This window comes from Sphingobacterium tabacisoli, from assembly GCF_017908035.1.
Classification (GTDB): domain Bacteria; phylum Bacteroidota; class Bacteroidia; order Sphingobacteriales; family Sphingobacteriaceae; genus Sphingobacterium; species Sphingobacterium tabacisoli.
Genome location: NZ_JAEQMU010000011.1, coordinates 1 through 57,671 on the forward strand (window position 1 = coordinate 1; position 57,671 = coordinate 57,671).

At 41.4% G+C, this 57,671-nt stretch carries 49 protein-coding genes (1 of these 49 running past the window's edge); 19 read left to right on the forward strand and 30 right to left on the reverse strand.

Annotated elements, in window-relative coordinates; translation table 11 throughout:
* Window positions 1-57: 57 nt before the first annotated feature.
* From ftsZ to mraZ, 13 genes are all read right to left on the reverse strand, one after another.
* On the reverse strand, window positions 58-1,770 hold the full coding sequence (gene ftsZ, locus JKG64_RS22500; RefSeq protein WP_210356506.1) for a cell division protein FtsZ: 1,713 nt from the start codon (window positions 1,768-1,770) through the stop codon (window positions 58-60).
* A 130-nt stretch (window positions 1,771-1,900) separates the two neighbouring features.
* Window positions 1,901-3,265, reverse strand: a complete 1,365-nt coding sequence (ftsA, locus tag JKG64_RS22505) for a cell division protein FtsA (protein WP_133582522.1) — start codon at window positions 3,263-3,265, stop codon at window positions 1,901-1,903.
* Between the two features lie 23 nt (window positions 3,266-3,288).
* Entirely contained in the window at window positions 3,289-4,107 is an 819-nt protein-coding gene (locus JKG64_RS22510; RefSeq protein ID WP_133582521.1) for a cell division protein FtsQ/DivIB, read from the reverse strand.
* 1 nt (window position 4,108) lies between these two features.
* Window positions 4,109-5,461: a UDP-N-acetylmuramate--L-alanine ligase gene (gene murC, locus JKG64_RS22515; protein ID WP_210356507.1), complete on the reverse strand. Its 1,353-nt coding sequence runs from the start codon at window positions 5,459-5,461 to the stop codon at window positions 4,109-4,111.
* A gap of 11 nt (window positions 5,462-5,472) precedes the next feature.
* Window positions 5,473-6,567, reverse strand: coding sequence for an undecaprenyldiphospho-muramoylpentapeptide beta-N-acetylglucosaminyltransferase (gene murG / locus JKG64_RS22520; protein WP_210356508.1), 1,095 nt, complete (start codon window positions 6,565-6,567; stop codon window positions 5,473-5,475).
* An 85-nt stretch (window positions 6,568-6,652) separates the two neighbouring features.
* Window positions 6,653-7,846, reverse strand: a complete 1,194-nt coding sequence (locus JKG64_RS22525) for an FtsW/RodA/SpoVE family cell cycle protein (RefSeq protein ID WP_210356509.1) — start codon at window positions 7,844-7,846, stop codon at window positions 6,653-6,655.
* A gap of 134 nt (window positions 7,847-7,980) precedes the next feature.
* Window positions 7,981-9,354 carry a UDP-N-acetylmuramoyl-L-alanine--D-glutamate ligase gene (gene murD / locus JKG64_RS22530; protein ID WP_210356510.1) on the reverse strand — a complete coding sequence of 458 codons (1,374 nt, stop codon included), beginning with the start codon at window positions 9,352-9,354 and terminating at the stop codon, window positions 7,981-7,983.
* Window position 9,355: 1 nt separating this feature from the next.
* Window positions 9,356-10,600, reverse strand: coding sequence for a phospho-N-acetylmuramoyl-pentapeptide-transferase (mraY, locus tag JKG64_RS22535; protein WP_210356511.1), 1,245 nt, complete (start codon window positions 10,598-10,600; stop codon window positions 9,356-9,358).
* 9 nt (window positions 10,601-10,609) lie between these two features.
* Window positions 10,610-12,064: a UDP-N-acetylmuramoyl-L-alanyl-D-glutamate--2,6-diaminopimelate ligase gene (locus JKG64_RS22540; protein WP_210356512.1), complete on the reverse strand. Its 1,455-nt coding sequence runs from the start codon at window positions 12,062-12,064 to the stop codon at window positions 10,610-10,612.
* 2 nt (window positions 12,065-12,066) lie between these two features.
* Window positions 12,067-14,184: a penicillin-binding protein gene (locus JKG64_RS22545; RefSeq protein WP_210356513.1), complete on the reverse strand. Its 2,118-nt coding sequence runs from the start codon at window positions 14,182-14,184 to the stop codon at window positions 12,067-12,069.
* A gap of 17 nt (window positions 14,185-14,201) precedes the next feature.
* A complete protein-coding gene (locus JKG64_RS22550) occupies window positions 14,202-14,612 on the reverse strand; it encodes an FtsL-like putative cell division protein (RefSeq protein WP_210356514.1) in 411 nt (136 codons plus the stop codon).
* Between the two features lie 55 nt (window positions 14,613-14,667).
* Window positions 14,668-15,582 carry a 16S rRNA (cytosine(1402)-N(4))-methyltransferase RsmH gene (rsmH, locus tag JKG64_RS22555; RefSeq protein WP_210356515.1) on the reverse strand — a complete coding sequence of 305 codons (915 nt, stop codon included), beginning with the start codon at window positions 15,580-15,582 and terminating at the stop codon, window positions 14,668-14,670.
* Window positions 15,575-16,045 (reverse strand): division/cell wall cluster transcriptional repressor MraZ, encoded by a 471-nt coding sequence (mraZ, locus tag JKG64_RS22560; RefSeq protein WP_133582511.1) that lies wholly within the window; start codon window positions 16,043-16,045, stop codon window positions 15,575-15,577. The genes rsmH and mraZ overlap by 8 nt, the downstream gene beginning before the upstream one ends.
* 413 nt (window positions 16,046-16,458) lie before the next feature.
* Between mraZ and aspS the strand changes: the two genes are divergently transcribed.
* Both aspS and JKG64_RS22570 read left to right on the forward strand, forming a co-directional pair.
* On the forward strand, window positions 16,459-18,213 hold the full coding sequence (gene aspS / locus JKG64_RS22565; RefSeq protein WP_210356516.1) for an aspartate--tRNA ligase: 1,755 nt from the start codon (window positions 16,459-16,461) through the stop codon (window positions 18,211-18,213).
* A gap of 121 nt (window positions 18,214-18,334) precedes the next feature.
* Window positions 18,335-19,720 carry a LutB/LldF family L-lactate oxidation iron-sulfur protein gene (locus JKG64_RS22570; RefSeq protein ID WP_210356517.1) on the forward strand — a complete coding sequence of 462 codons (1,386 nt, stop codon included), beginning with the start codon at window positions 18,335-18,337 and terminating at the stop codon, window positions 19,718-19,720.
* Window positions 19,721-19,758: 38 nt separating this feature from the next.
* Here JKG64_RS22570 and serS read toward each other — a convergent pair whose 3' ends face one another.
* Window positions 19,759-21,030, reverse strand: a complete 1,272-nt coding sequence (serS, locus tag JKG64_RS22575; RefSeq protein WP_210356518.1) for a serine--tRNA ligase — start codon at window positions 21,028-21,030, stop codon at window positions 19,759-19,761.
* A gap of 90 nt (window positions 21,031-21,120) precedes the next feature.
* Here serS and rsmI point away from each other — a divergent pair, with 90 nt between their 5' ends.
* From rsmI to JKG64_RS22595, 4 genes are all read left to right on the forward strand, one after another.
* Window positions 21,121-21,786 carry a 16S rRNA (cytidine(1402)-2'-O)-methyltransferase gene (gene rsmI / locus JKG64_RS22580; RefSeq protein ID WP_210356519.1) on the forward strand — a complete coding sequence of 222 codons (666 nt, stop codon included), beginning with the start codon at window positions 21,121-21,123 and terminating at the stop codon, window positions 21,784-21,786.
* Window positions 21,787-21,909: 123 nt separating this feature from the next.
* On the forward strand, window positions 21,910-22,632 hold the full coding sequence (locus JKG64_RS22585) for a PH domain-containing protein (RefSeq protein WP_210356520.1): 723 nt from the start codon (window positions 21,910-21,912) through the stop codon (window positions 22,630-22,632).
* A gap of 8 nt (window positions 22,633-22,640) precedes the next feature.
* Window positions 22,641-24,260 (forward strand): apolipoprotein N-acyltransferase, encoded by a 1,620-nt coding sequence (lnt, locus tag JKG64_RS22590; RefSeq protein ID WP_210356521.1) that lies wholly within the window; start codon window positions 22,641-22,643, stop codon window positions 24,258-24,260.
* Window positions 24,261-24,293: 33 nt separating this feature from the next.
* Window positions 24,294-25,427 carry a cysteine desulfurase family protein gene (locus JKG64_RS22595; protein ID WP_210356522.1) on the forward strand — a complete coding sequence of 378 codons (1,134 nt, stop codon included), beginning with the start codon at window positions 24,294-24,296 and terminating at the stop codon, window positions 25,425-25,427.
* 34 nt (window positions 25,428-25,461) lie between these two features.
* Here the strand turns inward: JKG64_RS22595 and JKG64_RS22600 are convergent, their stop codons facing one another.
* Window positions 25,462-25,878 (reverse strand): copper resistance protein NlpE, encoded by a 417-nt coding sequence (locus tag JKG64_RS22600; protein WP_210356523.1) that lies wholly within the window; start codon window positions 25,876-25,878, stop codon window positions 25,462-25,464.
* A 185-nt stretch (window positions 25,879-26,063) separates the two neighbouring features.
* Complete coding sequence (locus JKG64_RS22605; protein WP_210356524.1) at window positions 26,064-26,396, reverse strand: tetratricopeptide repeat protein; 333 nt, start codon at window positions 26,394-26,396, stop codon at window positions 26,064-26,066.
* Window positions 26,397-26,892: 496 nt separating this feature from the next.
* Between JKG64_RS22605 and JKG64_RS22610 the strand changes: the two genes are divergently transcribed.
* From JKG64_RS22610 to JKG64_RS22625, 4 genes are all read left to right on the forward strand, one after another.
* Window positions 26,893-27,630 carry an electron transfer flavoprotein subunit beta/FixA family protein gene (locus tag JKG64_RS22610; RefSeq protein WP_210356525.1) on the forward strand — a complete coding sequence of 246 codons (738 nt, stop codon included), beginning with the start codon at window positions 26,893-26,895 and terminating at the stop codon, window positions 27,628-27,630.
* Between the two features lie 99 nt (window positions 27,631-27,729).
* Window positions 27,730-28,704 (forward strand): electron transfer flavoprotein subunit alpha/FixB family protein, encoded by a 975-nt coding sequence (locus JKG64_RS22615; RefSeq protein WP_210356526.1) that lies wholly within the window; start codon window positions 27,730-27,732, stop codon window positions 28,702-28,704.
* 116 nt (window positions 28,705-28,820) lie between these two features.
* Entirely contained in the window at window positions 28,821-29,450 is a 630-nt protein-coding gene (locus JKG64_RS22620; protein WP_210356527.1) for a bifunctional nuclease family protein, read from the forward strand.
* Window positions 29,451-29,459: 9 nt separating this feature from the next.
* Entirely contained in the window at window positions 29,460-30,836 is a 1,377-nt protein-coding gene (locus JKG64_RS22625; protein WP_210356528.1) for a nucleoside permease, read from the forward strand.
* Window positions 30,837-30,877: 41 nt separating this feature from the next.
* On the opposite strand, the gene JKG64_RS22630 is transcribed toward JKG64_RS22625, so the two are convergent.
* Together JKG64_RS22630 and JKG64_RS22635 are read right to left on the reverse strand one after the other, a co-directional pair.
* Window positions 30,878-31,507, reverse strand: a complete 630-nt coding sequence (locus tag JKG64_RS22630) for an outer membrane beta-barrel protein (protein WP_210356529.1) — start codon at window positions 31,505-31,507, stop codon at window positions 30,878-30,880.
* A gap of 131 nt (window positions 31,508-31,638) precedes the next feature.
* Window positions 31,639-32,055 carry a hypothetical protein gene (locus tag JKG64_RS22635; RefSeq protein ID WP_210356530.1) on the reverse strand — a complete coding sequence of 139 codons (417 nt, stop codon included), beginning with the start codon at window positions 32,053-32,055 and terminating at the stop codon, window positions 31,639-31,641.
* Window positions 32,056-32,352: 297 nt separating this feature from the next.
* On the opposite strand from JKG64_RS22635, the gene JKG64_RS22640 reads away from it, so the two are divergent.
* Window positions 32,353-33,309, forward strand: a complete 957-nt coding sequence (locus JKG64_RS22640; protein ID WP_210356531.1) for an energy transducer TonB — start codon at window positions 32,353-32,355, stop codon at window positions 33,307-33,309.
* 100 nt (window positions 33,310-33,409) lie between these two features.
* Here the strand turns inward: JKG64_RS22640 and JKG64_RS22645 are convergent, their stop codons facing one another.
* From JKG64_RS22645 to JKG64_RS22655, 3 genes are all read right to left on the reverse strand, one after another.
* A complete protein-coding gene (locus JKG64_RS22645; RefSeq protein WP_210356532.1) occupies window positions 33,410-34,093 on the reverse strand; it encodes a hypothetical protein in 684 nt (227 codons plus the stop codon).
* Between the two features lie 66 nt (window positions 34,094-34,159).
* Window positions 34,160-34,768 (reverse strand): hypothetical protein, encoded by a 609-nt coding sequence (locus JKG64_RS22650; protein WP_210356533.1) that lies wholly within the window; start codon window positions 34,766-34,768, stop codon window positions 34,160-34,162.
* 614 nt (window positions 34,769-35,382) lie between these two features.
* The gene (locus tag JKG64_RS22655) at window positions 35,383-36,372 is read right to left on the reverse strand and encodes an AraC family transcriptional regulator (protein ID WP_210356534.1); all 990 of its coding nucleotides are present in this window, start codon (window positions 36,370-36,372) and stop codon (window positions 35,383-35,385) included.
* Between the two features lie 166 nt (window positions 36,373-36,538).
* On the opposite strand from JKG64_RS22655, the gene JKG64_RS22660 reads away from it, so the two are divergent.
* On the forward strand, window positions 36,539-37,534 hold the full coding sequence (locus tag JKG64_RS22660; protein ID WP_210356535.1) for an energy transducer TonB: 996 nt from the start codon (window positions 36,539-36,541) through the stop codon (window positions 37,532-37,534).
* On the opposite strand, the gene JKG64_RS22665 is transcribed toward JKG64_RS22660, so the two are convergent.
* The 3 genes from JKG64_RS22665 to JKG64_RS22675 all read right to left on the reverse strand — a co-directional run bounded on the left by JKG64_RS22665 (window position 37,527) and on the right by JKG64_RS22675 (window position 40,269).
* Window positions 37,527-38,897 (reverse strand): tetratricopeptide repeat protein, encoded by a 1,371-nt coding sequence (locus tag JKG64_RS22665; RefSeq protein ID WP_210356536.1) that lies wholly within the window; start codon window positions 38,895-38,897, stop codon window positions 37,527-37,529. The two genes, JKG64_RS22660 and JKG64_RS22665, sit on opposite strands and share 8 nt — an antisense overlap.
* 134 nt (window positions 38,898-39,031) lie before the next feature.
* A complete protein-coding gene (locus JKG64_RS22670; RefSeq protein ID WP_210356537.1) occupies window positions 39,032-39,475 on the reverse strand; it encodes a hypothetical protein in 444 nt (147 codons plus the stop codon).
* Complete coding sequence (locus tag JKG64_RS22675; RefSeq protein WP_210356538.1) at window positions 39,475-40,269, reverse strand: hypothetical protein; 795 nt, start codon at window positions 40,267-40,269, stop codon at window positions 39,475-39,477. Before JKG64_RS22675 ends, JKG64_RS22670 begins: the two co-directional genes overlap by 1 nt.
* Window positions 40,270-40,449: 180 nt before the next feature.
* Between JKG64_RS22675 and JKG64_RS22680 the strand changes: the two genes are divergently transcribed.
* Window positions 40,450-41,496 (forward strand): WG repeat-containing protein, encoded by a 1,047-nt coding sequence (locus tag JKG64_RS22680; RefSeq protein ID WP_210356539.1) that lies wholly within the window; start codon window positions 40,450-40,452, stop codon window positions 41,494-41,496.
* 52 nt (window positions 41,497-41,548) lie between these two features.
* Here JKG64_RS22680 and JKG64_RS22685 read toward each other — a convergent pair whose 3' ends face one another.
* Complete coding sequence (locus JKG64_RS22685) at window positions 41,549-42,904, reverse strand: ATP-binding protein (protein ID WP_210356540.1); 1,356 nt, start codon at window positions 42,902-42,904, stop codon at window positions 41,549-41,551.
* Window positions 42,905-43,170: 266 nt separating this feature from the next.
* Here JKG64_RS22685 and JKG64_RS22690 point away from each other — a divergent pair, with 266 nt between their 5' ends.
* Window positions 43,171-44,349, forward strand: coding sequence for a hypothetical protein (locus tag JKG64_RS22690; RefSeq protein WP_246512777.1), 1,179 nt, complete (start codon window positions 43,171-43,173; stop codon window positions 44,347-44,349).
* Window positions 44,350-44,354: 5 nt separating this feature from the next.
* Here the strand turns inward: JKG64_RS22690 and JKG64_RS22695 are convergent, their stop codons facing one another.
* Window positions 44,355-44,918 carry a C40 family peptidase gene (locus JKG64_RS22695; protein WP_210356541.1) on the reverse strand — a complete coding sequence of 188 codons (564 nt, stop codon included), beginning with the start codon at window positions 44,916-44,918 and terminating at the stop codon, window positions 44,355-44,357.
* Window positions 44,919-45,106: 188 nt separating this feature from the next.
* Between JKG64_RS22695 and JKG64_RS22700 the strand changes: the two genes are divergently transcribed.
* The 3 genes from JKG64_RS22700 to JKG64_RS22710 all read left to right on the forward strand — a co-directional run bounded on the left by JKG64_RS22700 (window position 45,107) and on the right by JKG64_RS22710 (window position 47,983).
* Window positions 45,107-46,006: a hypothetical protein gene (locus JKG64_RS22700; protein WP_210356542.1), complete on the forward strand. Its 900-nt coding sequence runs from the start codon at window positions 45,107-45,109 to the stop codon at window positions 46,004-46,006.
* Window positions 46,007-46,086: 80 nt separating this feature from the next.
* Window positions 46,087-46,659 (forward strand): RNA polymerase sigma factor, encoded by a 573-nt coding sequence (locus JKG64_RS22705; protein ID WP_210356543.1) that lies wholly within the window; start codon window positions 46,087-46,089, stop codon window positions 46,657-46,659.
* Entirely contained in the window at window positions 46,652-47,983 is a 1,332-nt protein-coding gene (locus JKG64_RS22710) for a carboxypeptidase-like regulatory domain-containing protein (RefSeq protein ID WP_210356544.1), read from the forward strand. The genes JKG64_RS22705 and JKG64_RS22710 overlap by 8 nt, the downstream gene beginning before the upstream one ends.
* Window positions 47,984-48,033: 50 nt before the next feature.
* Here the strand turns inward: JKG64_RS22710 and JKG64_RS22715 are convergent, their stop codons facing one another.
* Window positions 48,034-48,918, reverse strand: a complete 885-nt coding sequence (locus tag JKG64_RS22715) for an energy transducer TonB (protein ID WP_210356545.1) — start codon at window positions 48,916-48,918, stop codon at window positions 48,034-48,036.
* Window positions 48,919-49,908: 990 nt separating this feature from the next.
* Between JKG64_RS22715 and JKG64_RS23225 the strand changes: the two genes are divergently transcribed.
* Complete coding sequence (locus JKG64_RS23225; protein ID WP_262897784.1) at window positions 49,909-52,590, forward strand: TonB-dependent receptor domain-containing protein; 2,682 nt, start codon at window positions 49,909-49,911, stop codon at window positions 52,588-52,590.
* Between the two features lie 36 nt (window positions 52,591-52,626).
* On the opposite strand, the gene JKG64_RS22730 is transcribed toward JKG64_RS23225, so the two are convergent.
* From JKG64_RS22730 to floA, 3 genes are all read right to left on the reverse strand, one after another.
* Window positions 52,627-53,226 carry a Maf family protein gene (locus tag JKG64_RS22730; RefSeq protein WP_210356546.1) on the reverse strand — a complete coding sequence of 200 codons (600 nt, stop codon included), beginning with the start codon at window positions 53,224-53,226 and terminating at the stop codon, window positions 52,627-52,629.
* 1 nt (window position 53,227) lies between these two features.
* Window positions 53,228-53,746 (reverse strand): KdsC family phosphatase, encoded by a 519-nt coding sequence (locus tag JKG64_RS22735; protein WP_210356547.1) that lies wholly within the window; start codon window positions 53,744-53,746, stop codon window positions 53,228-53,230.
* A 424-nt stretch (window positions 53,747-54,170) separates the two neighbouring features.
* Window positions 54,171-55,154 (reverse strand): flotillin-like protein FloA, encoded by a 984-nt coding sequence (gene floA, locus JKG64_RS22740; protein ID WP_210356548.1) that lies wholly within the window; start codon window positions 55,152-55,154, stop codon window positions 54,171-54,173.
* A gap of 220 nt (window positions 55,155-55,374) precedes the next feature.
* Between floA and JKG64_RS22745 the strand changes: the two genes are divergently transcribed.
* Window positions 55,375-57,671: the 5' portion of an ATP-binding response regulator gene (locus JKG64_RS22745; RefSeq protein WP_210356549.1), read on the forward strand. 1,102 nt of this gene lie beyond the right edge of the window; only the first 2,297 of its 3,399 coding nucleotides appear in the window; the start codon lies at window positions 55,375-55,377; the stop codon falls past the right edge of the window.

Consider the following 57,671-nt stretch of genomic DNA (forward strand, 5'->3'; position numbering starts at 1 on the left):
GGGCGCGCTCCTTGGACCACCCTACCTTTTTATACAGCAATAAGAAATCCTTTCTGATTAGTCTACATTATCGTGTAAAAACGAATTATTAGAACGAATTTCAGTCACCCCTTCATCAAAAGATAAGGTGAATCTAGACACTTGCGAATCTGCCGAATGAGGCACATCATCCAATGTCTTTTGCTTTCTTTTATAAGCAGGTTCGTTTTCCAACTCCGCCAATCCATTCGAAGACTTCAGTTTCATACTCAATTCTTTCAGTCTAAGGATACGCTCCTTTGTCTTTAACAATTGATCTTCAAAGTTCACTTCTTCTTCTACTTTTACAGTAGAACTACCTACATGTGTCGTAGGTGCTGACGAAGTAACAATATGATTCACCTGGCTAGTGACTTCTTCATCAATCTTCTCTTCGTAGGCATCAAATACCGTTGGCAACTTAAATTCAAAAACAGAAGGAGAAGTTTTCAACTCGAAGCCATGGTTCTCTTCTTTTTCTTCTACAAAATCATCCTGTACATCCAATGTATGACGAACAATCTGAGGCTCCGCTTGAACCGATGCATTCGTAAATCCAGCAGATTTAGATGGAGCAGAGAACAAATCTGTCTGCGGCTTACTAGCAACGGGTTGCTCCACACCACTAGCAGCTGTAGGCACTACAGGCTTTATATAACTATCTACTCTCGCTTCCGTAGGACGTTCTGCAAATTGGTTCTGCCCTACAGGCTTAACAAAAGAAGGTGTCGGCTCTGGAGTAAGTGGCAATGCTACTTTCTCTTGCTCCTTCTCTTTGATACGCTCTTCCGAAGTTTGGAATCCTGTAGCGATAATAGTTACCGACAGGCTATCTTCCAATGCTTCGTCGATACAGTTACCCCAAATCAAGTCCGCAGTCAACCCTGCTTTTTCCTGAATAAAATCTGTAACGATAGCTACCTCGTCCATAGTCACTTCCGTCTTTCCAGAAGTAATATTTAAGAGGATATAACGCGCACCTTCTATTTCATTATCTTTAAGTAATGGAGAAGCTAATGCTCCTGTAACAGCTTTGATCGCTCTATCTTCTCCCGAAGCCACATGGTTACCCATAATAGCCACACCACTATCATTCATAACGGTACGAACATCTTTAAAATCGACGTTGACATAACCAGGGATAGTGATAATTTCGGCAATACCTTTGGCAGCCGTAGTTAATATATCATCCGCTTTCGCGAATGCTGCAGTCATCGTCAAATTTCCAAAAATCTCACGTAGACGATCATTAGAAATTACAAGATATGAATCCACATATTTACGAAGCTCGCTCAAACCTTCTTCCGCTTGCGAACGACGTTTCTTACCTTCGAATGTAAAAGGAGTAGTAATAATCGCGACTGTAAGGATCCCCATCTCCTTTGCTGCCTTAGCTAAGACAGGACTAGCACCGGTACCGGTACCACCACCCATTCCAGCAGTAATAAACAACATCTTTGTGTTGGGGCCTAACATTCTCTTGATATCGTCGATACTTTCGATAGCAGAGTTTTCACCCACATCAGGATCTGCACCAGCTCCCATTCCCTCTGTAAGACTAGCTCCCAATTGTACTTTGTTAGGAATTGGGCTCAACTCCAGCGCTTGCGCATCTGTGTTGCACACAATAAAATCTACACCACTAATCCCTTGCTTGTACATGTGATTGACAGCATTACCACCGCCACCACCTACACCTATAACCTTGATTATAGATGATTGCTCCTTTAACATTTCAAATTGTATCGACATAATATCCTATTTTTATGAACTGCCAAGCGATCAAAACGAAACTCAACAATTCGAATGTAATAATACCAAATTATTAACAACAGTTTTCCACAATTGTTAAAATGTGGAAAAAACTACGTTGTGTTGAAAATTATTTCTTACCTATAAAGGTGTCATCATCAATCTCTTGATTGTCGCGAATGAACTCTGAAATAATTTTCGTAAACCAGCTCTCTTTTTTACTTTGCTTCTCAGCAATCTCTTTTACCTGTACCTTTTCGGTCTTTCTGCTCGCCATTTCGTGATTTGCAGCTTCCTCGTCTTCCAAGATCTGAATACCTTTGATCAAAAGACCTATACTTGTAGCGTACATTGGGCTCTTCATTTCCTCAAATGTCTGCTTGTTCAACATATCCGTCTTTGCTAGGTACTCATTTGGATAACCAATGCGGCAATCTATTCCAGTGATATACTCGACCAATTGCACCAAATGCTTCAACTGTGCCCCCCCACCTGTAATAACAATACCGGCAATCAACTTATCCTCGTATCCCGAAGATTTGATTTCGTAGTATACGTGCTCAATGATTTCTTCCATACGTGCTTGAATGATATAAGCCAAGTTCTTGACCGATATCTCTTTCGAGTCACGTCCACGGATCCCCGGAACACAGATTACCTCATTCTCTTTATTCTCATCCGCCAATGATGATCCGTATCTCACTTTCAACTGCTCCGCCTGGTTTCTAAGTACAGCACAACCTTGACGGATATCTTCAGTTACAATATTACCTCCTAATGGAATTACAGCAGTATGACGGATGATTCCCTCGTGGAAAATAGCCACGTCGGTAGTACCTCCACCAATATCAACAAGAACAACACCAGCCATTTTTTCTTCATCATCCAATACAGCTTCGGAAGATGCTAAAGGCTCCAACACCAGGGACGAAACTTCAAGATCAGCATTATCAACGCACTTCTTGATGTTTTTAATATCCGTAACCCGTCCAGAGATGATATGGAAATTTGCTTCCATACGACGCCCTGCCATTCCGATAGGTTCTTTGATACCAGGTTCATTATCTATTGTAAACTCCTGAGGCAAGACATGGATAATCTCTTCTCCTGGAGGAAGAACCAATTTATACATATCCGAAATCAATCGTTCTACATCGATTCTACCTATTTCGTCATCATCGCTTTTGGTTAAAATACCACGATGTTGGATGCTCTTGATGTGCTGACCTGCAATCCCGATATTCACGACCTTAATATCCACATTAGACTGTCCTTCAGCCGAGGAAACTGCTTCCCTGATACTGAATACGGTCTTTTGAATATTAGCGACCACGCCACGGTTTACTCCTGCAGATTCGGCTTTACCAACGCCCAACAACTCAATTTTATTCGAACCACTGCGTCTCCCTACAGTAACACAAATCTTTGTTGTACCGATATCCAATCCTACGATGATTGGATTCTCTCTTTCAATGTCTGTAATTCTTGGTTTCATATGCTGTATATTATGCTGTATTGTTAATTTTTCATATTTATTTTCATCTGCAAACTGTCGATAAACCAGTTCCCCCTGCGCTCACAGATGATCTGACCGCCATACTTGACGTTCACTTTTTCATAGGCCTCACTGCCTACCTTAGGCAGAATATTCTTGTAATACACTTCTAGCCTTCGAAGTTTATAATCTAGAGAATCTGCCGAACCGATCACCAAGACTTCCCGCCCTACACGTGGAATCAATTCGATATCCCGCTGTTCATTGACAAAAATCTGTACAATTTGGTTTTCCCAAAGATTATCGCCTCGAACATGTCCCGCTATACGTACCAAATCCTGCACTAACTTGGACTCGACCATCTCTAGCGGCTGCTTATATCCTTCACTGATATTGCCATTGGCCACCATCACATGCGGCACATATTTCAATGTCACGGGAACTTTTTTACCCAAGCGATCCACATAGTACTCACGTCCGGCTTTGTTGATCACGCGCAATACGACTTCGCGTTGCTGTACCGTGACCTGCATCGTCCCATCCATATCCAGATGCACCTCCGCATTAGAGACATAGGGCAACATTTCGATCGCTTCTTCTATCTGTTGTACTTTTATACCTGCTAAATCTTTTCCGACAACTGACCCGAATTTCTGGTCGATCATCTTCGAAATATCCTGTTGGTCGATAAATGTTTCCTTACCCTCCACAACTACTTTCAACTCTTTACATAGCTGTTGACTATCCTTCTTCGACACCAGACTCATAAGCATAGCTAAGCCTACAAAGATCACTAGACCTAAGAAAACGTAAAAAACCATGCTCCATCTGATATTTCTCATACTAGCTCTCCAATAATTCTTTCAATGGTTTCACCAATCGATCGATATCTCCTGCCCCTACTGTTACCAACAATTCAGGCTGCTCGTCCCTAGCGATCTCCAAAACTTCCTGTGGACTCACCACGCGCTTGTTCGACAAATCGACTTTATCCAACAACCACGAAGAAGTCACTCCTTCGATAGGTAATTCGCGTGCAGGATATATTTCCATAAGCAACAGCTCATCCGCCATACCCAATACCTCTGCAAATCCATCTATAAAATCACGCGTACGGCTAAATAAATGTGGCTGAAATACAACTGTCAATTTCTTCTCTGGATAAAGTTTACGCATAGAGCTCAAAAAAGCCCTTAGCTCTTCGGGATGATGCGCATAGTCATCAATGTAAATATGCTTCTCATTCCTAACAATAAATTCAAAGCGACGCTTGGCCCCTTTGAAATTAGCCAGTGCGTCGACGATCTTTGAATCATCTATCTTCAACAGTCGCGCTACCGTAATCGCAGCTACCGCATTCTCCACATTGTGAAGCCCCGCTATACCTAAAAGAACATTCGCGATTGTCACTTCATGACTCACGTAATCAAAATAAAACTGACCGTCTTTAACGTGTATATTTTTAGCATAGGCATCCGCTTCAACATGCTGCGAATAGCTAATATCTCCTTTAAAAGGCAAGCCTTTTTTCACAATCCGCTTTCCACCATCGACAACCCTATCCAGATACATCTCAAATGATTCGATCAAATGTGATTCATCGCCATAGATATCTAAGTGATCCGCATCTGCAGATGTCACGATAGCGATATCCGGATGTAGCGTCAAAAACGAACGGTCGTACTCATCTGCTTCGACCACCACCACATTATTTGCTCCAAAAAGCACATTTGTATTATAGTTTGAACTTATCCCTCCTAAGAATGCAGAGCAATCATAACCGGAATCTTTCAAAATATGAGCAATCATAGTTGAGGTCGTCGTCTTGCCATGCGTCCCCGCTACTCCAATAGTAAAACGGTTAGCACTGATAATCCCTAACACCTGTGAGCGCTTGAAAAGCTCAAAGCCTTTATCCAGAAAATAGTTCTTTATCTTCAATTCCTTAGGAACCGCTGGCGTATAGATAACCAAAGCTTCTTCCGATGGTGCTGAAAAGGACGCATCGATCGTAGTGACATCATCTTCATACACCACAGGGATACCTTCCTTAGCCAAAGCCATAGTTAGTTCCGTTTCCGTTCTATCATATCCACTCACCTCACAGCCCAGTTTATGAAAGTAACGCGCCAGACCGCTCATCCCGATACCACCGATACCGATTAAATAAACTTTCTTTATCTGATCAATGTTCATATCCCCTATTCCTAGATTAATTTCAATACCTCTTTTGCAATTACCTCATCAGCATCCAGCAAGGCCATTTTTTCTATATTCTGCCCCAGCTTCTCCGATGTAGGAGCATCATTTAATAATTCCAATATTTTATCCACCAGCACATCTCTCGCCTCCACATCCTTCACCATCACTGCGGCGTCCTTATTCACTAATGCCATCGCATTTTTTGTCTGATGGTCCTCAGCTACATTAGGCGACGGCACCAAAACAACAGGCTTACCGACCACACATAGTTCTGAGATTGTACCTGCTCCTGCACGGGCCACGATCAGATCTGCGGCAGCATATGCATAATCCATCTTCTGCAAGAAAGCAGACATTTTAATGCTATTGGGAAGTTTCCCTCTAAGTTCTGCTGTCAGCTTATCCACATAGTACCCTCCGCATTGCCAGATGACCTGTACACCTGCCGCATTCAACTTATCAATATTATTCTTCACGCAGTCATTGAGCGTACCCGCCCCTAGACTTCCCCCCGTCACCAAAATAGTTTTCTTACCCGCTTCTAGACCGAAATCAACCAAAGCCTCTCCTTTTTTACCTTCAATATCCACCGACGTACGGCGAATGGGATTTCCCGTCAATAGCACCTTTTCCTTTGCAAAGAACTGCTCCATCCCCTCATAAGCAACACAGACTTTCTTAGCTTTCTTGCCTAAGCTCTTATTTGTCTTTCCAGCAAAAGAGTTTTGTTCCTGAATCAGCGTTGGTACTCCCATCATATTTGCCATCATCAACAACGGACCAGAAGCATACCCACCAACACCTACAGCGACGTCAGCTTTAAAATCTTTGATAATCCTTCTTGCTTTCAACAAACTATCCAGCATCTTAAATGGCAAAGAAAGATTTTTCAGCAAAGATGAACGGTTGAACCCCTGAATATTCAAACCGATTATCGTATAACCTGCCGCAGGTACTTTCTCCATCTCCATCTTTCCCTCGGCTCCAACAAACAGAATCTCAACATCGGGCTCAATACGGTGCAAAGCATTAGCAATTGCTATCGCAGGGAAGATATGTCCTCCTGTACCGCCACCACTGATAATTACTTTATGCGCCATTTTATTAATATTTAGTATTGAGTAGTGGGTATTGCGTATGGAGACACCTCTTAACTCTTTAACCCCTTAACTCTTTAACTTAAAATCAAATTGTACCGACAACAACCCTTTTAGGCTTTATCACCTCGTCCAATTCTTCTTTATCTTTTAATTCTTCAATATTCCTACTCACAGACAGAATTATCCCTAATGCCACAGATGTAAACAAAATGGATGTCCCCCCCATACTCACCAATGGAAGCGGAACTCCTGTCACCGGCCCTAATCCTACAGCCACCGCCATATTTGCAAGAGCCTGTATTGTTAGACTAAATCCTAAACCTGCTGCCAAAAATGCACCGAATGCACGTGGACTCATCGTTACGATACGAATACAACGGTACATCAAAGCCAAATACAAGAACAACAGAATCACGCCACCCATCGTACCATATTCCTCAATTATAATCGCGAATATGAAATCCGAATAAGGGTGTGGCAAAACATTACGCTGTACACTATTCCCAGGCCCCAGACCAAACATACCACCTGTCGCAATTGCGATTTTAGCATTATTCGCCTGATAGTTTTTATCCTCCTGAAAAGGAACGTTCGTCTCATGCACTTCCTCCGTCTTGAAGAACCCTTCAATACGGCTGAAATAAGTCGCCCGTCGTGGACCAACGGAGATCACTATTATTCCCAATACCGCTACACCTGCCGTAACCATAGCAATCTGCCTAAAGGAAATACGGCCAATCAACAACAAAAGAACACTGGTTCCAAAAAGCATCACCGCTGTGGACAAGTTGGCCCAGGCAATCAAAACAAAAACCGCACAGACTGCCCCCATAATAGGAACAAAGGACTTCTTCACATCCTTAATCTCCTCTTGCTTACGTGACAACATACGTGCTAAAAATGTAATCAACGCCAATTTTGCCAAATCCGAAGTTTGGAATGTCTGATTGATGACTGGGATGGTAACCCACCGCGATGCCTCATTCACTGAACTACCGAAAATCAACGTATATAACAGCAAAGGGATTGTAATAACCATCAGTATCTTCGAAATACCAGCGTACCATTTGTAATCCAACTTATGGGACAGATACATCAAAAGCAACCCTACGGCTACAATAGAAAAATGCTTAAACAGATACAGTTCCGTCCCTTTTCCTTCTTTATAAGCCAACGTACCTACAGAACTATAAACAGCAAGCAAAGACCATCCTGATAGAATTATCACGATAATCCAGATCCACTTGTCTCCTTTTAGTTTTGCAAATATCTGTTCCATTATCTTTCTTTTCTCTGTTATCCAGTGATCTTGTTATCGAGTTATCTTGTCATCGAGTTGCCTTGACCATTCAAAACCTTGTTAACTCCTTAACTTGATAACTCCTTCACTTGTTAACTTGATAACTACCTAAGCTACAACGCCATTACAGCATCTTTAAATTTATCTCCTCGTTCTTCGTAATTCTTAAACCAATCAAAACTTGCACAAGCAGGCGACAACAATACAGTATCTCCTTTTTTAGCAAGATGCGATGCGATCTGTACAGCGTCATCCATAGAAGCACTATTTACAATCACGTCTACCTCATCTTCAAATGCATCATGAATGCGTGAAGTATCCTTACCGATACAGATAATCGCTTTAACCTTTTGCTTCACCAAATCGCGCAACATATCATAATCATTCCCTTTATCTACCCCCCCTAACAGAAGAACGATATCTGGAGAAAAGCTTTCCAACGCATACCATACCGAATTCACGTTGGTAGCCTTAGAATCGTTGATATAATTGACACCACCTATAAATGCCACATGCTCCAATCGGTGCGGTATATTGACATAAGAGCCCATACTCTCCTTCATCGTCTGATTGCGCAACTCTTGTACTTTAGCGACCAAACCTGACGCCATATTATTGTACACGTTGTGTCTTCCCTGTAATGATAACTCTTCAATATTCATCGCAAATATCTCTCTATTAGGTATGTTAATTATTAAATCTTTCTTCTCGTTTAAATATGCACCTGCTGACACCACATCTTCTTGTGTCATAGGTAGCATCATTGCTTTTATATCAAATCTCGGCAGTGCTTTTACCGTCTCTTCATCATCGCTACAGTAGATAAAGAAATCGTTAGCCGTTTGATTCTGAATCACTCTGAACTTCGAGTTCACATAGTTTTCCATCTTGTAATCATACCGATCCAAATGATCTGGAGTGATATTCAGCAATACAGCCACATCGGCTCTAAAGTGGTACATATCGTCCAGCATAAAACTCGATATCTCCAAGACGTACACATCAAAATCCGCGCGCGCCACCTGTAGGGCGAAACTTTTTCCGATATTGCCCGCCAAGCCCACATTCAGACCTGCCTTCTCCAACATATAGTGAGTCAGCATCGTCGTTGTCGACTTCCCGTTCGACCCTGTAATACAGATCAACCGTGCATCGGTATACTGTGCTGCAAATTCGATTTCCGAAATAAGTGGAATACCCGCTTCTCTCAGTTTCTTTATTAAGGGCGCCTTCTCCGGAATACCGGGGCTCTTGACAATCACATCTGCATTCAAAATAGCCGCTTCTGTATGCTGACCGCTTTCAAAAGTGATTCCTTCATCTTGCAACTGCTTCTGATAAGATTCTGCTATCACCCCTAGGTCGGATACGAATACATCAAACCCCTTATCCTTACCCAGGATAGCAGCTCCAACGCCGCTCTCTCCTGCTCCCAGAATCACTAAGCGACCTTGCTGTGGATAATATGTATTTGCAATATTTGCCATCTTATCTAACTTTCAACGTTACTATGGTTAAAATCGCCAGGATAACACCCACAATTACAAATCGGGTTACAATCTTAGCTTCGTGATATCCTTTCTTTTGGTAATGATGATGCAACGGAGACATTAAGAAAATGCGTCGCCCTTCACCAAACTTCTTCTTCGTATACTTAAAATAGGAAACCTGTGTAATAACCGAGACCAACTCAATCAAGAACACTCCACACAGCACCGGAATCAACAATTCCTTACGGATCAGGATAGCGAATGCTGCAATATTGCCTCCGATCATCAATGACCCTGTATCTCCCATAAATACCTGCGCAGGATAAGCATTGTACCATAAGAATCCAGTACAGGCTCCTATAAATGCTCCCGCAAAAATCACCAGTTCTCCCGAATTCGGGATATACATGATATTCAAATAATCCGAGAAAATAATATTACCCGATACATACGCCAGTATCGCGAGAGTAATGCCTATGATCGCCGACGTCCCCGTCGCCAATCCATCTATACCATCCGTTATATTCGCTCCATTCGACACTGCTGTCACAATAAATACAACGACAAATAAGAATAGAAAAAAAGTAGGCCACTTACCTTCTAGGCCAAAAACATCCAATACTTTGGAATAATCAAACTCATTATTTTTGTAAAACGGAATGTTCGTCTTTGTTGACTTCACATTTTCCGCATAAGTCTTTTCGCCAGTCTGTGGATTGATGATCACCTCCACAGGTCGCGATGAACTCGGATTTGTCACCTGCTCCCGCACTACAATATCCGGATGGAAATACATCGTTATAGCGATCAGCGTACCTAACCCCACTTGACCAATAACCTTGAATCGGCCCGCCAACCCTTCTTTATTCTTCCGAAAGACCTTGATATAATCATCTAGAAAACCGATAGCTCCCATCCAAAGAGTCGTAATGATCATGATGATAACATAAATATTATCCAACTTGGCAAACAATAATGTCGGGATAAGAATACCTGCGATGATAATCAATCCTCCCATTGTTGGTGTACCCTGCTTCTTTTTCTCTCCTTCTAGCCCTAAGTCGCGAATAGTCTCACCGACCTGCTTTTTATGCAACAACCGGATCAAACGGCTACCAAAGACGGTGGTAATAATCAAAGAGACAATAACCGCCATTGCCGTCCTAAACGAGATGTACTGAAACAACCCCGCCCCGGGAATATGCAAGTGCTCTTGTAACCAATTAAATAAGTAATATAACATCGGCTCTTATTATTGTTCGTTAAATGTATTTTCCAATTCCTCACGATCATCAAAATGATGACGCACGCCATTAATTTCTTGATATTTCTCGTGGCCCTTTCCGGCAATCAGCACAATATCCCCAGGCGATGCCAAATGGCATGCCGCACGGATAGCTTCCCTCCGATCCGAGATACTAAACGTATTTTTCTTTTTATCGGCAGGTATTCCTGCTTCCATTTCCTTGATAATAGCCAGCGGATCCTCTGTACGCGGATTATCTGAAGTAATAATAACCTTGTCGCTGTACTTCAAAGCCACTTTAGCCATTTCTGGACGTTTGGTCCGATCACGATCTCCGCCACAGCCTAATACCGTAATAATCTGCTGTGTTCCAGTACGCAGTTGTTGGATCGTCTCTAGTACATTCTCTACAGCATCGGGGGTATGGGCATAATCGACAACTCCAACAATCCCTTTAGCCGAACGCACCGTCTCAAAACGTCCTTCTGCACCTGTGATCTCACTCAATGCAGTCAACACTTTTAAAGTCTCTTGCTCCAACAGAATTGCAGCGCCGTATACTGCCAAAATATTATAAGCATTAAATCCGCCCACCAATTTGACCCAAACCTCCTGTCCATCAATCTGAAGCAACATCCCATCAAAATGACTTTCTATTACCTTAGCCTTAAAGTCCGCCATACTTTGCAGACCATAAGTCTTCCGGTGCCCGAAAGTATTTTGCAACATCACCGCTCCATTCTTATCATCGATATTGGTCAATGCAAAAGCATAGCGATCCAACTCATCGAAAAAGCACTTCTTCGCTTTTATATAATTGCTAAACGTTTTATGGAAATCTAGATGATCATGCGTGATATTCGTAAAGATTCCACCGGCAAACCGCAGACCCGCTATACGCTGTTGTACCACAGCATGCGAGCTCACCTCCATAAAACAGTAATCACAGCCCTCTTCTACCATTTCTCGTAGCAACTTATTCAGCGCTACCGGATCTGGTGTGGTATGTGTAGCCGGGATAATACGGTCACCGATTCTATTCTCTACGGTAGACAGTAGCCCAACCTGATATCCCAAATGATCAAATAGATTAAACAACAAGGTTGCCACCGTTGTCTTTCCATTTGTACCAGTCACACCGACCAACTTCAAATCCTTTGATGGATTGCCATAAAAATTTCCAGCAATCAACCCCAAGACATAGGCACTATCATTGACCAATAAGTAGGTTACCCCCTCCAATAGGTCTGCCGGCAACTCTTCGACAACAATAGCCGCAGCCCCTAAAGCCCCCACCTTATCGACAAAGAGGTGTCCATCTGTATGCACACCACGAACCGCTACAAAGAGCGCCCCATCTTTCACTTCTCGAGAATCAAAGCACACCGAAGCAATCTCCACTTCGAGCGAACCTTCAACCTGTATTACAGGCACCGCATGCAATAATTCTTTTAATATCATATCTAATTCAATTGAAGTGCAACATTAGTCCCTATTTTCAATTTTTCGCCCGGCACCAGTGATTGAGAAATCACTTTCCCTTTTCCACCGACCTGGCTTTTGAATCCCGCATTCTCCATTGTATATAGCGCATCTATCAGCCCCATGCCAACTACATTTGGCACTACCCCCTCACGTACGGAGACCTCAATAAAAGGAACTCCTTTTTTTGAAGTATCTGTCACCGCACCTTGTGCTATCGAATTCCAATTGTAAGATGTAAAACCCAAAGCCTCATACACTTTTGTAGAAGCTTCTTTAGAACCGCCTAATGTAAGCGGTGTCTTCACACCTGCAACATTCACATTACGTTTCGCAAACGAGCCATGCAAGGACAAATCATTTGCGTATACCATATCAGCCAACTCCTTAAATACAGGCCCTGCCACTGAACCACCATAATACCCATTGCGTGGATTACGAATCACCACGATCATCGAATATTTCGGATTTTCAGCTGGAAAATATCCCGCGAAAGAAGATTGGTACCTTCGCTGTCCATAACCCCGTGCATTATCCGCCATCTGCGCCGTTCCTGTTTTTCCGGCCGAAGTGTACAACGGACTCGTCAGTTTCTTACCCGTCCCCTCCGTCATCACACCCTCCAACATACGCTGCATTTTCGTTATCGCACTTTTAGATGCCATCTCCTTATTTATCACCCGCGCTTCAAACTTTTCCACTGTATTCCCCAAATGCCTGATCTCTTTCACAAACAAAGGCGCTACCATCTTACCATCATTAGCAACACCATTATACAACACCAACGTCTGCAATGGCGTGAGCAACAACTCGTACCCATAAGCCATCTGCACCAATGACAACTTACTCCAACTTTTATTCTTCGGTGTCTTTACCACCGGCTTTGCCTCTCCTGGAATCTGCAACCCCAAAGGCTCATTCAACCCCCAACTATGCAACTTTGAGGTAAACTTGGACGGATTATCCCCATACTTCAGGTTGATCAACTTTGTTATTGCCACGTTGGACGACACCTCGAAACCTTCTTTGGCTGTCATCATCGATTTCCGCGGCGCATGCGAATCACGAATCGTATGCGAAGGCACCTTATATGTACCGTTTCCCACATCGACCATCGTATTCGTATCAATAAGACCATCGTCCAAAGCAGCCAAGTAAGAAGCCAATTTAAACGTTGACCCAGGATCCGCAGCATGCGCTATCGCATTATTATATTTTTCCCGATACTCACCATCCGTGTCTTTCGTGAAATTAGCAATCGCACGCACCTCTCCTGTAGCCACCTCCATCAGAATAACGCAGCCCTCATCTGCATTTGAGATTTTCATCTGCTTACCCAGAGCCCGCTGCGCCATATCCTGCATATTGACATCAATAGTCGCCACGATATCTGACCCATCTACTGGAGCGACCTCCACTTCACGGTTCAAAGGAACCCACACCCCTCCGGCAATACGCTGCATCATCTGTGCTCCGCTTTTTCCTTCGATATAATCGCCATAAGCACCTTCCAGTCCTACACGATATTCATCATTTTTATAACCAATAGTCCGAGCGGCCAAATTAGTAAACGGTAAGATGCGTTTATTTTGCCTTACCGAAACCATACTACTCGAAAACCGGGATTTACCTTCCCTAAAGGTCCGCATCAGCGGAAAAGTCTTTAATACCTTTAAGTCCTGATGCGAGACACCTCGCTTAATCAAGACGTAACGTTGCTTCTTGCTACGTGCCTCTTTCAGTAGATTCAGATATTGCCGCGATGATTTATCTTTAAAGAATCCCGACAGCTTTATAGCCAGGGAGTCCACCTTCAAATTAAACACATCGTTATGCTCGACCGGAATAGCCATCGCATCAAACCGGATTTCATACTCAGGTACAGAAGTAGCCAAAAGACTACCATCATTAGAAAAAATATTTCCCCTTGCCGCCTCTACAACACGCTCCTGAATAGTCAAACTGTCCGCAATCGCTTTCCATTCTTTCCCATCCACATATTGCAAGTGAAGCAGCTTGGCAAACACAGCCAAGGCCCCAAAGACCATAAGCCCGAAAGCCAGGTACACTCTTACCAATATGGACTTTCTAATATTCATGCTACCTAAGCGTTATCCTATCTTTTTTCTTTTAAAACTTCTAGTTTTATAGGCGGTTCCGTACGCTCTTTCAAACCTAAGGTATCCGCCCTCTTTGCAATCTCCGTCTGTGTTGTCAACTTCATCAACTCCGCAGAAAGTGACTTATAATCCCAACTCAACTCTTTCACTTCTTTACCCAACCGATCGATCTGCCTCACCGTACGCTCGGCCAGATGCCGATTTGATATATATATCAATGTCAATAAAACCAAGAAAGCTACAAAGGGCAGATTCTTTGTAACCAAGTAAGTAGAAATTCTACCTGGAGAAAAAATTGTTCGGATAAAATCCTGCGTCTCCTCTACTTTTTCCTCTACCGCATCAGACATTTCTTCTTGAACATCTTCACTCAACTCCTGATTACGTATCGTGTTTTTTCTAGACATCCTTATTTATTTTACACGCCCGACTTCCGTCAAACGCCATTATTGTCACCCTCCCCTAGGTCAGCTTTTCAGCAACCCTCAACTTCGCACTTCTTGATCTGTTATTTTCAGCAAGCTCTGTATCCGATGCTGTAATCGCCTTACGCGTCACAATTTTAAACGGCTTGATTTCATTTCCGAAAAAATCCTTCTCCACCTCACCCTTAAACTTACCTTTCAGCATAAAATTCTTGACCAGCCTATCTTCCAACGAATGATAAGACATCACAACCAATCTACCCTCAGGCTTCAACACTGAAATCGTATGCAACAAAAACTCCTGCAATGCTTCCAGCTCTTTATTCACTTCGATACGCAAAGCCTGAAAAACCTGCGCATGATATTTATGTTCCTTTCCACGGGGAACCATCTTCTTTATAACCTCTTTAAGCTCAGCAACAGTCTCGATAGACTTTGTCAAGCGTGCTGTCACAATGGTTTTCGCTAAAGACTTTGCATTCTGCACTTCCCCGTACATCCCAAAAATCCGGTGCAGCTCTTCCTCCGAATACGTATTCAGCACCTTCCGCGCATCCAAATCCGACACCTGATCCATCCGCATATCCAAATCCGCATCAAAACGAATGGAAAAACCACGTTCTGCATCATCAAATTGATGCGACGAAACGCCCAAATCTGCCAATATACCGTCCACTTGCCGGATTCCCTCCAAACGGAGAGAATTTTTCAAAAACCTAAAATTCTGATGAACCAACACAAAACGTTCGTCATCAATTTTATTTCGTAGTGCATCTGGATCCTGATCAAAAGCAACCAGGCGACCATTTGGCCCAAGATGCTTCAAAATCTCCCGCGAATGCCCACCACCTCCAAAAGTCACATCCACATACACACCATCTGGCTTAATAGCCAACCCCTCCATACACTCGTGGAGCATAACCGGAACATGATATACTTCTTCGCTAGCCATCTAAACCTCCAAAATCTAAACTACCCATCACTTCCTCAGCCAATGCAGAGAAATCCTCCCCATCTCCCAGATCCATTTTCTCATCGTACACCGCTTTCGGCCACACCTCCACTTTATCAAACTGACAAGCCAACACTACATCCCCCTCAATATTCGCATAATCCAAAAGCACCTTCGGCAACAACACTCGCCCTGCCGAATCCAAAGACAAAATAGTTGCCCCCCGCATAAACTGACGGACAAACTCCCTGTTCTTCGCATTAAACGTATTCAACTTTGAAATCTTAGCAGCTTGTTTATCCCATTCCTCCCGCGTATAAATAACAAGATTCTTATCGAAACCTCTATTCACAATAAGCCCCTCCTGCTCCACATCCGGCAATTGCCGTTTGAGCGCAGCGGGAACCACCAATCTACCTTTGGCGTCCAACTTACATTCGAATTCTCCGATGAGCTGAATCATTGAACTAATTATGCTAAATTATATTTCAAATGTAAAAGTATACACTTTCCCCCACAATCCCCCACAATCCCCCACAAAAAAGTTTTCCACATAGAACTTAATCTACAAAGCACCTAAAAAAAGTACGCTGAATGCTAAAAAAGGCACCTAATTGCTGATTATCAATAAAATCCAAAAATCAATATTTTATAAGCGGCAGTAGCACAACAAGTAACACCAATCTTCAAAAACCTCAAAAAAAAGACACTTTTTCGAAAATTGTGGGGCAAAGTGGTAGGTGCTAAAACTTGAAATTATTAATTGCCCATCATTCGTTATTCTCCTTCAAATCCAATAATTTTGCACATTAGCCATCGGTGTTACGAGATACCACCCTTGGCATAATTTTAGTTTTTAAGTTTTTACCTTATATAATGTATAGAAGTCATAATTGTGGCGAGCTACGTGTAGCCGATGTCAACAAAGAAATTACGCTTTCGGGTTGGGTTCAAAAGAGCCGGGATAAAGGTTTTATGATCTGGGTAGATCTTCGGGACAGATATGGAATCACACAGCTTATTTTTGATGAAGTACGCACCTCCACTGAAGTAATGAAGTTGGCAAAGTCGTTAAGCCGCGAATATGTTATTCAAGTAAAAGGAACGGTCATCGAGCGCGAGTCCAAAAATGCAAATCTTGCTACAGGAGAAATTGAAGTTCTAGTCACTGAACTGACAATTTTGAACGAAGCACAGCTCCCTCCTTTCACTATTGAAGATGAGACTGACGGCGGTGAAGATATCCGTATGAAATACCGTTATCTTGATATCCGCCGCAATCCGGTCAAGAATAGTCTATTATTCCGACATAAGGTAACCCAATCGGTCAGAAACTACCTCTCCAACCTTGACTTCTGCGAGATAGAGACACCATACCTTATTAAGTCTACACCTGAAGGTGCACGTGACTTTGTGGTACCTTCACGCATGAACCCTGGACAATTCTACGCTCTGCCGCAATCTCCGCAGACCTTCAAACAGCTATTGATGGTCGGCGGTATGGACAAGTATTTCCAGATTGTAAAATGCTTTAGGGATGAAGATCTTCGTGCAGACCGTCAACCGGAATTCACGCAGATCGACTGCGAAATGTCTTTCATTGAACAAGAAGATATCTTAAATGTATTTGAAGGACTGACTAGACATTTATTAAAATCAATTCACAATATTGATATCGACACTTTCCCACGTATGACTTTCGACGAGGCGATGCGCAAATATGGTAACGACAAACCGGATATCCGTTTCGGAATGGAGTTTGGCGAATTGAATACCGTAGCACAGCACAAAGAATTTGCGGTGTTTAATAACGCAGAACTTGTCGTTGGTATCGCGGTACCCGGGGCTGCCAGCTACACACGTAAAGAAATAGATGGTCTAATCGACTGGGTAAAACGTCCTCAGGTAGGAGCATTGGGCATGGTTTACGTCAAGTGCGAAGCTGATGGTTCGTTCAAATCTTCGGTAGATAAATTTTATGACCAAGAGGATCTGAAAAAATGGGCCGAAGCTACTGGTGCTAATACCGGAGACCTTATCCTAGTATTATCAGGACCTGCCAATAAAACACGTGCACAACTGAGCGCATTGCGCATGGAACTGGGCAACCGTATGGGCCTACGTAAACCCGATGAATTTGCTCCACTATGGGTAGTCGACTTCCCGTTATTGGAATGGGACGAAGATAGCAGCCGCTTTCATGCAATGCACCACCCATTCACCTCTCCTAAGAAAGAGGACATGCACCTACTCGATACCGATCCGGGTAAAGTCAGAGCCAATGCGTACGACTTGGTACTGAATGGAAACGAAATCGGTGGTGGGTCTATCCGTATCCACGACAAAGAAACACAAGCCTTGATGTTCAAACATCTTGGTTTTACGGCCGATCAGGCACAAGAACAATTTGGGTTCTTGATGAATGCATTTCAATACGGAGCTCCTCCACATGGCGGTTTAGCTTTCGGTTTGGATCGTCTTACAGCGATATTGGGTGGACAAGAAACAATACGTGACTTTATAGCGTTCCCAAAAAACAATTCGGGCCGAGATGTCATGATTGATGCTCCAGCCCAAATAGACCAGGCTCAACTCGAGGAACTGAGTCTTGCCTTAAACATTAAAGCATAATAAAAACTCCCGCTATAATACAGCGGGAGTTTTTGTTAACCCCTATAAAAACGGGCACGAAAGCGCATTATCGTGTCAATTAAAATATACACTTTCAGAAAAAAAAGAGTAGTTTTACCACATGGCTCAAAACGTTGCAGAGAAATTTTTAAAAGATAGCACGACAAAATCCTTTGACCTTCGTCACCGCGAAATCATCAATAACAACATTGACAAATACGAGGTGGCTTTTGAAAAAGGAAAAAGTAAGTTTATGGATTTAAATAACTCCAGAACTAAGGCCAATCTGATAAAATGGCGCGTAATGGAAAACCTGGACAAGTACCTCTTGGATTTCGAAGCCAACTTTACCCACAACGGTGGTAAGGTCATCTGGGCAAACAATGCAGAGGAGGCCCGTCAGGAAATTTGGAAAATAATGGAGAAGCACCAAGCTAAATCCGTAATAAAATCCAAATCCATGGCTACCGAAGAAATAGAGCTCAATCACTTCCTCCAGCAAAAAGGCGTAGAGACTATAGAAAGCGATCTAGGTGAGTACATCATCCAGTTGCTCGATCAAAGGCCGTATCACTTTGTGACTCCTGCCATGCACCTAAGCTTAGAGGACATCGCGAAGCTATTTCACGAAAAATTTGACACTCCTCTAGATGCTACTGCTGAGCAATTGACCATGAAGGCACGTGAGCTACTTCGATCACACTATACGAGTGCAGATATCGGAATTACCGGAGCCAATTTCCTGATTTCTGATACGGGAAGTATTGCTATCACTGAGAATGAAGGCAATGCCCGTCTTACCACAACATTTCCGAAGATACATATTGCCGTTGTCGGCATAGAAAAGGTCATACCCAGCATTTCGGATCTCGATTTATTCTGGCCTTTACTTGCTTCACATGGAACAGGTCAAAATCTGACCGTATACAACAGCATCTTGAGCGGCCCAAGAATGGATACCGATACGGATGGCCCCGATGAGATGTATGTCATTCTCCTAGACAATGGCCGTACCGACCTTTTAGAAAAGAAAGAACAACGCCAAGGGCTATACTGTATACGCTGTGGTTCCTGCCTCAATGTCTGCCCTGTATATCAAAATATTGGAGGACATAGCTATGAAACAACCTACCAAGGTCCTATTGGCTCATTAATATCACCACACCTGAATGGTATGAAAGAATTCAAACACCTTTCTTATGCCTCCAGTCTATGTGGCAAGTGTACCGAAGTATGCCCTGTAGGCATCGACATACACAATATGCTGTTGCACAACAGAAGAGATGCCGTTCAAGAAAACCTCATTACGGCAAACGAAAAGCGTATGTGGAAAGGCTTTGCTTACATGATTCAAAAGCGTCGCCTGCTTGATTTTTTTGGAGGGAAATTCAAAAACTTCTTCATGCGTAATTTTTTCAAGAAAGCTTGGGGCGACAAACGTGCGTTACCCGATTTTCCTAAGAAATCATTCGCACAGCAATGGAAAGATAAAGAAAAGCATTCATAAAAAAAGCGAGCCTAGGCTCGCTTTTTTTATGAATGCTTTTAATCTATGTATTCAAATCCGGTGTAAGGCACCAAGACTGCAGGAATTTTAATTCCTTTATCCGTTTGATTATTTTCTAAAATAGATGCTACGATACGTGGAAGGGCCAATGCTGAACCATTCAATGTATGCGCCAGTTGCATTTTACCGTCCTCATTTTTAAAACGTACTTTCAATCGGTTGGACTGATAAGTTTCAAAGTTAGAAACAGAAGACACCTCCAACCAACGCTCTTGCGCTGCACTGTAAACCTCCATATCATAGGTTAGCGCCGCAGTAAAGCTCATATCGCCACCGCAAAGACGAAGCACGCGGTAAGGTAATTCTAATTTCTGCAACAATCCCTGAATATAGTTACTCATTTCCTCAATAACCTCATACGATTTCTCTGGATGCACAATCTGAACGGCTTCAACTTTATCAAACTGGTGCAAACGGTTCAAACCGCGTACATGCGCTCCGTAAGAACCTGCTTCTCTACGGAAACAAGGCGTATACGCACAATGTCTGATTGGAAACTGCTCTTCCTTTACGATTACATCGCGGTACAGATTCGTTACCGGCACCTCTGCCGTAGGGATCAAATAAAAGTCATCGTTTGTCACGTGATACATCTGTCCCTCTTTATCCGGCAATTGTCCTGTTGCGAAAGCAGAAGCTTCATTTACTAAAACCGGAACTTCTACTTCCGTATACCCTGCAGCACCTGCCTGATCCAAAAAGTAATTGATCAAAGCACGTTGCAAACGGGCTCCCTTACCTTTATACACTGGAAAACCAGCACCTGTCACTTTTACACCTAACTCCAAGTCTACGATATCATACTTAGTCAACAACTCCCAGTGTGGTAGCTTAGTATCTCCCAAATCAGGAATATCACCATGCGTCAGCACCACCTCATTCTCTTCAGGAGTTATCCCCACCGGCACCGAACTGTGCGGAAGATTAGGCAGCTGCACGATCTTATTGTTAAGCTCCTGCTCTACTTGGGACAACCGTTCTGTAAACTCTTTGATTTGCTCTTTATATCCCGAGGATTTTGCCTTAATGGATTCAGCTTCTTCTTTCTTTCCCTGACGCATCAAATCACCAATTTGCTTAGCGGAGGAATTTGCTTCTGCAGCAATCGCATCGGATTCACTTTGAATCTGACGGCGTTGTTCATCCAAGCTAATGATCTCATCAACCAAAGCTACATCTTTAAAGTTTTTCACAGCCAATCTTTCGATGACCGTATCCCTGTTTTCGCGGATATAATTTAACTGCAACATATATTTTGAGTTTTATGTCGCAAAGATAAGAAGTCTCTCCGTCAAAAAATTACTTTTTGAGCCTTTTCCTTAAAATCTTTACCTTTGACTATGCTATACTTAGTCCCTACCCCCATCGGCAACTTAGAAGATATGACCTTTAGAGCAATACGCATTCTAAAAGAGTCTGACCTAATTCTTGCTGAAGACACACGCACAAGTGCTCCTTTATTAAAACACTTTGGCATAGACAAAAAAGTCTTTGCCCACCACCAACACAATGAGCACAAAGCTGTTGCTGAGATTATTCGTTTTTTAAAAGAGGGACAACAGATTGCATTGATTTCGGATGCAGGAACCCCTGCCATCTCTGATCCTGGTTTTTTACTGGTACGCGAGGCCATCAAAGAAGGTATCACTGTACAGTGCCTACCAGGGGCAACCGCATTTGTGCCTGCACTGGTCAATTCGGGACTCCCTAATGACAAGTTCTGCTTTGAAGGTTTTCTTCCTGTCAAAAAAGGCAGACAGACACGTATGAAACAACTTGCTGAAGAAAAAAGAACAATGATTTTTTATGAATCACCGCACCGCTTACTCAAAACCATCGAAGAGTTTATCACCTATTTTGGTGAAGAAAGACAAGCGTCTATATCCCGTGAACTCAGCAAGATCTACGAGGAGACACAGCGTGGCACACTGGTTGAGCTAAAGACCTATTTCGAAAACAATCCAGTCAAGGGAGAATTTGTCTTCTGCGTAGCTGGATTAGAATAGTGCAGGGCCAACCGTTTGATCGGCAGGATAAAAGTTTTATTACACATTAGTGAATACAACGCATTTTAGTTAAGTTTACTAACAGATTAGTTTACATATTGATCACTATCATTGGATAAAGAAATGAGTTTAGATAAGTATATACAAGACGGACAAGACCTTAAAGTTGTAGAAAAAATACACACCAAAATTGTCGATATGCTGACCCACGGCGAGGCCCTTAGTTACATCGCTTTACAAAAAAAACCTGCTGTAACCTTACTACCGGACAGTATAGCTATCAGCAACAAACGTATTTTTCTATGTGAATTCACGAAATTGGGCTTAGCTACAAACTTCGAGATTTTCTCTTGGAAAGACATTAAGGATATTGCTTTTAAAGAAGAAATATTTGGCTCCAAAGTCACTGTTATTCCATTTACAGGAGAGAACCTGAGCATAGATTACATTCCCAAAACACAGGCGCGCAAGCTGTATCAGTTGATCAAGGAAGCATTGGAAAATGTCAAAATTGAAAGTGAGGAGCCCGCACCTGCAGTCAAGCCTGTCGTTCCTATCCGTGACCTATACGAGGAGCCTAAGCGGGAAATCCCTGCTCCTATCACGCCTGCTTTTGAAGCACCAGCTACACAGCCGATCGTCGAGCGCCCAGTAGTCGTTCCTGAAGAAATCAAAGCAGAGCCTGCTCCTGTATTCGAAAGACCGGAACCATCGCCCGTAAAAATCGAGGTAGAAGAGGATGAATTAACATTAAAACTGAAGAAACTGAAAGGACTCTTTGACAAACAATTGATTTCTCAAGCGGAATACGAAAGTAAAAAGGCCGAAATTCTCTCTCAGTTATAGTATAGCACGTGAAACAAAATTATTTACTGGCGCTACTCAGTGCCTTTATGCTTTGGCTTGCATGGCCACCAGTTCCTTATACCGGACTCCTGCTATTGGTAGCGTTTGTCCCCCTATTAGTCGCTGTTGAAAATATCATTCGCGGCAACTACAGCAAAAAAGGAACGAAAATATTTCAAGTCAGTTTCTTGACAGGTCTTGTCTGGAACACCGCATCGATCTATTGGGTATTTAATGCCATGAATGCCTTTCTTCCTGCCGTAGTATCCTTAGGCATTGCGCTGATTCCCTTTGCACTCGCCCCCCTATTGATGGCCTTAGTCTTTAGGTTATACTATCAGCTACGCAAACGCCGACATATTGCCATTAGTTTTGCAGGTCTTGTTTCCCTATGGATAGGCTATGAGTACCTGCATCAAAGTTGGGGCTTGGCTTTTCCGTGGATGAATCTAGGGAATGGTCTCTCCAATGTACATCAATTGGTGCAGTGGTACAGTATCACTGGTGTATACGGTGGCACACTATGGATTTGGTTAGCGAATATTTTTGCATTCCTGTACTACTGGCAATACAAAGAAAAGGTAACCGCATTTTCTCAAAAGAAGCTAATTATCGGCATCCTAACAATCGTATTATTACCGATAGGAATTTCGCTGCTCCAATACTCCACCTACGAAGAACACATTAATCCTTCAGAAGTCGTTGTTGTACAACCCAATATAGACCCTTATCAGAAATTTGGTTCTATCACACCTGAACAGCAATTAGACAAATTATTTGAACTTTCGGCAAGTGTTGCCAAACCCAATACAGAGTTTTTCCTATGGCCCGAGACCGCTATTTCGGACCGAAACGGTATCAATGAAGAAGATTTCAGAGAATACCCTGCTTACGAAAAAAGCGTTTCTTTTTTAGAGAAATACCATAACGGCAATATCCTATCGGGTATTGAGAGCTACCTCCTCTACTCGGATCAAAAGACATTGACTGCACGCCCCTTTGGCAATAAATACCTAGATAGCTTTAACGCGGCAGTATTGATCGATGGCTCTAGCAAAGTACAGTTTTACCACAAGTCCAAATTGGTACCCGGTGTAGAGCAGATGCCTTTTGGTCGGGCTCTTTCCTTTATGAAGCCTCTTTTCGAACATTTTGGTGGTACTACCGGTGGTTATGGCTATGACAAAGAACCTTCTGTATTTTACAGTCAAAGTGGTATAGGGGCAGCTCCCGTGATTTGTTATGAATCCATCTGGGGTGAGTATGTAGCCCAATACACTAAAAAGGGAGCTCAATTTATCGCCATTGTCACCAATGATGGTTGGTGGAAAAATACTTCGGGAAAAGACCAACATCTAGCCTATGCTAAGCTAAGGGCTATTGAAAATAGACGCTGGGTCGCTCGCTCTGCCAATACCGGAATATCAGGATTCATCAATCAACGTGGAGACATTGTACAACATACTCAATGGTGGGTTCCTGCGGCACTCACACAAGAAATAAATCTGAACGAAGAGCTAACCATCTACACAAGGTATGGCGACCTATTAGCCTATCTAGGACTACTAGGCAGTCTAGTTAGTGTAATATTACTGCTGATTCCAGCACCTGTTCGTAAAAAATTATAAATAAATACAGACACAATAGTTAATTTTGTAAGTATGCAAGTATATCTAGACAACGCAGCTACTACTGCCATTGACCCCGCGGTCATTGACGTTATGGTAGCAACCATGCAAAATGACTTTGGAAACCCTTCTTCTATACACACGCACGGCCGTCAGGTAAAAACTATTATAGAAAAGGCCAGAAAAACTATTGCAAACTTACTGCATGCCTCCCCTTCGGAGATTTTCTTCACATCAGGTGGCACGGAGGCAGACAACATGGCTATTGTCCGATCTATCGAGGATTTTGGAATCACACATGCCATCACGTCTCCTATAGAACATCATGCCGTACTCCATACCCTAGAGGAATTGGAAAAAACAGGTAAAGTACAGCTGGATTTCCTTCGTGTAGATAGCGAAGGGCATATTGACCTACAGCATCTTGAGGAATTATTACAAAAAAATCCCCGTAGCTTCGTCTCGATCATGCAGGCCAACAATGAGATTGGCAATCTTACCGACCTACATAAAGTGTCCGAGATATGCCAACGTTACGATGCGCTGTTACATTCAGACACCGTACAGACGATGGGACACTATCCGCACAACCTATCGGAACTCAAAATTGACTTTATCACAGGAGCTGGCCACAAGTTTCATGGTCCAAAAGGAGTCGGTTTCTTATACATCAATGGCAAGAATAAAATAAAACCATTAATCTACGGTGGGGCGCAAGAACGCAATATGCGTGGCGGTACCGAGAATATATATGGTATTGCAGGTATTGCAAAAGCCTTAGAAATAGCCTATAACAACATGGAAGAGCACCATGCCTATATACAGGAGTTAAAAAGCTACATGATAGACGAATTAAGGAAAGCTATTCCCGACATTCAGTTAAATGGATGTATAGACCCCAAACAATCCTTATATACGGTATTAAACGTGTCTTTACCGTGTACAGAGATGGCAGATGTCCTATTATTTAACCTCGATATCATGGGGATATCAGCTTCAGGCGGTAGTGCCTGCAGCTCCGGGTCAGATATAGGCTCGCATGTACTTACGGGAATTAAAGCCGATAGCGAACGGCCTTCTGTGCGCTTTTCTTTCAGCAAATGGAACAACAAGGCAGAGATAGACTACGTCGTCGGTAAATTAAAAGAAATCTGCGAACATGGATAAAAAGTAAAAGAGGGATCTAAAATAGATCCCTCTTTTACTTTTTCTTTGCTAACTGATAACTTTCGGCCAGTTCTCCCGTTATCTCATTACCGGAGAGATCCAGCTGCACCAGTAATTCGCTTTCGATTTTATACTTATAATCTACGCCATCCAGAATCAACCTATTCTTATCTATTTCCCACTTTCCTTCTTTCACAAATTGATCCTTTGATTTACCGTCATAGGTGTAGACCAGCGTATAGGAATGATCCCGATTTAGCTCCAACAACGTATTTATTGCATCACAGTCTACACAGGGAAGGTTTCCTCCATATACCCCCACAATATTTGCGGCCAATAACTCTATATTCTCCAGCTTGTCTTTTGCTGTAGTTCTCTTTTTGTTGTTTATACAACCAACAAAAAGAGCAGTTACTATTAAAGCTATTGATATATAGTTAAAAAATCGCATTTGTACTCCTTTGTCCAAAGCTTTCAAAAACAGTACCAAAAAAATGTTTTTAGATTAAAGCAGGTGGACAATAACCGTCGATTAGAACGTCAACTCGTCCCATGGGCCAAAGAAGTCGCTTTTAGTCTAAAATTTAAATCGTTATATCTTTTTCAACAAGAAATCTCGAACCTAGGAAACAGAAATTAATAATCGTCGTCTTCATCAATCCCACGAAGGAGATTCAATGCAGACTGCAGTTCACCCATAGCATGTCTATTCCGCATTCGATTTGCAACTAATATACCTTCTTCGTATATTTTTTCGGCAGACTCTTTCTCATTCTGCTTCTCCAGAAACTTTGCATAATGATAATAGGTCCCTACATAATCAGGATATGTCGAAACCATACTTTCAAAGCCCTCTCTACTTTTCTGAACATCCCCAAGTTTCACGTACTCCATCGTGAGCGCATAATGCAGGAAGGGATCCTGTGGTGTTTCTTTTATAAAATCTTTAAGCTGCTCAATCCTATCCATCGGTATTAAAATTTAGTGATAATCTACAAAGAAAACCAAAGGCCATCAAAAAACAAAACACTACTTTTCTAATACTTTAAAGAACGCGATAACCCCATACAAGTACAACCACTTCTGGAATCACATAATCTTGCTTGTAAGGAAATACTAAGTAAAACAAGTACCCCACAATCACTCCTTTTATCGCCTACAAATTTTTGATAATAGTAGTGGGAAGCACGGATGTTGTATCAAAAATTTTCAGCGATGAGTTTTTGCTTACTTTTTGCGGAAAAAAGTGAGAGCCATTCGCGGCTTGAGTGAAAACCAATATTATGCCCGCATAGGATTTTACATAAAATTGACTATATTTGATAAGTAAACTTAAGTGTTAATCAGTAGATTTACTGTAGTATGATTTGCTGTAAAGTAAACCATCACTCAAAATCCGTTCTTATAGCATGCATTTATATAGAGTGCAAATAGATTTATTTATGTAAAACCAAAAGATTAGTATATGAAGATATTAGTATGTATAAGTAATGTCCCGGACACTACATCGAAAATAACATTTACCAACGAAAATACCGCGTTCAACACAACTGGCGTACAGTACATCGTCAATCCTTATGACGAGATTGCGCTTTCCAAAGCCGTTGATCTCGCTGCAGCAGCCAGCGGTTCGGTTACAACGATTACCGTAGGCGATGCGAGTACCGAACCTACCATCCGCAAGGCTCTAGCGATAGGTGCAGACAATGCTGTCCGTGTCGATGCAGCAGCATCCGATGCTTGGTTTGTAGCAAATCAAATTGCTGCCTATGCCAAGAATAATAATTTTGATCTGATTCTAACTGGTCGTGAATCCATTGACTACAATAGTGCACAGATCGCAGCAATGGTAGGCGAGTTATTACATATACCTTCAGTATCTGTTGCCAAAGGCATACAGGTTACCAATGGTCAAGCGAGCGTCGAACGTGAGATCGAAGGCGGTAAAGAAGTCCTTACGGCATCTCTTCCGATTGTAATCGGTACCGCTGAAGGAGTTGCAGAACCAAAAATTCCGAATATGCGCGGTATCATGGGTGCACGTAGTAAACCGCTAGAAGTTATAGCAGCGATTGCTGTCGAACCGCTTACCAAAATCAAGTCCTACGCTACACCTCCAGCGCGAGGTAGCGTGACATTAGTCAACGAGGACCAGGTAGACGAGTTAGTCAGTCTATTGCACAACAATGCGAAGGTAATCTAGTCATTGCTTTCACTAGGTCAATATATTTTAAAAAATAGTACTCGCCAATCAGCGGATTAAATAAACTGCAACGAGTTCGTGAAATAAACAAGAATTTTTATGTCAGTATTAGTATATATAGAAAATACAGAAGGTCAATTCAAAAAATCGGCTTTTGAAGCAGTATCATATGGTAAAGCCGTAGCCGACCAACTTCAGACCGAGGTTATCGCTATTTCTATAGGAACTGTAAAAGAAGATGAATTACAGAAACTAGGAGGTTATGGAGCCACTAGAGTACTTAATGTCTCTACCGACAACCTTAGCTCTTTTGTCAATCAGGCTTACGCATCCATTGTAGCGACAGCCGCTCAAAAAGAAAATGCTTCGGTAGTAGTACTATCAAATACATTTAGCGGCAAAGGACTCGCTCCACGCGTGGCGGCCAAGCTTAGTGCAGGTATTGTCTCCGGCGCCTCAGCCCTCCCACAGATCAATGGCGACACATTTGAAGTACAGACTTCCGCTTTTTCAAACAAGGCAATCGCAACGGTATCGGTTCAATCTGCTATGAAAGTATTGACGATCAATCCAAATGCTTTCGCATCCAAAGAAACTGGTGGTTCTGCTACGATAGAAGCTTACACTCCAGATATTCCGTCTACAGATTTCAGTACTACCGTACAGGAGATTGTACGCGCTACCGACACCATATCGCTTCCAGAAGCGGAGATTGTAGTATCTGCAGGAAGAGGCCTAAAAGGCCCGGAGAACTGGGGTATGATCGAGGAGCTAGCCAAGGTTCTTGGTGCGGCTACAGCCTGTTCAAAACCTGTTTCTGATGCGGGATGGAGACCTCACTCTGAGCACGTCGGTCAGACGGGGATCGTAGTAAGTCCTAACCTATACATTGCTATTGGTATTTCGGGAGCGATTCAACATTTGGCAGGGGTATCGTCCTCCAAAACTATCGTTGTAATCAACAAGGACCCAGAAGCTCCTTTCTTCAAAGTAGCCGATTATGGCATCGTGGGTGACGCTTTTGTAGTAGTCCCCAAGCTCATTGAAGCCTTAAAAAAGCATAAAGGAAACTAAAAAATAATCAAGCAATGGCACCGCACTTAGGGTGCCATTGTTAATTTCCCGCATTTTATCTAAGTTTGTATCATTGGAAAAGGGATCGCCTAATCCATATCACGGAGTGTATTAGGATGAAGAAATTAAAGTTAGATATTGTCGGCTTATCATATAGTCAAACCCAATCTGGTGCTTATGCATTGGTATTGGGTGAAGTAAATGGAAATAGACGCCTGCCCATCATTATTGGAGGTTTTGAAGCTCAGGCCATCGCTGTAGAGATTGAAAAAATGACGCCTAGCAGGCCACTCACTCATGATCTGTTCAAGTCTTTTGCAGATGTCTTTAATATTGAACTCGAAGAAGTACTGATCTATAATCTGGTCGATGGCATCTTTTTCGCGAAGATTGTCTGTAAAAATTCAGGAAAATCAATAGAAATCGATGCGCGTACTTCCGATGCTGTAGCTTTGGCAGTCCGTTTTGGCTGCCCTATATATACCTACGACTTTATCATGGCTTCTGCAGGTATTGTGATTGAAAACAATGACTTTGCATTTCTAGAGAATATATCAGCCGCGTCTACTGCCGAGACAGAAAACACGATACCGGAACAAAAGGATGAACAACCTCCAAAAGTAGTATCTCCTTATGCATCTCTCAGCGATGAACAGCTGGAGAGCACCTTGCAAAAAGCCATCGCCAACGAACAATACGAGGCAGCTGCCCGTATCCGCGATGAGATCGAACGAAGAAAATCATAACACACCTATATGTCTATAAAATTAAGACTGACTGTCATGAACTTCCTGCAATTTTTCGTGTGGGGGGCATGGCTGATTACCATAGCTAATTATTGGTTTGGTACTAAGCAGTGGGACGGTACGCAGTTTGGTGCCATCTTTTCAACCATGGGGATTGCTTCCCTATTCATGCCGACATTGATGGGGATCATCGCTGACAGATGGGTCAATGCAGAGCGCCTCTATATTGGTCTTCATTTGCTTTACGCTATCTGTCTAATTTATCTCGCACAGGCGACAACCCCAGATAGCTTCTTTACTGTAATGCTACTGGCCATGTGCTGCTACATGCCGACACTCGCGCTGTCCAATTCAATTGCTTATAGCTCCCTGACCAAAGGAAACTATGACCTTATCAAAGCTTTTCCATTAATCCGGGTATGGGGAACTGTAGGATTTATCGCTGCAATGTGGCTAACCAATCTTACAGGCAATAAAGCGACCGAGTATCAGTTTTACATCGCTGCCGGAGGCTCTATATTTCTAGGGATATATGCGCTATTCATGATACCAAAATGCCCACCACAGCACCTTACAAAAGAAAACGCAAAACTATCAGAACTCTTGGGATTAGAAGCATTCAAATTGTTCGGGAACTATAAGATGGCTCTTTTCTTTATATTCTCTATGTTTTTGGGGGCAGCCTTGCAACTGACCAATGCCTATGGGGATGTATTCTTGAGTGAATTTGCTTTTTACCCTAAATATGCAGACTCATTAGTAGTAGAACGCTCGACAATTATCATGTCCATATCACAGATATCGGAGACACTATTCATCCTGGCAATTCCTTTCTTCCTAAAGCGCTTTGGTATCCGTAATGTCATGCTCTTTGCAATGGTCGCCTGGGTGCTACGGTTTGGTCTTTTCGCATACGGCAATCCCTCTTCTGGTCTATGGATGATCATCTTGTCCTGTATCGTGTACGGGATGGCCTTCGACTTTTTCAACATATCAGGATCGCTATTTGTTGAAACATCGACAGATTCAAAAATACGTTCTTCGGCACAAGGACTCTTTATGATGATGACCAATGGGATAGGCGCCATCTTAGGTTCTCAGGTATCCGGTTGGATGATCGACAAGTACTATACGAAGCCCTTTGATACCCTAGATAGCCTTGCGACACGGCTCGAAACCAGTACAGACAACCCAAAACTATTGGACTTTATCGCAGGTAAAGGAGTACAAATCACGAATGGCACATTCGATTCCGCTATTTATTTAAAAGACTGGCAACATATATGGTTGGCTTTTGCGATATATACCTTAGTTATCGTAATCGCTTTTTCTATCCTATTCAAACATAAACACGATCCAAAGGACCTGGAGAATACAGGTCACTAACATAAAAAAGGCTCTTCTTAAATCGAAGAGCCTTTTGTTTTTTATAGCTTAAATGTCAGTGAAAACTGCCCAGTTTCAAAAAAGTTATTAAATGAGTTCACGTTCATGTAAAAATTATTCCTAGACATGGCACCATCCTTTCTGATTTTGGTCGTATTAAATCCTATAACGTCACCAAAAGAATATCCAAGCGCTACATTCTTTGTTAAAAAGAAATTGGCACCTATCCCGGCTTTCGCAGCGAAATGATTTGATTTGACATCATCATAGCCAGCTGCCATCGTAGTCTTTCCGTTAAGATAGGCTACATTTAACTCCGAGTAGGTCTTAAAACGTTCCCCTATATTCAGGAAATAATATCTTCCAAAAGCACCTATCTTATATTCATTGTATTTACTCTTAAATACATTATTATTTACTCCTAGCTCTTCCGTATTGATTCTTAAAAATCCTAAATCAACTCCAACTGCAAATTTATCACTTAAAAAATAGCCAACCTTAGGCGAAAACCCGAAATGACTATTTTTCAAATCAGTATTTTTATCTTTACTACTGTGGATATTGATCTGTCCTTCCAGTAGTATATCGCCTTTCTTTAACCCGAATTCCTGGGCCTGAAGCATTGATGTTAAGCCGGCAGTCACGGCAATAGTTAGTAGAATTTTTCTCATATTTTTATTTTTTCAAGTTTATGGATGCAATAATATTCAAATTAATTTTCATAAAAAATATTTTAACCATTATTAACTAAAAAAGGCAAGATATAACTACCTTGCCTTTAATAACTTAAAAATATTTTGAGTTATCTCGCCTTAACCTCAGCTATCATTGTTAATACCGCATCAATAGTCGATTTGGCGGCATCTTTCATTTTTTGTGTACCAGCATAGTCTGCGTCCAGCGTCACCTCTTTAGATTTCTCTTTATACGTATATTTTAAGATATAGCGTGGCACTTGCTTTCCTTCAGTAGAATCTTTCCGTGGTGTAGTCATGTCGTCATCGACGTTCCAAAATCCCAACTCCATCGCTTTGCGGTGTAAGTACAACAAATCATTGTCCCGCATTTTCAATGTATCCGTCAAAACCTGGTTATCCTTTGTCAAGTATTGATAAATCCTTGTTTTAGAATTGTATGTATTCAACATCTCTCCAGGCGTACCATACGTAATCTCAATGGATTCAAAATCCGAAAATCGGTAAGGAGCATTTTTGATCATGGATGAATAATAAATCGCACAGTAGACCACAAATGGAACAATGATACAAATTCCTAGAAAAATTTTTCTTGCCTTATCGCTCATAACTAAAAAATATGCACAAAAGTACATATTTAAAATACAACCTGTGTCAGAGAAACGCAATTAGGCAATCCCATTATTCTGGATCTTGGTCTCCAGACACTACACAGATCGCTTTTGTATGATACTTTACTTTTATTTAAGTTTGTGGAAATAATACATTCTTAATATAATCCAACAATGAAAAGTTTCCTTCGACAAATCTGCAGATATCTAATGCCTGTATTATTGATATCTTTTATTACCCCTACGAGCGCACAGGAAAGCATCATTACCTACATCAAAAAAGATGGAGGTTTCACTCCACTCAAAGACTCTGCTGCATATACCAGCATATTGCATCTCCGACCCAACGATACAGGGTTATACCAACTTCATGAATACTATCCCAACGGCAACTTGAAGCGCCGGGGCTGGGTCAAAACAGCTGACCCTAAACGATTGCGCTTTGAAGGCTTGCTAGAAGACTTTTATGATAATAAAATACTAAAAGCCACCTATCAGTATAGTAATGACAAGCTACTGGATACGGCAAAAAAATATTACAGAAACGGGGTTTTAAAAGAAACCATCGTGCATTTAAACCCCACAACTCCCCCTACTGACCTCTCGCCTGTAGACCTATCTACCAGGCTCGTGTATTATGCAGACTCATTGGGTCACGTTCAGGTTAGCAATGGCAATGGCATTGTCACAATAATACCTGATGAGACCGAAAAAGAACAGGGAGAATACATCAGTGGGCTACGCGAAGGACATTGGACAGGCATCCTTCATAGGGGAAAATCTCAGTTTGAAGAATGGTACAGTAACGGAATTTTAGAAAAAGGAGTAACAACGGACAGCCTAGGGCAACAGCACAAGTACACACAGAAAGATGTTGAACCCGAATATCCAGGAGGCATCATGCAACTAAGAATGTTTATAGGTAACAACTATAGATACCCGACTGAGGCCATAAAAGCGAATGTATCGGGACAATTGCTTGTCAGCTTTGTGGTTGAGAAAACAGGAAAGACCTCCGAACATAAAATCATTAATGATCTAGGATATGGTACAGGGCAAAGAGCCATTGAAGTACTAAAGAGAGCAAAAGACTGGACTCCGGGGTACCACCGCGGACTTCCTGTCCGAGTCGCCTACTCCGTCCCCATTCAGTTAAACCTGAACTAAGTAGTCTTATTAAGGCCTTATAGAGCAAAATAAAAGCTTAGAAATACAGGACATATCTTATATTTCTAAGCTAAATAGCAGACTATAATGGTGCACTGTACTATTCGTTTTCTTTAGGCGTTACAGTCTTGACAAACTCCAACAAGGTGTCGTCAAATTCGCCTATACGATCATATAAAGTATCTATTTTTTCATTCAGATCCGTAAAAGTATCGATGCACTCATTCATCATATCATAATACTTGCCTTCCCGCTTTCTGATGTGACCTAGTACACCCTTGAAGTCATCGAGATCCCGATCAAAGGATACCATATCGACAGCACAGCGTTTATAATCGTCAAAAACAGCAGCAAACGCCTTAAAAGCAATTTCGGTCATCCAGGTATCTTCTTCGATTGTATAATTATCGTAATCGTAAAAATCCCCGGCCTGGTCAATCAGATCAGGAACGTACTCGCACAATAACCTATCCAGATCCTGGGTAAAGGTCCTAAGCTGCATCCTAACCCTTGGGCGTTCCGGATTTTCTGGTACCATAACCAGCAGATGTTCCAGTTTTCGTTTTGAATCCTCATACAGTTCTTCGATGCGTTCGAACTGAAAACCGAGACGAGGAATCTTCTCCCTAGCAATGCGCAACCGCTCCTCCCCTCTCAGCACACGGTCATGCATCTCATAATATATTTCCATCGCCTTTTTTTCAAATTCAGGAGCGATCTTATCTTCGTCCACCAGTAAGATAATCCTTCTGAGTCCATGGTCTGTAACACTTTCTTTTATCATATCCTTATTGATTAAAGGGCCAGGAATACCTCTGTTTTGCAGTATCCCTGTCCCTGATTTTTCACTTTAAACGACCAATGCTGTGACGATGTCACTAAAATTGGTAACCGTATCCCGGCCTAAATAAGACACTCTGAATTCATATTCCTGCAACCGGTCCAGTCCACTGAGCTCTAGTGTAGAACTACTATTCAATATCCCCGTCCACTCGTCGGTTCCTTTCTTACGGTGTTCATACTGATACAGTCTTGCATGCTTCCAGTGATGAACCTTTATTCGTAGGATACCGCTACCTACCTCCATGTTTCTGACTACGAGACCTGTAGCTTTGGGTGTACGTCCGATCCGGTTCTGCGTTGACTTGGAAGGTCGATATCCTGCGGCAAGAATGATATTCGGATCCCCCTGCGCCTGTGCGTCGACATAGTGAGATAGCCTGTAGATCACTTGATGTAGATCCTTCCCCTTTTGTCCCTTTAGTACCACAGCACGCATATCCCTGTGCGTCGCCTCAGCATAGGCTGCACGATAAGCTGCCAGACTCGTCTCCAAAGTAGCCAAAGCGGGTTCGGGCTCTACAAACATCGTTGCATTTTCGGTCATCTTTTTAAAGATGTGTTCAGCATAGTTCAACAATTCGGTTGCATCTTTGCTTCTGAAATTTGGTTTAATCATTTCTGTTAAATTTTAAATAAATAATAATTAATAAACTCATTACAAAGATGTGGCACAAAATGACCGAAAAGGTTTGTTTTTCGGCCAAATTCAAGGGGGGCATAAAAAACTTTTTGCCGTTTTACAAACCTTTTGATATTTAAAAATGCACCTTAAAATCTCAAAAAACTATCCTAACAATACCATAAACCCACATTTTCAATCTAAAAAGATCTCAAAACCCGAAATACTCCGAGCTACAACGCAGACTCGACACGCTAGCGCGCGGCATCTGATCGCTAATGCGTCTAGGCTACTAATTACCTTCGACACAGAGAATGCTATCGCTCATCTTTCATGCGCTATCTTGAGGAGTATACAAACACACGGCTCGTCTCCATACGCCAATGAATACCACCTGTGACTTAGTCCTCATCAAACAATCACTAACGTATTACCTCACCTCGATCATGTACAGTGTTCCGGCACATACTCGCCTACTCTACGTTTTAGCTCCTCAACACGATGCGATACCACTCCGTGCCCTCAAGATAGCGCCCCCCCCTCATGCATCGATGTCCTAAATCGAGAAGCTAGCCCCGCGTTGCCGTAGCCTAGCGTGTGTCTGCTCATTCCTATTTCCTCTTTCTTAAGTTATCCTTTATCCATACCGTTCCCGTCTTACGCTCCTCCCTCGGTGTTCGGCAAAAACACTTTTTATATTGTACTGCAAAGTGCTTAGCATCCGGAAAATGAAGCATTTCTGCGATATCCGCGATAGAAAGATCAGACTGGCTCTTTAGCAGTTCTCTCGCTTTATATAATCTTACCGCAATTATGGTTGCTTTCACGCCTAAAGACCTTCCCTCAAATGCTCTTGTTAGATTCCGTACCGAGCAGCCAAGTACATCGGCAATCTTTTCACTCGTCAAATCATTTACTAAATAATGTTTCCGAACATAAGCCAACGCCCTGTGATAAATTTGTATCTGCGCCTCTTCTTTGGAAGGAACTCGGGGTTGCATGAGCTGAATCGTATAATTATTAAAAAGCTTACCTATAGCGACACCGCTCTGATACAAGGCGTTAAAAGGACCCAGTGCCTTTTTACACAGTCCTTCAATAATCTGCCGTTCGAGATAAGAAATAGATATAGATTGCAATGTATTATTCGGTTGCTCATCGTAGGCCTGTCTCAGAGCAGGTAATTCGGCCAAAAGCTGCAATCTAGAATGTCCCGTAAGTCCAAAAAAGAGTACCCATTGCCGTTCGGCGGCCAAGGTGGGCGTATAGCCCTCTGAATGTGCCATAAAGGACATCAGACGGTCTGCATGGTGATTGGCTCCGTTCGGGAATACCGTCTTGCCCTGCAGTTGTATACAAAGCCATAGCACCTCATTACCTGTTTGTGGTAGGTCAACTGCATATAAGGCACCTGATCTGCCTTTGACCTCCATGATGAGGATATCATCCATACGAGACTGGATCATATATATTCCTTCGGCAGGGCTGGATAGCATTCCTTTTGAGAATATAGATAAATGCATCGTCTTCGCTATATCTCGCGGGCTACGCCTAGATACCACCGCCTCTTTCCATAAATGGGAGAGTTCTCTATGTGACATTGTAACTTAAGTCATAATTGATATAAACCTAAGATAAGAATAAAAAACAAGAAACCACTAAAAATCAAGCGATTGAAATTCACCTCCTGGATTTAGTTTTTATATTGTACATCAATAAAATTTGAATATGTTTGTATTATCAAAAAATAGTAACAATTAGAACATCATGAGACAATCCCTTTTCTTAATCAGTAAATATGTGGTCGTATTCCTTTTTTTATTTTGCATAAAACCGCTAAAAGCACAGGAAACAATTGTAACCTATATAAAGAAAAACGGTGGTCTTACTGCTTTAAAAGATTCAGCCGACTACACAAGAATATTAAGTATTACCCCGAATGACATCGGCCTCTATGAATTAAACGAATATTACTCTAATGGCAACTTAAAGCGACATGGGTGGGTGAAGTCTCTAGATGCTAGAAAATTACAGTTTGAAGGGATAGTAGAAGCATACTATGACAATGAAATAGTAGAGGCGACACTAAACTATAGCCAAAACAAACTAGTAGATACTGCCAAAAGATACTATAGAAATGGCGTGCTAAAGGAAAATAGAGTGTATTTAAAAGATAAAGTAACCCCAGATTCAATAACCGATAACGAATTGTTTAGTCGCTTGGTCTACTATTCAGACTCCCTCAACAACATTCAAATCATAAATGGTAATGGAACAGCCAGATTTGTAGACAAAGATAATGACATTGAACAAGGCGACTATGCGAATGGCGTACGGACAGGTCACTGGAAGGGCACCATATTGAAAGGTAAGTATCGATTTGAAGAACAGTATGAAGAAGGAATAATTGTAACTGGAGAAACCACCGATAGTCTTGGACAGAAAATAAAATATACCAAGAAACAAGTCCAACCAGAATATCCGGGTGGGATTCAACAATTAAGAATGTTTATCGGCAAGAACTATAGATATCCTAAGGAAGCCCTAATGGCAGGAGTCGTAGGCCAAGTAACCATCAGTTTTGTGGTTGAAAAAACGGGGAAAACAACGGACTATAAAATCATTGACGACCTGGGATATGGAACAGGAAATGTCGGTATAGAAGTTATAGAAGCAGCAAGCGATTGGACACCTGGCTATCTAAGAGGTATACCTGTTCGCGTGGCTTACACGCTCCCTATACGCCTGAATTTAACTAGATGATGAGTCCTTTATTAGATTTCATCTGTTTTAGTAAAGCTTCTATTTCTTGATATTTTACCTTGTCCCGTTTATAGAACTCCTTTGCGCGCAAAAGCTCTGCTTCAGCCTGAGCAGAAAAACCAACTTTATATAATAACATGGCTAGGGTGTGGTGATACAATCCGCTTCGCGGGGACTGTTCGATGGCTTTGGTCTGCCATCGGATAGCATCATACAACGCATCCATATTATCTTTAGAAAATGCCAATATCTGCCGAGCACCATAGCTCAGATGCTGCGCATGCTCATGCTTGTACCTCGATTCAGATACCTTAAACCACTTCTGGAATGCTTCGTTTTCGACGCGATTTAATTGACCCTGATAACGCGAAAAACTAATTTTCCGCTCCACGGCATAGTCTATCCGTGCTAAAGAGTCTATCGCAACGCGATAATAATTCATATTATAATAATTTCTCGCCATGTTGACGTATGCCAAGCTATCCTTAGTCAGACGTTTATACTCCATCGGATAATAAGATCCACTACTATTTTCACGTAGATAATTAGGACTCCAGCTACCGCTGACAAATCCTTGTAACTCTTGTGCCAGATAGTAATTAGAAGACTCTAAAGACTGCCTAAACGTTTGTTGAATAATACGGTTATTGATATCCTGACGAGCCAGTAAGGGTAACGTTGCATATAGACTATCCACCATCTTGGCATTGGTACGGGCCAATTTGTAAACATTCCCATTATATACCGGTCCACTTTTCATTAAAAAAACCACTGTTTCAAAGTTATTTAACTCTTGAACAGTCAGCTGCGAAAGATAGTCATTCAATATCCGCTGATCAGCATAGTAATTGAAAGACTGATACTGGGTCAATAGCTTGGTCAATAATCCCCTACTACGTCCTCCCTTCTGATATTGTTTCAGTAGCTTGCCTAAGGTTTCTCCCTTAGCCAGTGTATAAGCCGAATCAGCAAGTTGCAACAATAACTGCTCATCCCTCACTGGTTTATCATACCGCAAAATTGGATATCCTTCGCTATCGGCAAAAAGGTATACGGGAGTAGTCAGATAAAATCCTTTACGGAGGGAATGTTGAAAATCCTCCCGCTTTACCTGTACGATGCCCGATACAAACTTATCACCGATATACTCTTTATTCTTTTTAGAGACCGATGCTTTTAGAAATTCAAAACTTTCATTCTGTTCATGTACCACTAAAAACATTAACTTATTTTGCTTATTTCCAACCGTTCGTATGCTATCGTAATCTACTCGTTCAAGAAAACCTGTCTGAGCATTAACGGAAAAAAAGATCAAGAATAATACAAATAGAAAAGGAGCTTTTATCCAAGTTACATTGGCCATATCAGTAATTTATTGGTAACTCCATAAACATAGTCAAAATATTTTGAAGGGCAAACGAAGTTTAAACACAAGAGCTACTTTTTCCTTTTTTAAAATTCTCTTTAAGTCGTTAATGTTTCAAATGAGACAGTCCCCTATCTATTATAAGGATATTCCTGTATCCAATTAAATCCACGCTTCCTCAGTTCAAAATCCTCTGGCTTCTGCTTAACCAACTTGATGACTTCTGTACGACTATCAAAAACTTTCTTTAGGAAGACATCGCCATTGTCATCAACAGAATAGTCGAATGTGTAATTAATTAGTGATATTGTCTTGTTGCCAACATCTATTCTTGGCTCAATAGCAATTTTACTATAATATTTATCCCGAACACTCGCATAGCCATCGAGTTCAAAGACAATAGACATCCAATCATTGGGAATACTCTTCCGCTCGGTATTATCATCGTCAATACGGTAAATACCGTAGAATGCTGATTTCTTGAAATAGTGGTCAATTAGCTTATGCCTATTCAACAAGCCCGTAACCTGCTGCGTTACAAAAACAAGAAGAATCATAACTTTGAGTCCGATCATCAGCTTATTTTTCCAAGACCGTGCGTATATCGGCCTTTCCAGTAGCTGCAACTGACCAGGGCCCCCACACGCACCAACAAATTGAACAAAGTCCGGATATAAGGTAAGAGCAAATAGAGCGATAATAAAAATAAGGCCGTCGAAAGGATCTTGACAGGGACATCAAAAAAATAGTTGGTCGCCATAACATTGATACTCACAGCTGTAGTGATCAGCGCTCCGAGTACCATCGTCCTTCGAAACAGCAAGAGACCTGCCAGTATCTCTACGATACCTACGAAAATATTGTAGCCTTTGGAATAGCCAAAATAGGTCCAAGCCAGTCCCATTGGAGAAAACTCACCCAAAGGTTGCATCAGTCTACCCAGCCCCGGAGGAGGCATCTGCGAGTGAGTCAGCTTGACAACACCATAATTGATCAGCATAAATGCGATGTAATATCTCGTAATCGCTGTCAACCAATAGTAACAGGTATTATAGCTCTTCCTGTCTCTATCCAACACAGACCAAACCAGGGCTCCTAATACCGCAACAGCCAAAAATATCGCCAAAGAAACCCAATCAAACGAGGTGTCTCCGCTACCATTAGTATACACTGCGTAGTCATACCGATAATTTAGAATATGAATTGCAAACCAATGGCATAACTGACGCATCGGCGTAGTCAGAAACTGAGTCAAATAACCCAACAACGAGAAAGCTCCATTATTCTTAAACAGGATAAACGAAAGAATGAAAATAAAACTGAAGCGAAAGCCTATTTTCCTTGATAGCGTCCATGATTGGTCAGTCATAAGTTAACATATTAAGTTCCTGTTGAAGTTAGTAAAAATCATCCATCTCTATCCACCTTTAACTTTATTTAAGACTTCAATCCTGCCGTTCCTTTTATACCCAATTCTTCAATATCCACAAGAACAAACATTCCTACTTCGATAGATTTTACGTAGGTTTAAAAAGAAATAGCGATGTATATGTCTATAAAAAATAGTTTTAGTATAATCGGGTGTCTTCTTTTAGGTTTTATTAGCTCTGTATCTGGACAAGAACTCTATTACTTTACTGATAAAGATTCTATTCAATTGGGGGTAAAATCAGCGACAGAAATAATTGTCCCGCTTGGAAGACATAGAATAACGTACGAAATTGATTTTTCTAAACCTATCCTCACTCCCATCTTTGAATTACCAGGAAGTCTAAACAAATCCCCACTCGCGACGGATAATCCCGCTATGCCATCGGCTACGGTATATAATAGAAAAGGGGAACCTCTTTACTACACCTTGTGGTTTGATAATGGCAGTGATTATTTTTCGGAAGACCTACAACGTATTATCGCCTTAGATAATGGAAAAATTGGATTTGCCGACGAGGAGGGAAATATCAAAATATCCCCCGAATGGGACTTTGCAATTCCATTCAACTATGGTTATGCAACAGTACTACGGGATATCAAAAAAGAACGAATAGATGAAGAGCACTGGACTGTAGTGCCAAACTCCTCTAGCTCCTTCAAAGGATATATGAACAAAAACGGAAATCTGATCACACCGAGCAAAACAAAAAAACATGAAAAAGACTATGTCTTAGAAGATGGTGAATACCTCCCTTACCCGTTCAGCTATACTAAAGATGAACAAGACATTCTAAAGAGATTTGAAGAATATTACGAGATTATTAATGATATCTCTTTACACAACTATTACAGCTCGGATCCTAAATCTGAAGTATCACTACAGTTTGAAATCATAAAAAGACCTACCGAACATTTTCCATATTACAAAATTCAAGGCTACCGCAAGCAACGTACGGAAGATGATTATACATTTTTATTTAATACTGAGGCACAAACTTTCCACTATATCGATTACCCCTATTCCTTAGATCAAGAAAATATTAAGCCAATAAAAGAGCATATACTAGAAAAACTGGAAAGAATCATCGAATACGACAAGCAAGCGTCTAAACATAAATCATCATATCCCTTTGATATTGATCATGCCTATCAAAAGTGGAGATAAAAACAAAAAGAACAGCATAGGGGGTAATTTACGTTTGTAGGAAAATCTGACGTTAGTCTACTGTGCTTATAAACCAATCGATATATTCTGGCAACTTTGTTCCCAAATAATACGGAAGGTTCAGTAATTTATAAGGCTTTCCATTTGGTGTAACGGTATCCTCAACTCTTAGCTCTCCTCCATATATCCGAACTGCGAAATGATGATCCACTCTTTCCAAAAATTGATGAAGAGACTTCAATGAACCTGTAGCACCAGACTTTACTTCAATAGGTATTACCAACCCCTTGGCAACAAAAAGAGCGTCAACCTCTGCACTGGACTGAGCCTTATCCCTAACCCAAAAGTGAGGCATTGATGTTGAGGAAAACTGTATAGAGATCAGCTCTTGTACAATCAAATGAGGAACTAATGCCCCTTTATATGCAGGACTCAAATCTTTCATCGCAAGCATATCAGACTGAATACCTGCCGCATAATTAATGAGTCCTGTGTCTAAGAACTGTAATCTAGGCGACTTCTTAATATCGCTCCGAATCGGAGGAGTCACATCAGTAGTAGGATAAATCAACCTTATAATTTTAGCATTATCTAAGGTCCTGAATGACTCTCCAATTTCCCGTGAACGGTAGTTTGAATTACCAAAACCCTGAAATTTAACACGTTCATCTAAATACAAAGGAGCTGTATCCATAATATGTTTAATAATCTTACGTTCCGTATCATTAGAAGCGTATTTCTCCACATCGTTTTTATATGTCCCCCAAATACTCTCGTATTTAGAAATAAGGTCAGATAGATTAGATGTTACCAAATCCGCTTTAACAATCTCTGGCATTCCTCCTATGATTGCAAATCTGTGAAATTCATCCATTAAAATCTGATGAGCAACTTTAGAAACAGGAATTTTATTCAGATATCCGGCAAGATTAGTCTTACTATTGGCTTCTAAATACTCTTGAAAATTCAAAGGATGCAAATACAAAAACTCAACCCTACCGACTGGAAAACTAGGAATCTCCTGCATAGCAAATTCGAGAAGAGAACCTGCACTAATAACATGTAATTCTGACATCTCTTCATAGAAGTAGCGTAATAATTGAATTGCAGCAGGACTCTCTTGAATCTCGTCTATAAAGAGAATGGTATCTGAAATGTCCTTCGAAGGAACTTCGTGAACAAGAAAGAGAGCTTCAACAATGTCTTGCACATTATCAAAGTTTTCAAAATATCGTCGATCTGCGGGTTTTTCTAAATTAAGAATAATACGATGCTTGTATTTCTTTGAAAAATCACGTATTAAAGTCGTTTTACCAACCTGCCTTGCTCCTCGTAAAATCAAAGGCTTTCGATCTACACGACCTCTCCAATTATCCAAACACCCCTGAATAGCTCTCTTGAATTCCATAACAAAAGTTAAAAATGTAACAAAAGTAAACCCAAATATACACACTCATTGTCACAAAATAAAGCCAGTTTCATCCAGTATATGTAACAAAATAAAGCCAATTTCAACAAACTGTTGTCACAAAGTAAGGCCAAATTAAAAAATAAGAAGAAAAAACACCAATTCATATCGATCCACAGTCTATTTCCATGACCTTCCCACTTTAAAAGAAACTAAAAAATTAACAGCAAATCCCTAAATTTGGGCAATACAGCGGTCGTATACACATGGAAAGAAACACACCTACCTTTATATCCCTAACCGGAGAAAATAGCCACAAAATAGTAATACCTCCTGGACAGGGGAGTTTTTCTATAGGAACGAAAAATATTTCCAACGGGAAATACGATGTATTAGTTGCGGAAGGCAGTGCAATCAACTGGGATGTATTCAACGAGATGTACACACCACATGGAAAACAAAATGCAGACCGCTCCCCTTACGGTGACTGGCCTCGTTTTTTCTATTACTCGGGAGATGATACAGGTTTCATCCAATGGTCGGAGAAGCGAAAGATAGAAAACATAAACTGGGCTCCGATAGGCCCAATGAAAGCAGATTTTACAAAGGCCAATATCAATGAACTGAGCATCCATGCGACAACCAATCCGATCGAATTAATATTGGGTGAGAATATCAATAAACTATACCTGTCTGGTAATCTAGCCAACATACAGATTAAAGCCAGTCCTGGTACTACGCTCGTACAATTTGCTCCAGATACCAGTACAGCGGCTGATAACAATTACAGCATACCGGAATTCCCATCATTAAATAAGACAGTAACCTCAGTACATGTAGACAATACTGTGATAGGTACAGCCGTAGACTGTAGCAGCTTATTGCAGTTCAAAAACATACAAAGTCTGAATCTGAGCGGTAATATCACCAATCTACAGGCTATTGCCCAACTACATGAGCTCGAATATCTGGGATTACGGACGATGCCCGATCTAACAGGCATGCCAGCACTGAAAATATGGCAAAAACTCAAAAGCTTCATCGGTTGGAATATTGAGGAGACACAGGGCAAGGTCCTACAACAGGAACTCAAAGCGATCTTGAAAGAAAAGGAAATGGGGTACTCCTCCGTATCTAAACTGCGTAAAAAGATATGGTTTACGACTGAGTATGGAATTCCATTCACCAATTGGGAAGGCAAGAATGTTAAAATCGCAACCAAAGCGTACAAAACGGCACTAAAAGAAATCAGCAAAGCAAAAGGTGAACAAGAAGTCAAACAAGCTATCGTCAAGCTCATCGAATTGGTCAACACCCTGCCCAATATAGAAACTATAGAACGTGAAGATACGGGCACCGCTGTAGAGCAATTGATCGAATCATCACCTTTAAACCTACCACAGGAGCTTGCGACAAAATGGTTTGACGAAGTTCGGGATTTCTAATACGATTAGATAGTCGGTGTACCGCAACGCTTCAGATACTTGTAATACCAGACATCTTTAAGATTCGAAATAACGACTCCCTGTTTGGTGGATACATGTACAAACTTTCCATTGTGCAGGTAAACACCCACGTGATCTATATCCCGTCCTCCAAAAGAAAAAAACACTAAATCTCCTTCCTTAAGTTGGTCATCATACTTTCGCTTGATCCGCTCCGCCATATCACGTGAGGTACGGGGCAGATCTTTACGGTACACTTCATTGTATACCATCCCCACAAAAGCAGAACAGTCTATTCCCGAGCGTGTCAACCCTCCCATACGATGCGGGCTTCCCATCCAATCATCAATAAAAGAGTAAAGATCTGCATTCAGTGATTTTGAATCTGTACCCAACAAATCTGCATAATATGCAGTTAAATTACCTTTGTTTTTCTTGCCTGCCAAAGTGCCACTCCCTACCGTCGGTTTATGATTATTTCCGTAAAGCGTCTTCTTTTTGGCACCACAGGATGCAAAAACAAAGGGCACAAGGAGCAGTAAAATAGATAAGTGTTTCGTTAGTGTCATAGCGTATCCTCCTATTTATTACGAATATAATAGCTCACAATAATACTATAAAACAGATAGTTTTCCACATATGTGATTTAAACATGCCCCATTTCAAACATAAAACACCCCTAAATGATAATGTTTTCTTTAAAACCTTTTCTATCCTTTCTCCCATTTCACTGATATTTTTCTTTTAAATTTGTATTATGAATAACAAAATCAACAACGCGCTACTCTTAGCGTTATGTACCCTCTCTACAGGGTTATATATCGGATGTAACAATCCTCCACAGCAGAATAACACAACCAGCGCAGCACAGGACACGATTCCGCAAAAAGTATCCGAAAGTCTAGCCGTGGACAGCTTATCACATCAGGATATCGGTTTCGGTTTATTCGATGATTCGCGTAAGCAACTTATCTTGATCGACGACGAAGAACGTCCTTCAAACGTGAAAGAGCTAAGCTATGCATGGGCTAATGAAAAAGCATACCAATTTGATTTTGTAAAAATGCAGCAGGAAAGCGAAGATTACAATGGAAGGCAGACGCCAGACAACTTCAGCAATCTCCCGGGAGCGGTGTTCCAACTTCATGAAAAACTATCCCCGGGTGAAGCCTATGCTTTCCTCGCCAACGACAGCTTCCATAAAACCCGAAAAGCAGTTGCCGTCAAACAGAACTTGGCGGATGCCAATAAAAGCAATGTGATTACAGAGTTAAAAAAAAGCTACCAAAGTCCTATAAAAACCATAAAACTCATCGCAACGACAGCAGAGAAAGACAGTGTTTTTCTAGCACAGCTAGCACCCGTAGCGGATACCCTAATAGTACTACTCGTTGCCAAATCCAATACAAGTCCAACCCTATTTATACAAGAATTCAAAGCCGAATATAACGAGATGAGTACCTGGAGAGTAGATGACGGCGGTCAGTTTCCGATGGAGGATTTCACCATCCTAAATGTCTTTCGCTACGACAATAAAATTGAACTGGTCACATCATTTCCGGGAGCTGAGGGCGGAAGTTTTTCCTTCATAACACCAGATAAACAAAACCGTTATCATACGATCAAAGAAGCCTATGCATACTGGTCTCCTTTGTAGAAAGAATCACGGGCGATATCTTAATTTAACATTAAATAACTGATACTCTGAAAAAAAAGCACTAATTTGACGGCAATTTTATGAAACTATACAATGCTGACCTTCCTCCTTATGAAGAAGATGCTGTCCTCTTGACGCAGTATCTTCAGGAAAATAATATGGAAGCCTTAGGCAAGCTGTATAGCAAACATGCCGAAATGGTATACTATGTATGCTTACGCTACTTTAAAGAAGAGGAAAAGAGTAAAGATGCTGTGATGCAGATCTTTGAAGAGCTAATAACCAAGATTAAAAAACAGGATATCAAGAGCTTTCCAAAGTGGCTATATGTAGTAAGCAAGAACTTTTGTCTCATGGATCTGCGTTCAAAAAAAGGTAGAGTAGAAATTTCAGTCGATGAATTTGTGGAATTTCCAATAAGTATGCATCAGGAAGAAAGCTATTCAGAAAAAGAAGGAAAACTGTCTTCGCTGGAACAATGTATAGAAAAGCTTCCAGAAAAGCAAAGAGTCACTGTAGACCTTTTTTTTATCAATGAGCATTGCTACAAAGAAGTAGTAGAAATAACGGGGTATAGCATGAATGAAGTAAAAAGCTATATCCAAAACGGAAAGAGAAACTTAAAAAACTGTATGGATAGAGCTGATGCGTAAACTCACATTCGATATTGCACACCTACGTAAGTACGTCAATGGCGAATTGTCTTCCAAGGAAATGCACGAAATAGAACGTGCTACCCATGATGACGAGATGCTAACCGACATCCTTATGGGCTTAGAGATCGAAAAGAACAATCAGAGCACCCCACTATCATTGGCCGACATCAGTGACCAAATCACCGAAAGGACACAGCAACGACCACGTTCCAGACCGCTATGGAATAATAATATATTTAAAATAGCCGCATCTGTTGTCGTACTACTGACCGCAACAGGCGTCCTATTTTGGAATACCCAAAAGCAAGAAACTCACTCCGAAGAGCTTGCTGTCAACGACATGCCGGAAGGTCCTATTGGCCCTAGCCACGACCGTATCGCAGAAATCTCTGCTACGCCAGACAGCGTTGGTAAGTTGTATTCTGAACCCAAATACCGTCAACAAGACGTCCATCCAGAACAGAACAGAAAACATGAAAATGTATCGGCCAATCTACGTTCCAGAAATCTTACAGAGCAAGAGAAGCAGATCCTAGCCTATACGCCTACAGAAAAAAACATTGAATTTAGCCAAGATATCGCTGGCACGCTAAATCTCGGTCACCCCAAGCATGAGAGCGATGTCATCATCATCAATACCGAAGCACAGGATAAATCGAATCTGATTGCCTCTAGCTCCAAAAAACAAGCACAGCCCAGAATCGCCGACACAAGAGTCAGCATAAATCCTAATGCGACATTATCTGCCGCTCAAATGCGGGCAAAACTAAGCAATATGGGCTTAGAGCCTCAGACAAATTTTATATCGGCACAGGTGCTGGATCAACAGTCTAAAAAACCTTTGGCTGGTGTAGAGGTGACAGACATACAAAACGATAGAGTTGCTCTAACTGATGCTGACGGAAGGTTTACCTACCTGGCTAACAACAAACAAAGCTTAAAAATCAATGCAGAAGGCTATACTACTAGAGAAATAGCGACAGAAAACGGAGCCCAAACCATATTACTATCTCCAAAGGAAAGCTTCCTAGAGGAGATCAGTATCACCAAGGATTCCAAATCCAGTAAAAGTACACCTTTGATGGGACGGGAAAAATACATGACCTATCTCCGTAACGAAATAAACAAGATTACGGAGCAGAGATATGCCTTTACTGTTCAAATAGCATTAAGCAAAAAAGGAGATCCTGATACTGTTACGATAACAAAGTCTTCTGATGAAAGCTTGAATGCCAAAGTGATTCGCATTATCACAAGAGGGCCACACTGGACAACAGGTTCAGACTGGAAAAAAGTAACACTCGAGATATCCTCTCTATAAAATCTTCCTTAAAACAATTCAAGTCCCGAAGGACTTGAATCAAATAACTATTATTGTTGAATGGTACTGAGTCTGATAGGCAAAGTATAGGACACTCTAACCGGTCTTCCGTTCTGAATACCCGGGCTCCACGCCTTCGCTCTTTGCAGGAGTTTAACAGCCTGATCTCCCGTTCCGAATCCTAAATCTCGCTTCACATCAAATGAGCTCAAACTACCATCTTTCTCCACAACAAAGGTAACCTGTATAATACCTGCCGCTGCATTATCGACCGCGGCGGATGGAAACTGATAATTACGCGCCACCCATTCTACGAATGCTTTCATACCTCCCGGTGGCACAGGCATGATCTCAACTGCCTCGAAGGGATCTCCCGAATCATCGCCGCCTCCCGTAATACTTCCTGTACTCCGCCCTTTACCGCCGCCTTCACGTTTTTCTTTTCCAAAAGTGCCTTTCGGGATTAGCGTACCCCCGGCCTGCCCTTTCATCGATATCGCTCCTATCATCTTCTTGGGCGCAAGAGTTTCCGAAGTCGCTACAACATCTTCTTTAACGTTTGCCTTATCGGTTGGGTTAACCTCTGTAAACTTCACTACATCTACCGCAGGCACGTCCTGCGCCACCTGCTGGGCTTCGCCAGATTCTTTAGGAATGACAACCTCTTCTTTAATCGGAAGTGGCTGCTCGATCTCAACAGTAATCACTGATGTATTTAGCGCAGACAGATTGTTCCCTACCTCTTTGTTGGGCTTATGCTCGATAAAAGAGAGACTACACAAAGCGGCAACAAATAATGCCACACCTGCTAAAGAAATCTGAATAGCTTTCTCTCCAAAAAGCCTTAATTGATAAGCTCCATAAGCTTTGTTCCGGCCGACAAAAACAACATCCATCCATTCTTTGTCGAAAATAACTGATTTTGAAAATAGCATAGCAAAAAGTTTAAAGGTTTATAACTCTCTTTTATGCTATGATGATTCAAAACGATTGTTTCCACAAAACAAATTGAACATATTTTGGTGCGCACCTACTATGCACAAGTACCGCGAAGTATATACAAAGACACAGACTACCCTACGCGGGACATCAATTTTGAATATATCTTAAGTAAAAAAAGGGCGGCGAAAACAAGAACAGCAATACCGGCTATAGCGACGACAGGTTCTTCAAAAAATTCTACCATAATAATTAGATAAAGGTTAGCTATCACTAAGATAACAATAATGTTGCAACAGCAAAATATTTTTTATCATTTTATTTCCTTTATATTTGCTCTTGATGAAACGATTTTTAGCCCTATTATTATGCGCCATTTATACTATGGTCTCCTTTGGAGGATCGGTGTACATGCATAACTGTTGTGGCGGAACATCCATCAGTATATATGAGAAAACAGGCCATGACGAATGCGCGCTGTGCACAAAACATGAAAAACAAACCTCTAGTTCTTCAGAGCACAAAACATGTTCAGATGGAAAATGTAGCGATATCGAAATTAAAATCGACCAGCTCGCCAACAAACTGTTTTCGGGAAGTTCGAATTTTTCTACCGATATAGCACCAGCTATCTTACCTCGGCTATGGATTAGCCTCAAGCCTATCAGCTTGGAGTTGAAAAAGGAAAAATTAGCCCTAACGAACAACTTTGTCTTTAAGGACGTCTCTCCGCCCACATTTCTTTTAAATTGTATTTTCAGGATTTAGAATAGCATCTCTGTTGTTATTAAACTGAGGGATACTGCATACATATTCCTCACAGATTAAATCACACGAGAGAATCGTAGGAACATACTTTCCATTGGTAATCTAAAAAATAACAAACCATTATTTTTTAGCAGTTATCAGTTCAGCGAAAGGACTATTCGATTCGATCGAGAAGGCAAACTATACACAATAGTTCCCTTAGAATAATTTAAATACATATGAACACAATATATAAAGTCACATCATTCATTTTATTTATTTTTATAACACAGATTACAATAGCACAAACCCTTAGCACTGCTGTATTTGAAGTGCCGGGAAACTGTGGTATGTGTAAAAAACGTATTGAAACAGCTGCCAAAATATCAGGTGTAGAATCGGCAGTGTGGGACGACAAAACCCACAAGATTACAACAAAGTACAATTCTAAAAAAGTCAACCTAAACCAAATCCAACAGGCGATTGCCAAAGCAGGCCACGACACCCCGTTAGTCAAAGCGGAAGACGATGTATACGCCAAGCTACATGAGTGCTGTCTATATGAGCGACTAGGTGAAGGCAAAAAAGACGAACATGCAGGTCACAACCACGATGATCATGCTGGACATAATCATGACGACCATGCTGGACATAACCATGATGATCACGCCGGGCATAGCCATGACCCTAAGGCAAAACACGATGACGATGATGACCATGAGCACCATGATCACGAACATATTATAACGGGTGTAGTCGTGAATGAAGATGGAAAAGCAGAGCTTACTCCGATTGTCGGCGTGAATATCAAATGGCTCGAAGCACCATCAAAACAGACTACAAGTAATGAAAATGGGGTATTCAAGATAAAACATGAAAAAGGATACAAACATCTCGTATTCTCCCACCCGGGGATGCAGGCAGATACTGTAGTCGTAAAAAACCTTCATGAAGTACTCGTTATCCACTCTAAGGACAATGTACTATCGGAAGTAGTAGTATCAAGAAGTAAAAAAGCGACCTATATCAACAAGCTAAATCCAAACCGGATGGAAGTACTTACGACAAAGGAACTTTTCAAAGCGGCATGTTGTGACTTGAGCGAGAGTTTCTCGACCAATGCGTCTGTCGACGTCGTGAGCAATGATGCGGTAACAGGTAGTAAACAGATCCAAATGTTAGGCTTAAGTGGTATCTATACCCAACTAACAGTAGAAGGTTTACCAGGACCCCGTGGTTTTGCAACACCGCTAGGTTTGAATAGTATTGCTGGGACATGGATCAACTCTATAGAAATTTCTAAAGGTATCGGGTCTGTTGTTAATGGATTTGAAAATATGGCAGGACAGATCAATATCGAATTGAAAAAGCCACATGACTCGGACAGGTTATTTTTCAACGCTTATGCCAATAACATGGGCCGTACGGATATCAACCTAAACTTAGCACAAAAGCTGAATGATAAGTGGTCGGTAGGTTTCTTGCTCCATGACAACTTCATGTACAATAAAGGCATGAACTATAGTAAAAATGGATATAGAGATGCACCTGTAGGTAATCTATTCTCCGGAATCAACAGATGGCATTACGAAGATGGAAAAGGTGTGATTGCACAATTTGGGGTTAAATACCTTAAAGACGATCGTACGGGAGGACATACCGATTTCAATAAATCTACGGACAAAGGTACAACCAATAGATATGGAATCGGTTTCGACAACCAACGCATTGAAGGGTTTGCTAAAATCGGATATGTATTCCCCGAAAACAGATTGAGAAGTATCGGCCTACAATTATCTGGTTCGAACTATAAACAAGACAGCTACTTTGGGCTTACTAATTACCTAAGCGAGCAAAGCAGTGGCTATGCCAACCTTATCTTTCAAGATGTAATTGGTTCTATAGCTCACAAGTATAAGGTGGGAGCTTCGATCTCTTATGATGACTATGACGAGACAATAAACAAATCCAATTTCAAACGGAAAGAAGCAGTTACAGGCGCATTTGCAGAATATACCTACAGCCCTACTGAAAACTTTGATGCGGTATTAGGTCTCCGCCAGGACTACAATTCTCTATACGGCTGGTTTACCACGCCAAGAGCTGTGGTACGTTATGCACCAACATCAACTACAACGCTCCGCTTAAGCTCCGGAAGAGGACAGCGCACAGCAAATATATTTGCGGAGAACATGAGCATATTCGCATCGAGCCGTACGATTGACTTCGCTTCTTTAGCAAACCAGAACAATGCCTATGGGTTAAAACCAGAGGTATCTTGGAACACGGGACTGACCTTTGACCAGGACTTTCAATTGTTCGGACGGGAAGCGGGAATATCCATGGAATTATTCCATAATAACTTCCAGAATCAGGTTGTTATCGATTTTGAGGACCCAAGAGCGGTATCTTTCTATAACCTAGAAGGCAAATCATTCTCGAACAGTTTGCAGACAGAACTACGCTTTATGCCTGCACAGCACTTTGAAGCTAGATTTGCATACAGACTGTTAGATGTACAGACAGACTATGCTAGCGGACGTCTACAGAAACCATTGACGGCAAAACATAGAGGTTTCATGAACCTTGCCTACAATCTGCATAGCGGATGGTCGTTTGACTACACGGTAAATGTAGTAGGTAAAAAGAGAATGCCTTCTACGGCATCCAACCCAGTAGAGTACCAACTACCGGAGAACTCTAAGTCGTACGTAACGATGAATGCACAGGTCAGTAGAAAATTAGGAAAAAACAAGAATATCGATATCTATGTAGGTGGTGAAAACTTAACAAATTACTACCAAAAAGATCCGATATTAGGTTTTGACCAACCTTTTGGCCAATATTTTGACACCAACTTATTATGGGGTCCACTAACAGGTAGAATGTTCTACACTGGGGTGAGATACCACATAAAGTAATAAAAAGGCCGTTTGTTGTACAAACGGCCTTTTTTATTAAGAAGATAGTACAATTCGCTTGAGCTCCTCGTATAGTCGGCTAGTAGGGAGTCCGACAACGTTCTCAAAAGATCCTTCGATAGTATCTACCCCCATTCGACCGATCCATTCCTGAATACCGTAAGAACCGGCCTTGTCATAGGGTTTGTATTTGTCCAGGTAATATTCAATCTCTTCACTATCCAGCGTTCGAAAACGAACAATTGTCTCGCTTGTAAAACTTTTCACCTGCCCGCGATAGGCAATGGCTACTCCCGTATAAACGTGATGCGCATTACCGCTCAAACCCGCCAATACCGCCCGAGCTTCTTCTACATTTTTGGGTTTCCCAAGCACAGCATCTGTCCCATCTACCACGACTGTATCAGCTGTAATAACGATATGATTAAAAAAGTCTGGCTCTGCAAAAGCCTTGATTTTTTCCACGGCAATATACTCGGCGGCATCTTGAGGCAGCATACCTGCCGGTATCGACTCGTCGATTTCACGGACGACAACTTCAAAACCCAAATCCAGCGATGACAAAAGTTCCTTCCTGCGTGGAGATTGCGACCCTAAAATAATGGGTGTCTCCGCTATAGCTTCCAAAAACAACATGTTATATACTTTTTATTAGAACTTCCGTATGCCACTTATCCTGAAGGCGTAAAACCTTTTCTATAATCTCGCGCACGATGCCTTCGCCTCCCCGTTTGGTAGAGACGTAGTGACTTATGCGTTTGATATCTTCAACGGCATCTGCTGGTGCAATGGCTGCGCCGACTTGCTCCATACAGCTATAATCAGGCATATCATCGCCAATAAAGGCCATATCCGCTAAGCGCAAATTGTAACGCGTAGCAAGCTCCTCAAGCAGACTCAGCTTGTCCGAGACGCCCAAATGTATCTCAGGAACATGAAGCCCCTCCATACGTTTTAAAACGCCCTGAGAATGTCCTCCTGTAATCACAAAAATCAACAAGCCCTGCTTGGCTGCATACTGAATTGCATAGCCATCCTTGACATTGAAGGTCCGCAATTGCTCTCCATTTTCGTTGACTAAAATAGCACCATCTGTCAACACGCCATCGACATCCAAAACAATGCATTTTATATTTTTTAACGTAGAATAAATCATAACTAATACAAAGGTAACTAATAATAGTAGATATGCTAAACCGCCTCCTTACTCAAAATAGCCATAGATTTATCAATATAACCCAGAAACATCAAAACTTTGTCACAAAGTAGTTGTTATCGCAACTTTTATACAGATAAGTCTTGACAGCTATCGATTCTTGACGTAACTTTGTGTTAACAATTCGGAAATCTATGTAAGTGTTCGAATAGAAAAAAGAGTTGTTTTAGAATAGTCTTTTCATAATTTAGGTTTATAATTGGTTAGTAGCAAACCTTGGCGCCCATCGTCAAGGTTTTGTTCTTTTATGGCCTTATATAAGAAGCCCCAACAGACAACTTATCACACAGTCCCTCAAATGCAGTCTCTTTTTAGATAAAAAAAGGGGCATTTTAGTGCCCCTTTTTTATAACGGTATCTTGGTTTAAGACTTATTCTTATCCGAGCCTTTAGGATTAGATATGGATGAACGCATATCAGTATCCGCTTGAATATTTTGCATCTTGTAATAATCCATTACCCCTAGATTACCATTACGAAAAGCTTCTGCCATCGCTAATGGTACTTGCGCCTCAGCTTCGATTACCTTAGCCTTAGCTTCCTGTGCTTTCGCTCTCATCTCCTGCTCATTCGCGACCGCCATAGCGCGACGCTCTTCAGCACGGGCATTAGCTACTTTAAGGTCAGCTTCCGCTTGGTCTGTCTGTAATTTCGCACCTACGTTCTCGCCGATATCGATATCTGCAATATCAATAGATAAGATTTCAAAGGCTGTTCCTGAATCCAATCCTTTCGATAATACCGTTTTAGAAATACGGTCAGGATTTTCCAAAACCTCTTTATGGTTTGCAGAAGAACCTATAGTCGTAACAATACCTTCCCCCACACGAGCTAGAATTGTTTCTTCTCCGGCACCACCCACCAACTGATTAATATTGGCACGTACCGTAACTCTCGCTTTCGCGATCAACTGTATACCGTCTTTGGCAACAGCAGCTACAGGAGGCGTATTGATAACCTGAGGATTAACAGAAAGCTGTACCGCATCAAAAACATCACGTCCAGCCAAATCGATAGCTGTAGCAAGTTTAAAATCCAAAGGAATATTAGCCTTATCTGCAGAAATCAACGCTCTTATAACCTTATTTACGTTACCACCAGCAAGGTAGTGCGTCTCGATATCATTGGTGCTGATACGAAGTCCTGCTTTGGTCGACGTAATCATCGCATTGGTAACCAATGCAGGAGACACCTTCCGTAAGCGCATTAGCACGAGATTCAGTAGACTGATACGTACATTAGAAAGTTGAGCGGTAAACCAAAGATTGACCGGCAATAGATAGAATAAAAAAAACAGTGCTATTACAGCACCAATGATGGTTAAAATTAAAGATACGTCTGGATTCATATATTGAAATTATAAAAAATAGCTCCTTAAAGATATTAATTTATTTTAATTTTTTATGCATAATCTGCGTTAGATTCTTCGAAATCCTTATAAAGAAATTTAAACATTTATATACCTTTGCATTAATCTGACCTAGTCCGACTGAATGAAAAACAAAGTGTAAACTTTATATAGACGGAATATTATTAGTTTTTTTACATTGTTTTAGAGATCACCACCCATGAATAAACGAAACAAATTAAAAACACAAGTTTTTATAAGTATTGTCATCGCTATCGCAATTATTTTAGTGTCGATACTTTATTTGTTTAACCAGTTTTCTAACTATATGGTTAGGAATGATGAAATCATCAAAAACTCCCAAGATCAGCTGCAAGCAGCTACGACTATAAATACGGATTTTTATAATCTGACACGGGCACGTATCGACCAGATAAAGGATCGACAGGATGCCGAATCTGAAGTGACAACACACAAGAACGCACTAAAAAAGCAGGTCACTGCACTACAAACCATTAGCTCGGAAAACAAAGAAAATGCGCGACACCTGATTGAGAGGATTCAATTTGTGTTGACCAATACGGTAGCCCCCGATGTCGCGCCATCCAAAGACCAAGCGATCAATCACTGGATCGAAGAGCAAGAAAAGAACTTACAGGCGACCAACGTATTTGTCGGATCTGTAATCACCAACCGAGCCAAAGAAATGGCCAACAATGAAAAGTACATTAACGATGTAAAATCCGTAACTACAGGATTAATAACCTTAAGCCTCCTAATAATCGGATATGTCTTTTATAAAATATTCCAGCTACTATATCAATTACGTAAATCCAGCAGTGAATTAAAAACAGTCAACAAAGAGTTTGAAGAAGCCCGGATCAAAATTGAAGATACCAATTGGATTTTGGAAAACAGTGCTTATCTAGCCGATAAAATAAGTGGCATCGATGAAAGTCAGAAAATAAGCAGTGTAGTCATTAATTTACTGAACCAGCAAGTACCATTACAGGCTATTGCTCTATTCATTAGAAAGCCAGACTCTTACGAATTTACACTATCGGCTTCCTTGGGGTTAAAAAATGCTACCAACATAACCGGATTTGTTAGCGGAGAGGGCTTCTTGGGCAAGGTTGTCGAGGATAAAAACTTTATTATCCAGGAGATACAAAACGCTGAACATCTAAACACCCAAACAGGAACGGTAAATCAACTTCCCTCCACGGTATTTATTTCGCCTTTGATCCATGAAGGACATTGTCTTGGCGTTATCGAAATGGCGGCATTCTGTGCGAAAGTGGATCAAAAAAGATACCAAGACTATTTAACTCGTATCAGCCGGATTATCGCTACACGGATTAAATTCGGACAAAGTCACCTATTGGTTGAACAACTGCTTGAGGAAACCCAAAGACAGACGGAAGAGCTCGAAGCACAACAAGAGGAACTCCGTATCACAAACGAAGAGCTCATCCATAAGACACACTTGTTAGAATCTTCGGAAGAAGAGCTTCGCGTACAGCAAGAGGAACTGACCCAGACCAATACGGAGCTAAATCAAAAAGCCGCCGAAGTAGAGAAGCGGAACAACGAGCTCAATGATGCCCATAAAGTCGTAGAGCAAAAAATAAGTGAAGTACAACAGGCGAGTAGATACAAATCCGAATTCATGGCAAATATGAGCCACGAACTGAGAACTCCACTGAACAGCATTCTGATCCTCGCCAAATTACTACAGGACAACAAGGCTAAAAACCTAAATACTGAACAGATCAAATACGCCAGTGTCATACATGGTGCAGGAACAGACCTTTTGGAACTCATCAATGAATTACTTGACCTAGCAAAGATTGAATCTGGAAAAATAGACTTAAATGTCGATAAGATCTATACCAAGGATTTTATTGAAAACACAGAGGAGCTCTTCCGAGCCGTAGCAAAAGACAAAGGCATTACCTTTACAGCTCAAATCGCACCTGAGGTTCCGAGAGACTTCCTTTCGGACGAATATAGGCTACAACAGGTTATCAAGAATTTCCTATCGAATGCCTTTAAATTTACACCTATGAACGGATCTGTAGAGCTGAATATCCGAATGCAGGCTAACAATCTGTTCTTTGAAGTCAAAGACTCCGGAAAAGGAATTACAAAAGAAAAACAAGAACTTATATTTGAAGCATTTAGACAGGAAGACGGTTCTACAAGCCGTAAATATGGTGGTACAGGATTAGGCCTTTCGATTAGCCGAGAGATCGCATCTTTACTAGGCGGAAGAGTCACCTTAGAGAGTGAGCTCGGCAAAGGCAGCACATTTGCACTAATCATCCCTTATGCTCCTTTTGAGCCTATCGAAGCAGTAAAAAAAGTAGTTCCAGTAGAGAAAAAAGAAAGCAGTAAACCGATTGTCGAAAAAGCGCCTGAACAACAACTACCTGTGGTCCAAAAAGATCGAAAAATCCTTATCATTGAAGATGACATCAATTTTGCCGATATCTTAAAAGGATTTGCTGAGGAATA

What these genes read in the sequence shown, in the direction of transcription:
- JKG64_RS22605 (WP_210356524.1), bottom strand. Translation starts at nt 26,396, where the DNA reads ATGGATAGGATTGAGCAGCTTAAAGATTTTATAAAAGAAACACCACAG.
- JKG64_RS22585 (WP_210356520.1), top strand. Translation starts at nt 21,910, where the DNA reads ATGAGTTTAGATAAGTATATACAAGACGGACAAGACCTTAAAGTTGTA.
- JKG64_RS22670 (WP_210356537.1), bottom strand. Translation starts at nt 39,475, where the DNA reads ATGATCGGACTCAAAGTTATGATTCTTCTTGTTTTTGTAACGCAGCAG.
- JKG64_RS22705 (WP_210356543.1), top strand. Translation starts at nt 46,087, where the DNA reads ATGAAACTATACAATGCTGACCTTCCTCCTTATGAAGAAGATGCTGTC.
- JKG64_RS22675 (WP_210356538.1), bottom strand. Translation starts at nt 40,269, where the DNA reads ATGACTGACCAATCATGGACGCTATCAAGGAAAATAGGCTTTCGCTTC.
- JKG64_RS22570 (WP_210356517.1), top strand. Translation starts at nt 18,335, where the DNA reads ATGGCTCAAAACGTTGCAGAGAAATTTTTAAAAGATAGCACGACAAAA.
- JKG64_RS22730 (WP_210356546.1), bottom strand. Translation starts at nt 53,226, where the DNA reads ATGTTGTTTTTGGAAGCTATAGCGGAGACACCCATTATTTTAGGGTCG.
- JKG64_RS22650 (WP_210356533.1), bottom strand. Translation starts at nt 34,768, where the DNA reads ATGATTAAACCAAATTTCAGAAGCAAAGATGCAACCGAATTGTTGAAC.
- murG (WP_210356508.1), bottom strand. Translation starts at nt 6,567, where the DNA reads ATGGCGCATAAAGTAATTATCAGTGGTGGCGGTACAGGAGGACATATC.
- JKG64_RS22545 (WP_210356513.1), bottom strand. Translation starts at nt 14,184, where the DNA reads ATGAATATTAGAAAGTCCATATTGGTAAGAGTGTACCTGGCTTTCGGG.
- JKG64_RS22510 (WP_133582521.1), bottom strand. Translation starts at nt 4,107, where the DNA reads ATGAGAAATATCAGATGGAGCATGGTTTTTTACGTTTTCTTAGGTCTA.
- murC (WP_210356507.1), bottom strand. Translation starts at nt 5,461, where the DNA reads ATGAACATTGATCAGATAAAGAAAGTTTATTTAATCGGTATCGGTGGT.
- JKG64_RS22710 (WP_210356544.1), top strand. Translation starts at nt 46,652, where the DNA reads ATGCGTAAACTCACATTCGATATTGCACACCTACGTAAGTACGTCAAT.
- JKG64_RS22615 (WP_210356526.1), top strand. Translation starts at nt 27,730, where the DNA reads ATGTCAGTATTAGTATATATAGAAAATACAGAAGGTCAATTCAAAAAA.
- JKG64_RS22540 (WP_210356512.1), bottom strand. Translation starts at nt 12,064, where the DNA reads ATGATATTAAAAGAATTATTGCATGCGGTGCCTGTAATACAGGTTGAA.
- JKG64_RS22700 (WP_210356542.1), top strand. Translation starts at nt 45,107, where the DNA reads ATGAATAACAAAATCAACAACGCGCTACTCTTAGCGTTATGTACCCTC.
- JKG64_RS22550 (WP_210356514.1), bottom strand. Translation starts at nt 14,612, where the DNA reads ATGTCTAGAAAAAACACGATACGTAATCAGGAGTTGAGTGAAGATGTT.
- JKG64_RS22645 (WP_210356532.1), bottom strand. Translation starts at nt 34,093, where the DNA reads ATGATAAAAGAAAGTGTTACAGACCATGGACTCAGAAGGATTATCTTA.
- JKG64_RS22625 (WP_210356528.1), top strand. Translation starts at nt 29,460, where the DNA reads ATGTCTATAAAATTAAGACTGACTGTCATGAACTTCCTGCAATTTTTC.
- JKG64_RS22595 (WP_210356522.1), top strand. Translation starts at nt 24,294, where the DNA reads ATGCAAGTATATCTAGACAACGCAGCTACTACTGCCATTGACCCCGCG.
- JKG64_RS22690 (WP_246512777.1), top strand. Translation starts at nt 43,171, where the DNA reads ATGGAAAGAAACACACCTACCTTTATATCCCTAACCGGAGAAAATAGC.
- mraZ (WP_133582511.1), bottom strand. Translation starts at nt 16,045, where the DNA reads ATGATTCAGCTCATCGGAGAATTCGAATGTAAGTTGGACGCCAAAGGT.
- rsmI (WP_210356519.1), top strand. Translation starts at nt 21,121, where the DNA reads ATGCTATACTTAGTCCCTACCCCCATCGGCAACTTAGAAGATATGACC.
- murD (WP_210356510.1), bottom strand. Translation starts at nt 9,354, where the DNA reads ATGGCAAATATTGCAAATACATATTATCCACAGCAAGGTCGCTTAGTG.
- JKG64_RS22680 (WP_210356539.1), top strand. Translation starts at nt 40,450, where the DNA reads ATGTCTATAAAAAATAGTTTTAGTATAATCGGGTGTCTTCTTTTAGGT.
- JKG64_RS22665 (WP_210356536.1), bottom strand. Translation starts at nt 38,897, where the DNA reads ATGGCCAATGTAACTTGGATAAAAGCTCCTTTTCTATTTGTATTATTC.
- JKG64_RS23225 (WP_262897784.1), top strand. Translation starts at nt 49,909, where the DNA reads ATGAACACAATATATAAAGTCACATCATTCATTTTATTTATTTTTATA.
- aspS (WP_210356516.1), top strand. Translation starts at nt 16,459, where the DNA reads ATGTATAGAAGTCATAATTGTGGCGAGCTACGTGTAGCCGATGTCAAC.
- JKG64_RS22630 (WP_210356529.1), bottom strand. Translation starts at nt 31,507, where the DNA reads ATGAGAAAAATTCTACTAACTATTGCCGTGACTGCCGGCTTAACATCA.
- JKG64_RS22685 (WP_210356540.1), bottom strand. Translation starts at nt 42,904, where the DNA reads ATGGAATTCAAGAGAGCTATTCAGGGGTGTTTGGATAATTGGAGAGGT.
- JKG64_RS22620 (WP_210356527.1), top strand. Translation starts at nt 28,821, where the DNA reads ATGAAGAAATTAAAGTTAGATATTGTCGGCTTATCATATAGTCAAACC.
- JKG64_RS22735 (WP_210356547.1), bottom strand. Translation starts at nt 53,746, where the DNA reads ATGATTTATTCTACGTTAAAAAATATAAAATGCATTGTTTTGGATGTC.
- JKG64_RS22715 (WP_210356545.1), bottom strand. Translation starts at nt 48,918, where the DNA reads ATGCTATTTTCAAAATCAGTTATTTTCGACAAAGAATGGATGGATGTT.
- JKG64_RS22610 (WP_210356525.1), top strand. Translation starts at nt 26,893, where the DNA reads ATGAAGATATTAGTATGTATAAGTAATGTCCCGGACACTACATCGAAA.
- floA (WP_210356548.1), bottom strand. Translation starts at nt 55,154, where the DNA reads ATGAATCCAGACGTATCTTTAATTTTAACCATCATTGGTGCTGTAATA.
- JKG64_RS22695 (WP_210356541.1), bottom strand. Translation starts at nt 44,918, where the DNA reads ATGACACTAACGAAACACTTATCTATTTTACTGCTCCTTGTGCCCTTT.
- ftsA (WP_133582522.1), bottom strand. Translation starts at nt 3,265, where the DNA reads ATGAAACCAAGAATTACAGACATTGAAAGAGAGAATCCAATCATCGTA.
- JKG64_RS22655 (WP_210356534.1), bottom strand. Translation starts at nt 36,372, where the DNA reads ATGTCACATAGAGAACTCTCCCATTTATGGAAAGAGGCGGTGGTATCT.
- JKG64_RS22660 (WP_210356535.1), top strand. Translation starts at nt 36,539, where the DNA reads ATGAGACAATCCCTTTTCTTAATCAGTAAATATGTGGTCGTATTCCTT.
- ftsZ (WP_210356506.1), bottom strand. Translation starts at nt 1,770, where the DNA reads ATGTCGATACAATTTGAAATGTTAAAGGAGCAATCATCTATAATCAAG.
- serS (WP_210356518.1), bottom strand. Translation starts at nt 21,030, where the DNA reads ATGTTGCAGTTAAATTATATCCGCGAAAACAGGGATACGGTCATCGAA.
- mraY (WP_210356511.1), bottom strand. Translation starts at nt 10,600, where the DNA reads ATGTTATATTACTTATTTAATTGGTTACAAGAGCACTTGCATATTCCC.
- rsmH (WP_210356515.1), bottom strand. Translation starts at nt 15,582, where the DNA reads ATGGCTAGCGAAGAAGTATATCATGTTCCGGTTATGCTCCACGAGTGT.
- JKG64_RS22600 (WP_210356523.1), bottom strand. Translation starts at nt 25,878, where the DNA reads ATGCGATTTTTTAACTATATATCAATAGCTTTAATAGTAACTGCTCTT.
- JKG64_RS22635 (WP_210356530.1), bottom strand. Translation starts at nt 32,055, where the DNA reads ATGATCAAAAATGCTCCTTACCGATTTTCGGATTTTGAATCCATTGAG.
- JKG64_RS22525 (WP_210356509.1), bottom strand. Translation starts at nt 7,846, where the DNA reads ATGGAACAGATATTTGCAAAACTAAAAGGAGACAAGTGGATCTGGATT.
- JKG64_RS22640 (WP_210356531.1), top strand. Translation starts at nt 32,353, where the DNA reads ATGCCTGTATTATTGATATCTTTTATTACCCCTACGAGCGCACAGGAA.